The sequence below is a fragment of the Rhodococcus pseudokoreensis genome, assembly GCF_017068395.1.
Classification (GTDB): domain Bacteria; phylum Actinomycetota; class Actinomycetes; order Mycobacteriales; family Mycobacteriaceae; genus Rhodococcus_F; species Rhodococcus_F pseudokoreensis.
Genome location: NZ_CP070619.1, coordinates 856,957 through 914,111, shown reverse-complemented (window position 1 = coordinate 914,111; position 57,155 = coordinate 856,957). Strand labels below are relative to the sequence as shown.

The 57,155-nt window shown below is 68.2% G+C and carries 56 protein-coding genes (2 of these 56 only partly in view); 37 read left to right on the top strand and 19 right to left on the bottom strand.

Features of this window, described 5'->3' with window-relative positions:
- The 3 genes in view from JWS13_RS09720 to JWS13_RS09710 are tightly spaced (at most 21 nt apart) and all read right to left on the bottom strand, a layout consistent with a single transcriptional unit that may run on beyond the window.
- Positions 1-1,316, bottom strand: partial view of a condensation domain-containing protein gene (locus JWS13_RS09720; RefSeq protein ID WP_206005414.1) — the 5' portion only. It extends 61 nt beyond the left edge of the window; only the first 1,316 of its 1,377 coding nucleotides appear in the window; the start codon lies at positions 1,314-1,316; its stop codon lies off the left edge, out of view.
- A gap of 21 nt (positions 1,317-1,337) precedes the next feature.
- Positions 1,338-1,754, bottom strand: a complete 417-nt coding sequence (locus tag JWS13_RS09715) for a SufE family protein (RefSeq protein WP_124396532.1) — start codon at positions 1,752-1,754, stop codon at positions 1,338-1,340.
- Positions 1,751-2,650 carry a sulfurtransferase gene (locus JWS13_RS09710; protein WP_206005413.1) on the bottom strand — a complete coding sequence of 300 codons (900 nt, stop codon included), beginning with the start codon at positions 2,648-2,650 and terminating at the stop codon, positions 1,751-1,753. The genes JWS13_RS09715 and JWS13_RS09710 overlap by 4 nt, the downstream gene beginning before the upstream one ends.
- 147 nt (positions 2,651-2,797) lie before the next feature.
- Here JWS13_RS09710 and JWS13_RS09705 point away from each other — a divergent pair, with 147 nt between their 5' ends.
- A complete protein-coding gene (locus JWS13_RS09705; RefSeq protein WP_206005412.1) occupies positions 2,798-3,208 on the top strand; it encodes a group III truncated hemoglobin in 411 nt (136 codons plus the stop codon).
- On the opposite strand, the gene JWS13_RS09700 is transcribed toward JWS13_RS09705, so the two are convergent.
- Together JWS13_RS09700 and JWS13_RS09695 are read right to left on the bottom strand one after the other, a co-directional pair.
- Positions 3,175-4,617, bottom strand: a complete 1,443-nt coding sequence (locus JWS13_RS09700) for a condensation domain-containing protein (protein ID WP_206005411.1) — start codon at positions 4,615-4,617, stop codon at positions 3,175-3,177. The two genes, JWS13_RS09705 and JWS13_RS09700, sit on opposite strands and share 34 nt — an antisense overlap.
- Positions 4,617-6,134, bottom strand: coding sequence for a condensation domain-containing protein (locus JWS13_RS09695; RefSeq protein ID WP_206005410.1), 1,518 nt, complete (start codon positions 6,132-6,134; stop codon positions 4,617-4,619). The genes JWS13_RS09700 and JWS13_RS09695 overlap by 1 nt, the downstream gene beginning before the upstream one ends.
- A 249-nt stretch (positions 6,135-6,383) precedes the next feature.
- On the opposite strand from JWS13_RS09695, the gene JWS13_RS09690 reads away from it, so the two are divergent.
- The gene (locus JWS13_RS09690) at positions 6,384-8,102 is read left to right on the top strand and encodes an MFS transporter (protein WP_206005409.1); all 1,719 of its coding nucleotides are present in this window, start codon (positions 6,384-6,386) and stop codon (positions 8,100-8,102) included.
- Here JWS13_RS09690 and JWS13_RS09685 read toward each other — a convergent pair.
- From JWS13_RS09685 to JWS13_RS09675, 3 genes are read right to left on the bottom strand one after another with little or no spacing between them, the layout of a single operon-like run.
- Positions 8,085-8,729 carry a Maf family protein gene (locus JWS13_RS09685; RefSeq protein WP_124396537.1) on the bottom strand — a complete coding sequence of 215 codons (645 nt, stop codon included), beginning with the start codon at positions 8,727-8,729 and terminating at the stop codon, positions 8,085-8,087. The two genes, JWS13_RS09690 and JWS13_RS09685, sit on opposite strands and share 18 nt — an antisense overlap.
- A gap of 10 nt (positions 8,730-8,739) precedes the next feature.
- Positions 8,740-9,099 (bottom strand): acyl-CoA carboxylase subunit epsilon, encoded by a 360-nt coding sequence (locus JWS13_RS09680; RefSeq protein WP_206011557.1) that lies wholly within the window; start codon positions 9,097-9,099, stop codon positions 8,740-8,742.
- Positions 9,100-9,122: 23 nt separating this feature from the next.
- Positions 9,123-10,763: an acyl-CoA carboxylase subunit beta gene (locus JWS13_RS09675; RefSeq protein WP_206005408.1), complete on the bottom strand. Its 1,641-nt coding sequence runs from the start codon at positions 10,761-10,763 to the stop codon at positions 9,123-9,125.
- A gap of 116 nt (positions 10,764-10,879) precedes the next feature.
- Between JWS13_RS09675 and JWS13_RS09670 the strand changes: the two genes are divergently transcribed.
- Genes JWS13_RS09670 through JWS13_RS09650 form a run of 5 tightly spaced genes read left to right on the top strand, consistent with a single transcriptional unit; the run spans position 10,880 to position 14,938 of the window.
- Positions 10,880-11,728, top strand: coding sequence for a biotin--[acetyl-CoA-carboxylase] ligase (locus JWS13_RS09670; RefSeq protein WP_206005407.1), 849 nt, complete (start codon positions 10,880-10,882; stop codon positions 11,726-11,728).
- A gap of 16 nt (positions 11,729-11,744) precedes the next feature.
- Positions 11,745-12,302 carry an HdeD family acid-resistance protein gene (locus tag JWS13_RS09665; RefSeq protein WP_206005406.1) on the top strand — a complete coding sequence of 186 codons (558 nt, stop codon included), beginning with the start codon at positions 11,745-11,747 and terminating at the stop codon, positions 12,300-12,302.
- Between the two features lie 15 nt (positions 12,303-12,317).
- Positions 12,318-12,875, top strand: coding sequence for a PH domain-containing protein (locus JWS13_RS09660; RefSeq protein ID WP_206005405.1), 558 nt, complete (start codon positions 12,318-12,320; stop codon positions 12,873-12,875).
- A gap of 39 nt (positions 12,876-12,914) precedes the next feature.
- A complete protein-coding gene (locus tag JWS13_RS09655; RefSeq protein WP_025432276.1) occupies positions 12,915-13,595 on the top strand; it encodes a response regulator transcription factor in 681 nt (226 codons plus the stop codon).
- Between the two features lie 8 nt (positions 13,596-13,603).
- The gene (locus tag JWS13_RS09650; protein WP_206005404.1) at positions 13,604-14,938 is read left to right on the top strand and encodes a sensor histidine kinase; all 1,335 of its coding nucleotides are present in this window, start codon (positions 13,604-13,606) and stop codon (positions 14,936-14,938) included.
- Positions 14,939-14,941: 3 nt separating this feature from the next.
- On the opposite strand, the gene JWS13_RS09645 is transcribed toward JWS13_RS09650, so the two are convergent.
- Positions 14,942-15,502 (bottom strand): GtrA family protein, encoded by a 561-nt coding sequence (locus tag JWS13_RS09645; RefSeq protein ID WP_192581743.1) that lies wholly within the window; start codon positions 15,500-15,502, stop codon positions 14,942-14,944.
- Positions 15,503-15,633: 131 nt separating this feature from the next.
- On the opposite strand from JWS13_RS09645, the gene JWS13_RS09640 reads away from it, so the two are divergent.
- The 3 genes from JWS13_RS09640 to JWS13_RS09630 all read left to right on the top strand — a co-directional run bounded on the left by JWS13_RS09640 (position 15,634) and on the right by JWS13_RS09630 (position 18,225).
- Complete coding sequence (locus JWS13_RS09640; RefSeq protein WP_206005403.1) at positions 15,634-16,893, top strand: 5-(carboxyamino)imidazole ribonucleotide synthase; 1,260 nt, start codon at positions 15,634-15,636, stop codon at positions 16,891-16,893.
- Positions 16,877-17,404 carry a 5-(carboxyamino)imidazole ribonucleotide mutase gene (purE, locus tag JWS13_RS09635; RefSeq protein WP_072951207.1) on the top strand — a complete coding sequence of 176 codons (528 nt, stop codon included), beginning with the start codon at positions 16,877-16,879 and terminating at the stop codon, positions 17,402-17,404. The genes JWS13_RS09640 and purE overlap by 17 nt, the downstream gene beginning before the upstream one ends.
- Before the next feature lie 440 nt (positions 17,405-17,844).
- Positions 17,845-18,225 carry a hypothetical protein gene (locus tag JWS13_RS09630; RefSeq protein WP_206005402.1) on the top strand — a complete coding sequence of 127 codons (381 nt, stop codon included), beginning with the start codon at positions 17,845-17,847 and terminating at the stop codon, positions 18,223-18,225.
- Here JWS13_RS09630 and JWS13_RS09625 read toward each other — a convergent pair.
- Entirely contained in the window at positions 18,210-18,929 is a 720-nt protein-coding gene (locus tag JWS13_RS09625) for a TIGR03089 family protein (protein ID WP_206005401.1), read from the bottom strand. The two genes, JWS13_RS09630 and JWS13_RS09625, sit on opposite strands and share 16 nt — an antisense overlap.
- A 23-nt stretch (positions 18,930-18,952) precedes the next feature.
- Positions 18,953-20,488 (bottom strand): LCP family protein, encoded by a 1,536-nt coding sequence (locus JWS13_RS09620; RefSeq protein WP_476748552.1) that lies wholly within the window; start codon positions 20,486-20,488, stop codon positions 18,953-18,955.
- A 68-nt stretch (positions 20,489-20,556) separates the two neighbouring features.
- On the opposite strand from JWS13_RS09620, the gene rfbD reads away from it, so the two are divergent.
- The 3 genes from rfbD to manB are packed head-to-tail and all read left to right on the top strand — an operon-like array spanning position 20,557 to position 23,408.
- The gene (gene rfbD, locus JWS13_RS09615) at positions 20,557-21,405 is read left to right on the top strand and encodes a dTDP-4-dehydrorhamnose reductase (RefSeq protein ID WP_206005400.1); all 849 of its coding nucleotides are present in this window, start codon (positions 20,557-20,559) and stop codon (positions 21,403-21,405) included.
- A 34-nt stretch (positions 21,406-21,439) separates the two neighbouring features.
- Complete coding sequence (locus JWS13_RS09610; RefSeq protein WP_206005399.1) at positions 21,440-22,339, top strand: glycosyltransferase family 2 protein; 900 nt, start codon at positions 21,440-21,442, stop codon at positions 22,337-22,339.
- Positions 22,329-23,408, top strand: a complete 1,080-nt coding sequence (gene manB / locus JWS13_RS09605; protein WP_124390393.1) for a mannose-1-phosphate guanylyltransferase — start codon at positions 22,329-22,331, stop codon at positions 23,406-23,408. The genes JWS13_RS09610 and manB overlap by 11 nt, the downstream gene beginning before the upstream one ends.
- 14 nt (positions 23,409-23,422) lie before the next feature.
- Here manB and JWS13_RS09600 read toward each other — a convergent pair whose 3' ends face one another.
- The 3 genes from JWS13_RS09600 to cofD are packed head-to-tail and all read right to left on the bottom strand — an operon-like array spanning position 23,423 to position 26,326.
- Positions 23,423-23,971: an NUDIX hydrolase gene (locus JWS13_RS09600; protein WP_087562376.1), complete on the bottom strand. Its 549-nt coding sequence runs from the start codon at positions 23,969-23,971 to the stop codon at positions 23,423-23,425.
- A gap of 10 nt (positions 23,972-23,981) precedes the next feature.
- Entirely contained in the window at positions 23,982-25,346 is a 1,365-nt protein-coding gene (locus tag JWS13_RS09595) for a coenzyme F420-0:L-glutamate ligase (RefSeq protein ID WP_206005398.1), read from the bottom strand.
- Positions 25,343-26,326 carry a 2-phospho-L-lactate transferase gene (gene cofD / locus JWS13_RS09590; RefSeq protein ID WP_206005397.1) on the bottom strand — a complete coding sequence of 328 codons (984 nt, stop codon included), beginning with the start codon at positions 26,324-26,326 and terminating at the stop codon, positions 25,343-25,345. Before cofD ends, JWS13_RS09595 begins: the two co-directional genes overlap by 4 nt.
- Positions 26,327-26,854: 528 nt before the next feature.
- On the opposite strand from cofD, the gene JWS13_RS09585 reads away from it, so the two are divergent.
- Positions 26,855-27,115: a WhiB family transcriptional regulator gene (locus JWS13_RS09585; RefSeq protein ID WP_167372239.1), complete on the top strand. Its 261-nt coding sequence runs from the start codon at positions 26,855-26,857 to the stop codon at positions 27,113-27,115.
- Here JWS13_RS09585 and JWS13_RS09580 read toward each other — a convergent pair whose 3' ends face one another.
- Positions 27,116-27,607 carry a metallopeptidase family protein gene (locus JWS13_RS09580; RefSeq protein WP_015890079.1) on the bottom strand — a complete coding sequence of 164 codons (492 nt, stop codon included), beginning with the start codon at positions 27,605-27,607 and terminating at the stop codon, positions 27,116-27,118.
- Positions 27,608-27,687: 80 nt separating this feature from the next.
- Between JWS13_RS09580 and JWS13_RS09575 the strand changes: the two genes are divergently transcribed.
- The 15 genes from JWS13_RS09575 (at position 27,688) to secA (ending at position 46,446) form a co-directional block, all read left to right on the top strand.
- A complete protein-coding gene (locus JWS13_RS09575; RefSeq protein ID WP_087556708.1) occupies positions 27,688-28,083 on the top strand; it encodes a DUF3499 domain-containing protein in 396 nt (131 codons plus the stop codon).
- A 103-nt stretch (positions 28,084-28,186) separates the two neighbouring features.
- Positions 28,187-29,554 carry a phosphomannomutase/phosphoglucomutase gene (locus JWS13_RS09570; RefSeq protein ID WP_206005396.1) on the top strand — a complete coding sequence of 456 codons (1,368 nt, stop codon included), beginning with the start codon at positions 28,187-28,189 and terminating at the stop codon, positions 29,552-29,554.
- 78 nt (positions 29,555-29,632) lie between these two features.
- Complete coding sequence (locus JWS13_RS09565; RefSeq protein ID WP_206005395.1) at positions 29,633-30,712, top strand: tobH protein; 1,080 nt, start codon at positions 29,633-29,635, stop codon at positions 30,710-30,712.
- On the top strand, positions 30,712-31,944 hold the full coding sequence (gene manA, locus JWS13_RS09560; RefSeq protein WP_206005394.1) for a mannose-6-phosphate isomerase, class I: 1,233 nt from the start codon (positions 30,712-30,714) through the stop codon (positions 31,942-31,944). Before JWS13_RS09565 ends, manA begins: the two co-directional genes overlap by 1 nt.
- 78 nt (positions 31,945-32,022) lie before the next feature.
- Positions 32,023-32,949 carry a cation diffusion facilitator family transporter gene (locus tag JWS13_RS09555; protein WP_206005393.1) on the top strand — a complete coding sequence of 309 codons (927 nt, stop codon included), beginning with the start codon at positions 32,023-32,025 and terminating at the stop codon, positions 32,947-32,949.
- Positions 32,950-32,977: 28 nt separating this feature from the next.
- Complete coding sequence (locus JWS13_RS09550; protein WP_206005392.1) at positions 32,978-34,486, top strand: amino acid permease; 1,509 nt, start codon at positions 32,978-32,980, stop codon at positions 34,484-34,486.
- A 144-nt stretch (positions 34,487-34,630) separates the two neighbouring features.
- Positions 34,631-35,251: a TetR/AcrR family transcriptional regulator gene (locus tag JWS13_RS09545; protein ID WP_087556702.1), complete on the top strand. Its 621-nt coding sequence runs from the start codon at positions 34,631-34,633 to the stop codon at positions 35,249-35,251.
- Between the two features lie 90 nt (positions 35,252-35,341).
- Positions 35,342-36,826: an adenosylhomocysteinase gene (ahcY, locus tag JWS13_RS09540; RefSeq protein WP_206005391.1), complete on the top strand. Its 1,485-nt coding sequence runs from the start codon at positions 35,342-35,344 to the stop codon at positions 36,824-36,826.
- Between the two features lie 56 nt (positions 36,827-36,882).
- Positions 36,883-37,566 carry a dTMP kinase gene (locus JWS13_RS09535; RefSeq protein WP_206005390.1) on the top strand — a complete coding sequence of 228 codons (684 nt, stop codon included), beginning with the start codon at positions 36,883-36,885 and terminating at the stop codon, positions 37,564-37,566.
- A 45-nt stretch (positions 37,567-37,611) separates the two neighbouring features.
- Positions 37,612-38,289, top strand: coding sequence for an MtrAB system response regulator MtrA (gene mtrA / locus JWS13_RS09530; RefSeq protein WP_005240059.1), 678 nt, complete (start codon positions 37,612-37,614; stop codon positions 38,287-38,289).
- Complete coding sequence (gene mtrB, locus JWS13_RS09525; RefSeq protein ID WP_206005389.1) at positions 38,286-40,058, top strand: MtrAB system histidine kinase MtrB; 1,773 nt, start codon at positions 38,286-38,288, stop codon at positions 40,056-40,058. The genes mtrA and mtrB overlap by 4 nt, the downstream gene beginning before the upstream one ends.
- Positions 40,055-41,848 (top strand): MtrAB system accessory lipoprotein LpqB, encoded by a 1,794-nt coding sequence (gene lpqB, locus JWS13_RS09520; protein WP_124390381.1) that lies wholly within the window; start codon positions 40,055-40,057, stop codon positions 41,846-41,848. The genes mtrB and lpqB overlap by 4 nt, the downstream gene beginning before the upstream one ends.
- A 31-nt stretch (positions 41,849-41,879) precedes the next feature.
- Complete coding sequence (locus JWS13_RS09515; RefSeq protein WP_206005388.1) at positions 41,880-42,578, top strand: ComF family protein; 699 nt, start codon at positions 41,880-41,882, stop codon at positions 42,576-42,578.
- 171 nt (positions 42,579-42,749) lie between these two features.
- Positions 42,750-43,427 carry a ribosome hibernation-promoting factor, HPF/YfiA family gene (gene hpf, locus JWS13_RS09510; protein WP_124390379.1) on the top strand — a complete coding sequence of 226 codons (678 nt, stop codon included), beginning with the start codon at positions 42,750-42,752 and terminating at the stop codon, positions 43,425-43,427.
- 151 nt (positions 43,428-43,578) lie between these two features.
- Entirely contained in the window at positions 43,579-46,446 is a 2,868-nt protein-coding gene (gene secA, locus JWS13_RS09505; RefSeq protein ID WP_206011555.1) for a preprotein translocase subunit SecA, read from the top strand.
- A 15-nt stretch (positions 46,447-46,461) separates the two neighbouring features.
- On the opposite strand, the gene JWS13_RS09500 is transcribed toward secA, so the two are convergent.
- Positions 46,462-46,974 (bottom strand): Rv3235 family protein, encoded by a 513-nt coding sequence (locus tag JWS13_RS09500; RefSeq protein WP_206005387.1) that lies wholly within the window; start codon positions 46,972-46,974, stop codon positions 46,462-46,464.
- A 139-nt stretch (positions 46,975-47,113) separates the two neighbouring features.
- Between JWS13_RS09500 and JWS13_RS09495 the strand changes: the two genes are divergently transcribed.
- From JWS13_RS09495 to JWS13_RS09470, 6 genes are all read left to right on the top strand, one after another.
- Positions 47,114-47,551 carry an HAD-IA family hydrolase gene (locus JWS13_RS09495; protein WP_206005386.1) on the top strand — a complete coding sequence of 146 codons (438 nt, stop codon included), beginning with the start codon at positions 47,114-47,116 and terminating at the stop codon, positions 47,549-47,551.
- Complete coding sequence (locus JWS13_RS09490; protein WP_124390376.1) at positions 47,545-48,969, top strand: WS/DGAT/MGAT family O-acyltransferase; 1,425 nt, start codon at positions 47,545-47,547, stop codon at positions 48,967-48,969. Before JWS13_RS09495 ends, JWS13_RS09490 begins: the two co-directional genes overlap by 7 nt.
- A 30-nt stretch (positions 48,970-48,999) precedes the next feature.
- Positions 49,000-49,512, top strand: coding sequence for a DUF6912 family protein (locus tag JWS13_RS09485; protein WP_206005385.1), 513 nt, complete (start codon positions 49,000-49,002; stop codon positions 49,510-49,512).
- Between the two features lie 91 nt (positions 49,513-49,603).
- A complete protein-coding gene (locus JWS13_RS09480) occupies positions 49,604-50,719 on the top strand; it encodes a ferredoxin reductase (RefSeq protein ID WP_124390375.1) in 1,116 nt (371 codons plus the stop codon).
- Positions 50,720-50,781: 62 nt separating this feature from the next.
- Complete coding sequence (locus JWS13_RS09475) at positions 50,782-52,038, top strand: fatty acid desaturase family protein (RefSeq protein ID WP_072937638.1); 1,257 nt, start codon at positions 50,782-50,784, stop codon at positions 52,036-52,038.
- Between the two features lie 112 nt (positions 52,039-52,150).
- A complete protein-coding gene (locus JWS13_RS09470) occupies positions 52,151-53,389 on the top strand; it encodes a fatty acid desaturase family protein (protein ID WP_206005384.1) in 1,239 nt (412 codons plus the stop codon).
- A 41-nt stretch (positions 53,390-53,430) separates the two neighbouring features.
- Here the strand turns inward: JWS13_RS09470 and rsgA are convergent, their stop codons facing one another.
- Complete coding sequence (rsgA, locus tag JWS13_RS09465; RefSeq protein WP_206005383.1) at positions 53,431-54,471, bottom strand: ribosome small subunit-dependent GTPase A; 1,041 nt, start codon at positions 54,469-54,471, stop codon at positions 53,431-53,433.
- Entirely contained in the window at positions 54,417-55,733 is a 1,317-nt protein-coding gene (gene aroA / locus JWS13_RS09460) for a 3-phosphoshikimate 1-carboxyvinyltransferase (protein WP_160097592.1), read from the bottom strand. The genes rsgA and aroA overlap by 55 nt, the downstream gene beginning before the upstream one ends.
- A gap of 78 nt (positions 55,734-55,811) precedes the next feature.
- On the opposite strand from aroA, the gene JWS13_RS09455 reads away from it, so the two are divergent.
- Positions 55,812-56,570, top strand: coding sequence for an SOS response-associated peptidase (locus JWS13_RS09455; RefSeq protein WP_206005382.1), 759 nt, complete (start codon positions 55,812-55,814; stop codon positions 56,568-56,570).
- Here the strand turns inward: JWS13_RS09455 and ybaK are convergent.
- Positions 56,557-57,051 (bottom strand): Cys-tRNA(Pro) deacylase, encoded by a 495-nt coding sequence (ybaK, locus tag JWS13_RS09450; RefSeq protein ID WP_160097591.1) that lies wholly within the window; start codon positions 57,049-57,051, stop codon positions 56,557-56,559. The two genes, JWS13_RS09455 and ybaK, sit on opposite strands and share 14 nt — an antisense overlap.
- Positions 57,052-57,150: 99 nt before the next feature.
- Between ybaK and JWS13_RS09445 the strand changes: the two genes are divergently transcribed.
- Positions 57,151-57,155, top strand: partial view of a sigma-70 family RNA polymerase sigma factor gene (locus JWS13_RS09445; RefSeq protein WP_124390409.1) — the start only. The gene runs 730 nt beyond the window's last position; the window shows 5 of its 735 coding nt (coding positions 1-5); it begins with the start codon at positions 57,151-57,153; its stop codon lies off the right edge, out of view.

Here is a 57,155-nt window from a genome sequence, read left to right as displayed (position 1 = left end):
TGCCGGCGGAGGCTCGCGACCCACGTGTGGACGCTCGCGGCGGCGATGTCGTTGCCCGGATATCGGACCGCCAGATTGACGCCGCGGGGGGTGCGGTTGATCCACGCGTACACGTCGTGCGTGTACTGCCGGCTCCGCAGCGCCCGGGCGTTACGTTCGTGCCAGCGGCCCGCTTCGGGCACGAACCGGACGTCCATGTAGGAGACGACGAATCGCGGCCGGATGGGGATGTCGAGTTCCTTCTCGATCTGGTCGAACGGCACCACCGAGATCGGTTTCGTCCGGGCCACGCTGTCGGCGGCCTCGCGGGCGACGGCGGCGAAATCGTCCGACGTCACCTCGAAGTCGATCGGGCTCAGCCCCACGAACCAGCCCAGCGCGGACGCCCACTGCGGGGAGTGCCGGGTATGCACCGGGGTAACGGTCCGGAAGCGGTCGTCACCCGCCACTTCCGCACCGGCCAAGCCGAGGCACGCGAGCAGGCCTGGGAAGAACCCCACATCCGCCTCGCGGCAGGCCGAGTTGAACGCCGCGGCCTGGTCGGCGTCGAGTATCCAGGCGGACAGGTTCTGCTGGGCGTACGTCGTGCGCGGACCGACTTCGAGGGGGAACTCGGGGAGTCCCGGCCCCTCGAGTGCGGACCGCCACACGTCGAGCGCCTCACGCTTGACCTCGGCGTCGGTGGAGATCTCGCGCTCCTCGCGGCCGAAGTCGATGTAGCTGCCGACGGGGAACAGGTTGGCCGTGCGACCGGACAGCGCCTCCTCGTACAGGGCGGTCAACTCGTGGGCGACGAGCACGATGGAGAACCCGTCGATGATCGAGTGATCCGCCGCGAAGAACACCGTGAACCGGTCGCGCTGCACGGTCTCGAGCGTCGCGAAGACGTACGACGGCCAGCTGTGCGGCGAGGCGTACTCGTCGAACAGTTGCTGCAGGTGCGCGAAGTTGTCGCCACCGGCGGCGTCGTAACCGTGGCTGACGACACCCACGTGCAGCCCGCCCTGCGGCACGGTCCGCCTGCAGACCCGCTCGGTCTCCGTGTCGAACGTCGTGTGCGAGCGCAGCACCTCGTGACGATCGGTCCACTTCTCCAGCGCGGTACGGAACGCGGTGACGTTCAGCGTCCCGTGGATCTCGAATGCGGTGCCCAGCCAGGATTCGCGACCGTCGGCGTCGGCGCACCGGCGCAGATGTGCCTCGTGGATGTACGACGCAGGACGGGGGTCGTCCACCCACTCCGAGCGGGCGCACGGCAGCCATTCGGTGAGCGCACCCACCGGAACGGGGTAGTCGGCAAGTTCGGTGAATTCCATCGGTATGTGTTCAGACCCTGCCTAGCCGCGGAGATGCCGCTTGATTCGCGCGAGCATCGCCGACATGCCGCGCAGCCGCAGCGGACTGACGGCGTCGGCGAGCCCGAGCGCGGAGTAGAAATCGTCCGGAATGCCGAGGATGGTGACGGCACTGTGCCCATCGAGGCCCTGGTGCAGGATCGACGCGAAACCCCGCGTGGTCGGTGCCTCCGCGGGCGCGCTGAAGTGCAGTCGCACGTGCTCCGGATCGGAGTCGTCGACCGACAGGAACAGCGGCGACTGGCACTCGGGCACCGGTTCCATCGCGTCCTGCTCGAGTTCGGCAGGCAGGGGCGCCAGTTCGCGGCTGAACTCCAGCAGCAACTGCAGCTTGTCCGAGCCGTCGACGGCGGCGAAGTCGTCGACGATCTCGGCAAGCGAATCGGGTAGTTCGGTCATGACGTTGCGCCGGGAACATCTCCCGGCTCTTCACCCCTGACGATCGGAACGCGAACCATGTTGCCCCATTCCGTCCACGAACCGTCGTAGTTGCGGACGCTGGGGTAACCGAGCAGGTGGGTGAGGACGAACCAGGTGTGGCTGGAACGTTCACCGATCCGGCAGTACGCCACGATGTCGTCGTCGGCGGACACCCCGCCGTAGATCTCGTTCAGTTCGCCGCGCGAACGGAAACGGCTGTCGGGTGCGGCGGCCTTGGCCCACGGAATGCTCTGCGCGCTCGGGATGTGGCCGCCGCGGAGGGCGCCCTCTTCCGGGTAGTCGGGCATGTGGGTGCGTTCGCCGGTGTACTCCTGCGGCGAACGGACGTCGATCAGCGGCCCTTTGCCGAGGTGATCGAGCACGTCGTCCTTGAACGCGCGGATCGGGGCGTCGTTGCGCTCGACCACCGGGTAGTCGGTGGGGGAGGTCTCGGGGACGTCGAACGCGGTGTCCCGGTTCTCGGCGATCCACGCGTCGCGGCCGCCGTCGAGGAGACGGACGTCCTCGTGTCCGAACAGCGTGAACACCCACAGGGCGTACGCCGCCCACCAGTTGCTCTTGTCGCCGTAGATCACGACGGTGTCGTCGCGGCTGATGCCCTTGCGGCTCATCAGCTCGGCGAACTGCTCACCGTTGATGTAGTCACGCGTCACCGGGTCGTTGAGGTCGAGGTGCCAGTCGACCTTGACGGCGCCGGGAATGTGACCGACGTCGTAGAGGAGCACGTCCTCGTCCGACTCCACGACCTTGAGGCCGGGTGTGCCCAGATTCGCGGACAGCCACTCCGTCGACACGAGCCGACCGGGATTGGCGTACTCGGCGAAGGACTGGGTGGGATCTGGCGCTACGGGCACGAGTGGGCTCCTGGGGCAGATGCGACGGGGACGGATCAATTCTAGGCGGACGCCGGAAGTTCTTCCGACCGGCGTTCACACTTACCTTCCGCGCACGGTGAGGACGGTGAGCGCGGGCGCGTAGATTCGCACCCGAACGGAGGCCCCATGCCCGACATCGCGACGCGCGCCGACCTGGAACTGCTGCTCCGGCACTTCTACGGCCGGGCATTCGCCGACCCGGTCCTCGAACCGGCCTTCGAGACCCTCATGGTGATCGGCCTGGACGACCACCTGCCCGTCATGTGCGACTTCTGGGAGACGATCCTGCTGCGCACCGGCGTCTACCGCGGCAGCGTCGGTGCCGTGCACTGGGCGCTGCACGGCAGGCACGGATTCACCGGCCGGCACTTCGACCGCTGGGTCGAGCTGTGGACGTCCAGCGTCGACGAGTTGTTCGTCGGCGACGTCGCGCAGCAGGCCAAGAACGAGGCGGCCAGGATCGCCGTCGGGATGCGGCGACAACTGTTCGAGCCCTCCCGCGGTCAGACGACCGGAGTGCCCTCCAGGTTCAGCTGACTGGTGAGTTCCGCGATGGGAGTGACACCGTTCTCGCAGACGTCGTGCATGATCTCCCGCAGCCGCACCAGGAACTCCGTGACCGCACGCCGCGCCGTCGGCGTCTCGGGGAACCGCGACCGCAGCGCGAGACCCCGCTGGGTGCGTGAGATCCAGAACTGGGCGTCGTCCGCGACCGTCACGTTGCTGATGTGGTGGGCGTTCAATTCGTCGTGGTCGTCGGTGCCCGGCAGCTTGCGGTAGTCGATGTACGAGACCATGAACACATCGGTGCGGGTGCGGCGATATCCGTCACCGAGCGCCTCCCGCACCTGCGCCATCGACACGCCCTTGAGCGTGAGCGCCGTGCGGAACGAGGCGTGGGTGTGCGCAAGCGAGGACTGGAAGTCGCAGTCGGGGGTCAGTTCGACCGTCAGCGGCGCGCTCGTCGTGAGCCACCCGATCGCGTTGGCCCACTGCGGGTCCTGGCGGATGTGCAGCGGAAACTGCAACGGCATCCGGGCGGTGCCGTTGATCGAGTGCACGGCCAGGCCCATCGCGGTGAGCGTCCCCGTGAACAGGCTTCCCCCGGAATCCAGGCAGATCTCCTCGAACCGGTCGGTGCCCGCGGCGTCGAGGAGGGGACGCACGTCGGCGCCCTGCGGGGCGGGCCTGCCTGCCTCGACACCCAGATCGAGCGGGAAACTGGGCGCGGTGCCGCCGCAGCGCTGGTAGAAGCGGGCCCATTCCCGCACCCGGGGGTCGCCGATCTCGGTGACCGGCGCCTCGGCCTCGAGTTCGCAGTACCGAAGGAAGCTCCCCGGATCGCCGAGTTCCTCCGTCAGTTCCGCTTCGGTGAGCACACCCGAGCGGCCGAGCCCGATGATTCGCTGATAGATCTGCCGGAGTTCGCCCAGCGCGATGACGAGCGAATACCCGTCGACGAGCGTGTGATCGAACGCACTGACCACGGTGTGGTGCGAGTCGCGCTCGATGGTCGCGAACAGGTAGGCGGGGAAGGTCAGCGGATCGCACGCCTCGGTGAACCGGTACCGCAGATGGTCGCGGAGTTCGTGCGGTGACGTCGTCACCGAGGACTCGGACGCGACGACGGTGATGTCGTCGGGGTCGAGATCCACCCGGGCCATCGCGTCCGGGCTCACGTCGAAGCCGGTCTGCAGCGTGTCGTGACGCCGGACGAAATGCACCAGTGCCTGCGCGAGCGCGTCCCGGTCGAGTCGGCCGGGGAGGTCGAAAGCCGCTGCCATCCACACACTTCGGCCGACACCGTGTGTGCGCGCGGTGTCGAGATGGAACTGCTGGTTGTACGACGGCGGCACCGCCGAGGCCGACACCTCACCCGGCGCGACGGACCACTCCGTCACCAGGCCGGGTTCGAGCATGTACCGGTCGATCGACGTGACGTGCACTACTCCACCCCTGCGGCAGTCACGGATTCCGCGGCCACCGGCGCGAACGGCGTCACCGTGTAATCGCCCTCGTGGGCCACGGTTTTCATGATCGTCGACAACCGTTCGGCATACGCGGTCACCGACCGGTGCGCCTCCTCCGTGTCCGGATGCGAGATGGCCATCCACGTGCCCTCGAAAACGCGGTTGATCCAGATCGACGCGATCTGGGTGGCCTTGCCGCCGACGATGCCGGTCGCCCGGGCCGACACGAAACTCTCGGTCTGCGGCAACCGCCGCCCGTCGATGTACGACACGATCGGCGGCGGTGCGAGCGTGGTGTGCTGCGACGTCGCCGCGGGGCCCGCCTCGGCGAGAACGGTGTCGATCACCTGCTGCACGGACACCTCACCGAGAGCCTTCCCCGAACGGTAGGCGTCCTGCGCGCGCCCGGCGAGCCCGGTGAACGTCGCGGCCTCCTCCAGGGCGAACCCGACCGGGATGAGATTGATGAACCACCCCTGGGACCAGTAGAACTGCGGGTCGTTGCGGGTGGTGACGGGGGAGAGCGCCATGTAGCGGTCGCGTCCGACCAATTCGTGTTCGGTGATGGCGAGGGCCGCGAACACCCCGCCTATGAAGTTGGAACCGTGTGCCTTGCACACGGAGCCGAACCGCTCGCACTCGTCGGCGTCGGCGAGGTTGAACCGGCTGCCGATGGCCGGCTTGGGTGCGTCGGACGCCCCGAGGTCGAGCGGAAAGCTCGGAAAGCTGCCCCCGTTGCGGGTGAGGTGACCGATCCAGCCGTGCACCTCGGGGGACGCGAGTGTCAGCGTCGCCGCCTTCTCCCGTTCCTGCCTGCTGTATTCCACGTAGCTCCCCGGATCGGGAAGTTCGGGCGCGGCGCCGTCGAGTTCGGCCTGGTAGATGATCCGCGTCTCGGCGAACGTGAGAATCATCGACTGCATGTCGGTGTGCGCGTGATCGACGGCGTGGAACAGGGTGAAGCTGTCCTCGGTCCCGGGCGCCTCCGCGTCGTAGTGCTCCACCACACCGAAGACGAACGCGGGCCATGCCAGCGCGCTCGTGTCGTTCGCGAAGCGCGCGGCGATGTGGTCACGGACCTGTTCGGGGGTGGTGAGCGTCTCGCCCTCGTGTGCCGTGAGCGCGATGGCGTCGGCGGGCACGACGTGCCGCCGAACCGCGTTGCCGGTGTCCGTGGGGTCGGCGTCCGCGTGCTCGAACGAGAACCAGCTGTGCAGTGTGTCGTGCCGCAGCACGTAGCGCTCGAGGGTCCGGGTCATCGCCGCGCGGTCGAGCCTGCCCGGGAAGTCGAACGCGATGCCGATCCACGGCGACTGAGTTTCGCCGTTGTTCGCCGCCAGCCGGGCCCGCCGCAGGTGCCGCTCCTGCATCGTCGTCGGCAGAGCCGGATCCACCGGAGCTTCGGCAGCCGCACGTGCACTCGCGTCCGTGACTTTCCACTCGACGACCCGCCCAGGTTCCGGCTTCCAGTGGGTGATCAAGTTCAAGTCCATCGAGCGGCTCCTGGTGTCGAATCGAGGTTGCGAGATCGGTCGGGTGTGGCACGGCCTTCTCGCAACAGGATGCGGCACCGAGTGCCTTACCGCGAGAGGTAAAGAAGTATGAGACTGATTACAGGCCGGTCCCAGTTTAGTCAAGTGTCGGGCAAAGGGGTTCTACGCTGCAAGTTCTTCGCGTAACATGCAGCAACTTCGGAACAACCTCACAGCAACCCGTGAGGTTCGAGCCGCTAGCCTGTCCGGATGCCTGTGACGCAGCGTGCCGCACTCTATCGGGGCGAACTCGGTCGGTGGGTCCCTTGGCTGGGTTTGGCCACCAGTCTCGCCGCCGTGTTCATGCAACTCCTGGACGCGACCATCGTCAACGTCGCGCTGCCGAGCATCGCGGTCGATCTCGGCGCCTCGGTGTCGGCGCAGTTGCTGATGGTGAGCGTCTACACGCTGTCCTTTGCGTGTTCACTGATCACAGCGGCGCGACTGGGGGATCTCCTCGGCCGGCGACGCGTCTTCCTCACCGCACTGGCCGTCTTCGTTGTCGCCTCACTGCTCTGCGGGCTCGCCCAGACGCCGACCGCTCTCGTCGTGTCGCGGGCGCTGCAGGGGCTCGCGGCGGGGTCGATGTCGGCGCAGACGTTCGCCATCATCTCGGGACTCTTCCCGAAACGCGCCCACCCGCGGGTGTTCGGGATCTACGGCGCGACCATCGGGCTCGCCACGATCTGCGGCCCGCTCGTCGGCGGACTTCTCATCCAGTGGGACCTCTTTGGCTGGGGCTGGCGGCTCATCTTCTTCGTCAACCTCCCGCTCGGTCTCGCCGCCCTGGTCCTCGGCTACTTCTATCTCGTCGACGCGAAGCCGGACGGTGTTCGCCAACTCGACCTGGGCGGCGCCGTGCTGTCGGCAGTCGGGCTGTTCCTCCTGATCTTTCCGCTCGCGGAAGGACGCGAACGCGGCTGGCCGACGTCGATCGTGGTGATGCTGCTGTGCTCGGTGCCGGTGCTGATCGCCTTCGTCGTCTACGAGTGGCGGCTCGGGCGCCGCGGCGGCGACCCCGTCCTGCGCCTGGAGTTGTTCACCGACCGCGCGTTCTCGCTGGGCGCCGCCATCGCGTTCGTGTTCTTCGGCACGCTCACGTCACTGATCTTCACCATCTCCCTCACCCTGCAGTTCGGGTTCGGGTTCTCCCCGCTGCGGGCCGGGATGATGACTCTCCCCTGGGCGCTCGGCACCGGTCTCGCGGCGCTGGCCTCCGCGGCCGTCTACCGGCGCATCGGCAACCTCGTCCTGCCGTCGGGGATGGTGCTCTTCGCGGGCTCCCTCGTCGTGCTGGCGGCGCAACTGCAGCACGAGGGCACCGACCCGAGGTGGTCGGCGCTGGCCGGGCCCCTGTTCATCGGGGGAGCCGGGCTCGGATTGTTCGTGGCGCCGCTCCAGACGGCGATCCTCGCGACCGTGCGACCGGAGAACGCGGGTTCGGTGTCCGGGCTGCTGCCGACGGTCCAGCAGGTGGGCAGTTCGATCGGGCTCGCGGTGATCGGCGTCGTGTTCTTCAACCTCGTCGCGACGCAGTCGGCGGACGCGGTGCAGGCCGAGCGGCCGGCGCTCACCGCTCAGCTCGCCGAGGTCGGGGTGCCGCCGGGGCTGATCCCGCGCGCGGAGGAGACGTTCGTGCGCTGCGCGTCGGAACAACTCGGGTCCACGTCCCCGATGAAGGTGCCCGACGAGTGCCGTTCCCTGGTATCGGGAGGGGCCCCGCTCGGCGCCGCCCAACAGCAGATCGCCGACTCCGCGGTGGTCGCGGCGCGGGAATCGACCCGCAGTGCGGCAGGCGAGGCGTTCCTGCAGGCGGAACGCCGCATCCTCTGGATCATCGCGGCGGTCGCCGCGGCCATCGGGGTAGCGTCGCTGACCCTGCCGCGCCGGAACCAGCTGGTCGACGACCGGTCAGTCGCCGCGGCCTGACGTCGCCCACAACTCGGCGACGCCGACGCCGACGTCCGCGAGCAACCTCCGGACGAGTGGCAGACCGATCCCGATCACGCTGGACGGGTCGCCCTCGATACGGTCCACGAACCATCCGCCGAGGCTGTCGAGGGTGAACGCACCCGCGACCTGGAGCGGTTCCCCGGTCGCCAGGTAGGCCTCCAGATCGGCGTCCGGCGGGCTCGCGAAATGGACCACGGTGGCGCTGTGATCGTGTGCGTCACCCACCACCGCGCCCTCGGCGATCCGCAGGACGCTGTGCCCGGTGAGCAGGGTCGCGCTACGGCCGGCCATCGACGACCAGCGCTCGCGCGCGACGTCGACGCTCCCGGGCTTGCCCTGCAGGGCGCCGTCGATCAGCAGCATGGAGTCGCATCCCACGATGACGGCATCCGAGATCCCGTCCCGTGCGAGAACGGGGAGGACGTCCTTCGCCTTGGCGCGGGCCAGTTCGGTGACGACGTGCTCGGGGGCGGCGTCGGCACCGAGTGCCGCGATGAGGGCGTCCTCGTCGACTCCGGAGACGCGCACCACCGGTTCCACCCCGGCGCTGCGCAGCACAGCCAGCCGCGCAGGGGACGCCGAGGCGAGAACGAAGGACGTCACGAGGCCCGGATCAACGCCGGTACGCCGACACGTTCGGGAACGCGTACGGCGAGAACGGGGCGATGCTCCGGTGCATCCGGGTGGGGGCACCCCAGGACTCGGGCGGGATGCCCGAGTCGGGATCACCGCTGCCTGCGGCGGCGACCGCGGACAGCACCGCGACGAGTGCCGCGATCTCCCCGTCGGACGGGGACCCCTTGACCACCTTCAGGAACGGCTCGCGGGCCGCATCGGCTGCACCGTCCACGTCAGCGGACAGGTCGGTGGCCGTGCTGTCCGGGAGCGTCGTGTCCGCTGCGGACCCGTTGAGGGACGACGACGCCTCCGGACCGGTCTCGGTGCGCATGTCGTCCTCGGGGAGATCCGTCACTCTGTCCAATGATTCGCCGACACTCATAGCGGGATGTTCCCGTGCTTCTTGGGCGGGAGGGTGACCATTTTGCGTTCGAGCAGGCGCAGGGCGGCCACGATCTGTCCGCGGGTGTGGGACGGGGGGATGACGGCGTCGACGTAGCCGCGTTCGGCGGCGACGTACGGGTTGACGAGGGTGTCCTCGTATTCCTGCTGCAGTTGCAGGCGCAGGGCGTCGACGTCGTCGCCGTTCTTGGCGGCCTCGAGCAGGCGTTTGCGGTAGACGAAGCCGACGGCGCCGGAGGCACCCATGACGGCGATCTGGGCGGTGGGCCAGGCCAGGTTGACGTCGGCGCCCATGTGCTTGGAGCCCATCACGTCGTAGGCGCCGCCGTAGGCCTTGCGGGTGATGACGGTGATCTTGCCGACGGTGGCCTCACCGTAGGCGTAGAGCAGTTTCGCGCCGCGGCGGATGATGCCGTTGTATTCCTGGTCGGTGCCGGGCAGGAAGCCGGGGACGTCGACGAGGGTGATGATCGGGACGTTGAACGCGTCGCAGGTGCGTACGAAGCGGGCGGCTTTTTCGGAGGCGTCGATGTCGAGGCAGCCGGCGAAGACGGTGGGCTGGTTCGCGACGATCCCCACGCTGCGGCCGTCGACGCGGCCGAAGCCGACGACGATGTTGCCGGCGCGTTCGGCCTGGACCTCGAGGAATTCGTCGTCGTCGAGGATGCGGCGGATGACCTCGTGCATGTCGTAGGGCTGGTTCGCCGAGTCCGGGATCAGGGTGTCGAGTTCGAGGTCCTCGGCGGTGAGGGAGTCCTCGAGTGCTCCGGTGATCGGGTCGGTGGGCAGCATCCGGGGGGCGGCGGCCTGATTGTTCGACGGCAGGTAGGAGAGGAGGTCCTTGACGTAGTCGAGGGCGTCCTGTTCGCCGGAGGCGACGTAGTGGGCGACGCCGGACTTGACCATGTGGGTGTGCGCGCCACCGAGGTCTTCCATGGTGACGTCTTCGCCGGTGACGGTCTTGATGACGTCGGGGCCGGTGACGAACATCTGGGAGGTCTGGTCGACCATGACGACGAAGTCGGTGAGGGCGGGGGAGTAGACGTGGCCGCCGGCGGCGGGGCCCATGATCAGCGAGATCTGGGGGATGACGCCGGAGGCCTGGACGTTGCGGTGGAAGATTTCGCCGTAGAGGCCGAGGGAGACGACGCCTTCCTGGATGCGGGCGCCGGCGCCTTCGTTGATGCCGATCAGGGGGCGCCCGGTTTTGAGGGCGAGGTCCATGACCTTGACGATTTTTTCGCCGTAGATTTCGCCGAGGGAGCCGCCGAAGACGGTGGCGTCCTGGGAGAACACGCAGACGTCGCGGCCGTCGACGGTGCCGTAGCCGGTGACGACGCCATCGCCGACGGGGCGGTTGTCGGCGAGGCCGAAGTTCACGCTGCGGTGGCGGGCGAGGGCGTCGAGTTCGACGAACGACCCGTCGTCCAGCAGGGCGGTGATGCGTTCGCGGGCGGTGAGCTTGCCCTTGGCGTGGACCTTCTCGACCGCGGCTTCACCGCTCGGGTGCTGCGCCTCGGCCTGACGATTACGCAGGTCGGCGAGCTTTCCCGCCGTCGTGTGAATATCGGGCGTACTCGCCGACTCCGCCGCGCTCGGCTCCTGAACAGTGGTCATGACAGGTCAGCTTAACGAGAGCCGGCGAGCTTCTGCCAAGGGAGGTGGTCAGGCGGCGGGTTGCCCGGACCCGTCTACTGACCAGTACCTTTTGCTGCTCGTCCTAGGCTGTGGTGATGTGGACCGACCTGAACCGACCCCCTCTCAACGCCGACAATCTGCGGGCGGCGCTCGTCCGCGGTGACGACGACAGCGACACCCGCAAGTTCTGGTCTCGGCTCGACGTGGTGCAGGAGACCGGGTCCACCAACGCGGACCTTCTCGCGCGCGCCGCGACGTCGGACTGTGACCGGCACGTGCTGCTCGCCGAGTTCCAGGGCAGCGGCCGGGGCCGCCACTCCCGCGCCTGGGTGAGCCCGCCGCAGGCGCAGATCGCGGTCTCGGCGTTGCTGACGATGCCGGGGATGCGCGTTCAGGACATGGGGTGGCTGCCGCTGCTGACCGGCGTCGCCGTCGTCGACGCGCTGCGCGCCACCGCGAAGGTGCCTGCGGAACTGAAGTGGCCCAACGATGTGCTCATCGACGGACGGAAAGTCGCCGGGATCCTCGCCGAGGTGTCCGCCACGGCACCGGATCCCGCGGTCGTCGTGGGGATCGGACTCAACGTGAGTCTCACCAGAGAGGAACTGCCGGTCGAGCACGCGACGTCGCTCGTCCTCGAGGGTGCCGAGGTCAGTGACCGCGACACCCTGGTGCGGGCGGTGCTGCGTGCCATCGCTGATCGCTGGCAGCAGTGGCACGACGCGAACTGGGACGTCACGGAACTCGCCGCGGCCTACCGTGAGCGCTGCGGCACACTCGGCCAGCGGGTGCGCGCAGAACTGCCCGGCGGGCGTGAACTGATCGGCATCGCAACGGACGTCGACGCGGAGGGGCGGGTCGTGATCGCCCCCGACGGACAGCCCGGTACGGTCGCCGTCGCCGCAGGTGACATCACACATTTACGCCCGGTGCGCACCGAGTAGTGCGACACTGTGGTACATGAGTACCTCAATTCCGGAGTCCTCCGTCACCGCAGCCCGGCGCACGTTGACCGGTCTCACGGTGGTGCTCGGTCTGCTCACCCTGGGCCTGGGCATCGCCGTGCTCGTGTGGCCGCACGTGACCCTCACGGTGCTGGCCGTCCTGATCGCCATCCAGTTCTTCGGATTCGGGATCGTCCAGATCATCCGGGCGTTCGCCGACGTCGAGGCCAGTGGAGGTGCGCGCACCCTCGTGGGCGTATCCGGCGCTCTGGCAATACTTCTCGCGTTCCTCGTGCTGAGAAGCCCGCTCCAGACCGTCGTCATCATCGCGCTCATCATCGGTGCGTGGTGGGTGTTCCGGGGTGTCCTCGATATCGTCGAGGGCGCCTCCGGTTCGGTCGCGAATCGTGGCCTCACCATCGTGCTCGGAGTGATCAGCGTCGTCGCCGGGGCATTCGTGCTCCTGCAGCCCGAACTGTCGCTCGAGGTGTTCGTGATCGTGGTCGGCGTGTGGATGGTGCTGTACGGCATCATCATCGTGATCACCCCGATCGTGCTCAGCCGCATGCGTTAGGCGCACACTCTTCGCATGGGATATCCGGAGGACGCGCTCGCCGAGGACGAGGAACTGCTGCTTCACCGCCATCCGCACTGGAAGATGTTGCTGCTCCCCGCCGTCACCTTTCTGCTGGCGACCGCGGTCGCGGGTTTCGCCGCGGGTGTCGCCGAGAACAAGCTGGACGGCTCCGCACTGACCGTCGTGCTCGTCGTCGTCCTCGTGCTGTGGCTGGGACTCGTCGGATGGCGCTGCGTCGCGCCGTTTCTCAGCTGGAAGTTCACCCATTTCATCGTCACCGACCGACGCGTCCTCATCCGCCAGGGTGTGATGACGCACACGGGGATCGACATTCCGATGGGACGCATCAGCAACGTGCAGTTCCGGCACGGCCTCCTCGATCGGATGCTCCGCACCGGAACGCTGGTCATCGTGTCGTCCTCCGACGACCCGCTGGAATTCGACGACATCCCCGACGTTCAGCGCGTCCACTCGCTGCTCTACCACCAGGTGTTCGACGCGATGGATCTCCACCGCGAACGGGAGCGGGAAGACCCGCGCGGTGACGCCGACACCGGCAAAGGCTGGTAACCGGTCACGGCCTTCTCCGCACCTCCGTACGCTGTGGAGGTGACTGCTGTATTGCTTGCCGAAGATGACGAAGCCATCGCCGCCCCGCTGTCGCGGGCACTGGGCCGGGAAGGATACGACGTCACCATCGAGCAGACCGGCCCGGCAGCGCTGGAGCAGGCGCTCGACGGGGCCTACGACCTGCTGATCCTGGACCTCGGACTCCCGGGGATGGACGGGCTCGAGGTGTGCAGGCAGGTGCGTGCCCACAGTTCGGAACTGGCGGTGCTCATGCTCACCGCGCGCACCGACGAGGTGGACTTCGTCGTCGGACTCGACGCCGGAGCCGACGACTACGTGGGCAAGCCGTTCCGGTTGGCGGAGTTGATGGCCCGGGTGCGTGCCCTGCTGCGGAGGCGCGGCGGCGGCGAGGATTCCGTCGTCGAGGTCGGGGGCATCCGGCTCGAGCCGGCGGCCCGCCGGGTGCTCGTGAACGGAACCGAGATCGCCCTCGCCAACAAGGAGTACGAGCTTCTGCGGGTGCTGCTCGAACACGCGGGACAGGTGGTGTCGCGCGACACGATCCTCGCGGAAGTGTGGGGCGACGTGGAACTGCGTGGCTCGAAGACCCTCGACATGCACATGTCGTGGCTTCGCCGGAAGATCGGTGACGAGGGCCCCGCCGCCGAGCGTCGGATCGCGACGGTCCGCGGCGTCGGTTTCCGCATCAACACCGACTAGGCGGGGTAGTGCGCCGCAGAATTCTCCAGTCGATCCTCGCAGTCGTGATCCTCACGGCGCTGCTGCTCGGTGTGCCGCTGATCTACACGGCCTGGTTGTGGGTCGAGGACTTCAACCGGAGCGACCTGCAGGTCCGGCTGGATCGGATGGCGACGGAGATCATCACCCAGGAGGGCGTCAACGGTGTCGTCGAAGGCGACCTCGACACGAACTCCCTGCGACTGCTGACGCCCGCCGGGGGCCGCCTGGTCGTGGTGTATCCGACGACCGACGACGGCGCCGCGCGAGTGGACATCGGCGAATCGTCCGTGCAGTCGCCGCTCGTGGAGTCTCTCGCGATGGGCACGTCCGGTTCGCTCCGCCTCGAGGTGCCGTCCGACGAAATGCGCACCCAGCAACGTCAGGCCGTCGGTGCCGTCGCGCTGCTGGTGCTCGTGTCCATCGCCGCAGGCACCGTAGTGGCCTATGTCACGGCGAAGCGGCTCGCCGACCCGCTACGGGACGTCGCGAACCGGGCCGCCCGGCTCGCGGAGGGCGACTTCCGGCCGGACGTCCGGCGCCACGGCATCCCCGAACTCGACCGCGTCTCCGACGTCCTCGACTCGGCGACCGTGGAGATCGCGGGACGGTTGCAGCGCGAGCACGCACTCGTCGCCGACGTTTCCCATCAGCTCCGCAGCCGACTCACGGCCGTCCGCCTCCGGCTCGACGAGCTGTCCGTGCACCCGGATCCGGCCGTCGTCGTCGAGGCCGACGAGGCGATGGCGCAGGTGGACCGGCTGACCGTCGCGATCGACGAACTGGTCCGCTCCTCCCGCAGCAGCGGCACCGAGACCCAGGTGTCGGTGATCCGGGAGCTCAGCGTGGTCATCGCGGACTGGAAACGGCCGTTCGAGGACGTCGACCGCGAGCTGCTGCTGCGCGGAGACACCAACGTGATGGCGTCGACCACCGGTTCCCGGCTCCGTGAGGCCGTGGCGGTCCTCGTCGACAACGCGCTCATGCACGGGGCGGGGACGTGCACGGTCTCGGTGCGCCTGATCCAGGGACAGAATCAGAGGGCGCCGGGCAAGGAACTGTCGCCGCGCGAGGCGATGGTGTGCGTGGAGGTGTCGGACGAGGGTGTCGGCGTCAGCAACGACCTCGCGCCGCACATCTTCGACCGCGGCTTCTCGGGGGCCGGTTCGACCGGTGTGGGCCTGGCGCTGGCCCGTGCGCTCATCGAGGCGGACGGCGGCCGGCTGGAACTGCAGCGTCGCCGTCCGGCCCTGTTCGCGATCTTCGTTCCCATCGCCCGCGAGCACGTGCCGACGCGGGTCACCGGGATCCGGGAACCGCGCTGACGGTCAGGGTTGGCCGATTTCTTCCTCGGCGGCCTCGTCGACGAGATCCGGGTCGACGAGATCCGGATCGATGAGATGCACGTTCTCGTCGGGGAATGCGAACCGGCGCAGGGCCCAGAAACGGAACACCATCTGCAGCAGGTTGCCGATGATGTAGTTGAGCACGAAGTCGACGATCACCAACGTGGTCAGGTTGTCCTGCGTCTCGCGGATGTCGAACACGTTGTTGGCGATCCACAGCGGCGCGGCGGCGAGGAGAACACCCACTCCGCTGATCGTGAAGAACAGCAGGGCCTCGTGATGGCGTTCCCGTCCGCCGCGGTTCTTGAACGACCATTCGCGGTTGAGGATGTAGCTCAGGACCGTCGCGAGAATTCCGGACAGAACCTTGGCGACCACCGGCTTCTCTTCGAGGATCGTGAGGCTCAGCGAATAGAAGATCGCGAGGTCGAAGATCATGGTGGTGCCGCCCACAATCGCGAACTTGATCAGTTCGTGATGGCGCAACGCGAGAGCCCGGAAAGGCTGGGGAACGCGTGCAAGGACGCCGTCGACAAATGACACAACGGATGAGTTTACGAAAGTCGGACCGGATACCACCAATTGGCGGCGAGATCATCAGGAGAATCACAGAAACTCCGGCCCGGCGACCTCGGCGGCGGAACCCGGCACCGGACGTGACAAACTAGTGACCCGTGACCGGCAACTCTGACTCCACACCGCGTCCCACGACACCCCGCGATCTGACCGCCGGGCAACCCGTCGTGACGATGATCGGTGGCGGCCAACTCGCGCGAATGACCCACCAGGCCGCAATCGCGCTCGGCCAGACACTGCGGGTGCTCTCCGGCACCCCCGACGAACCCGCAGCGCAGGTGAGCCCCGACGTCGTCCTCGGAAGCCACACCGACCTCGACGCGCTCCGCAGGGCCGCAGTCGGGTCACACGCGCTGACGTTCGACCACGAGCACGTGCCCACCGAGCACCTCGACGTTCTGGTCGCCGAGGGCGTCAACGTGCAGCCGCCGCCGACGGCGCTCATCTACGCGCAGGACAAACTCGCGATGCGCCGCAAGCTCGGCGAACTCGGCGCACCGGTCCCGGCGTTCGCCGAGGTCACCTGGGCCGAGGACGTCGTCAAGTTCGGCGCCGAACACGGCTGGCCCGTCGTCATCAAGGCCGTCCGCGGCGGATACGACGGTCGCGGTGTGTGGATCACCGACGATTCCGACGAGGCCGAGCGCATCGTCACCCAGCAACTCGACAAGGGTGTCTCCCTCCTGGTCGAGGAGAAGGTCGAGATGCGGCGTGAGCTGTCCGCGATGGTGGCGCGGTCACCGTTCGGTCAGGGCGCCACGTGGCCGGTGGTGGAGACCGTGCAACGCCACGGACAGTGCGCCGTGGTCCTCGCCCCCGCCCCGGCGCTGCCCGACTCGGTCGCCGAGGCCGCCGAGGAACTGGCGCTCCGCGTCGCGTCCGAACTCGGTGTGGTCGGAGCCATGGCCGTCGAACTGTTCGAGACCACCGACGGCACGCTCGTCGTCAACGAACTCGCGATGCGCCCGCACAACTCCGGTCACTGGACCATGGACGGCGCCCGCACCTCACAGTTCGAGCAGCACCTGCGCGCCGTCCTCGACTACCCGCTCGGCGACACCGCGCCCCTCGCACCGATCACGGTGATGGCGAACGTCCTCGGCGCGCCGACCGCGCCCGAGATGAGCATGGACGAACGCGTCCACCACCTCTTCGCGCGGATGCCCGACGCGAAGATCCACCTGTACGGCAAGGGCGAACGTGAGGACCGGAAGATCGGTCACGTGAACATCGTCGGCGGGCCGGGCTCGATCGACGACCCCGAATACGTGGCACGGGTCCGTGAGCGGGCCGAACGCGCTGCACACTGGCTCTCGCACGCTGAATGGACCGACGGATGGGATGAACACGGTGAGTGACACGGCAGCACGGCAGGGCGCACAGGTCGGGCTCATCATGGGCAGCGACTCCGACTGGCCCACCATGGAGGCCGCCGCCGAGGCGCTCGCCGAATTCGGGGTGCGCTTCGAGGTCGGTGTCGTCTCCGCACACCGCACACCGCAGCGCATGCTCGACTACGCGAAGGACGCCGCCGGCCGCGGCATCCAGGTGATCATCGCCGGCGCCGGTGGCGCCGCCCACCTGCCGGGCATGGTCGCATCGGCCACCCCGCTGCCCGTCATCGGTGTACCCGTCCCGCTGAAGTACCTCGACGGCATGGACTCACTGCTCTCGATCGTGCAGATGCCCGCAGGCGTCCCCGTCGCCACCGTGTCCATCGGCGGCGCCCGCAACGCCGGCCTCCTCGCCGTCCGCATCCTCGGTGCCGCCGACCCCGCCCTGCAGCAGCAGATGGTCGCATTCCAGGACGGGCTCGAGAAGATGGTCCTGGGCAAGGATCAGGCCCTCCGCGACAAACTGCTGGGCTGATTTCGTACTCAGCCGCCACTCTTCGCTCTCCCGGGGCCGAAACAGCCCTCGGAGGCCGACGAGTGGCGGCTCAGTTCACTTCCGGCGCCTACTGCGGCGTCGTCTTCGCACTGCGGCGATGATCTCGTCGGCGATCGCATCGGGATGGGCCAGTCGGGCGGCGTCACGCGGAGCCCCCTGGGGATCGTGGCTTCGACGACCGTCGGTTCGGGCAGCCACCCGTAGAGCCAGGCCGCTGTGCGGTGACTCAGCACCGCGGCCGGCCGCCACGCAGGCACCGCGGCGCACCGGTCGTACGTGTCGGGTTCGACGAGGGAGTACACCGTGGGCAGCACACGGTGGTAGCGGCCACTCCGGCACCGGGAGGCGATGGTGCTGCGCGGGATTCCCGCGGCGTGAGGTTGTGGATGAACCCTGCCGCGAGCGCTTATCCTGCGCACATGAAACGCAGCCACGGGGTGACGATGATCCGCGCTTCGCGGGGGAATCCCGAGTCGGCGGCGATCACCCGGCTGGCGTTGGCGTATGCCCGGCTGTGGGGTGCGCGCATTGCGTTCGACGACGAGTTCGGCCTGTTCGTGTGCAGCGGCATGCGCGGTGGGTACGCGCGCGGCGGGACGACCATCGGCGGTGCGTTTCTCACCGGCAAGGAACCGGCGAGATCGTTGCTGCGACACGAAGCGGTCCACGCCGACCAGTGGGCGACGTACGGGTGGACCTTCGCGCTGCGGTACCTGTTCGAGGAGTCGAGGCGTCGCGGTGCCCGGAACAGGTTCGAGATCGCCGCGGGCCTCGCGGACGGCGGCTACCGGGACAGCTGACGGGTGATCTTCTCGGTGTCCATGCGCCTCGCCTGAGCCGCGGTGTCGGGGTTGGTGACCTGCACCAGTGACGCGCCGGCCGCGAAAACGGCCACCAGACCGTCGATCAGGGCGTCGGGGGAGTCCCACGCCTCGACGGACAGCACCCGGTCGGAGCCGGTGATCCCGTGCGTCTCGGCGGAGGCCAGTGCCGCGGCGAGAACGTCGTCGACACTCTTGCCTGCGAGGGCGGGTCCCGCGACCGTCGGCCTGAACTGGTCGCCGTGAACGCGCACCGAAGTGGCGTAGTCGGTGATGCCGACAGGAAGGTCGGGAACGGGTCGGCCGAACGCGTCCAGCGACAGCGCCGCGACCTCCGGGACGTCCTCGACGTCGCTCAGGTGCGCAGCGGAGACGAGGGCGATCTCGGCGTCCGCGTCGGGTTCGAGGACGACCTCGGCGCCGGCCCACCAGACGCCGAGGAGTACCGCGGCGGTCTGCCAGTGCGCGGGCAGGAGCACGGCGACGCGGGCGCCGGGCTCGACGGCGAATTCGTCGCGCAGCAGGTTGGCGGTCTTAGCCGCCCAGTTGGCGAGGGTGAGCGCCGAGAGTTCGACCCGTTCGCCCGTCGCGTCGTCGTAGAACGTGACGCGCGGTCCGGCCGGGTCGTTCTTCAGGATCGGGTCGAGCAGGGCGTCGGTCAGCGTGCGGGACGCATGGTTCATGGACACAGTCCGTCTCTCGTTTTCTAGTTCACACAACGCGGGCCCGACGAGCCGGCATCGATGGGCGGGCCGGGCGGTGCCGGGGTGGGGGTCGTTCCTGCCGTGGACACGGGCTCGAGGCCCGTCTCCGAGGACTCGGACGACGAGGTGGTGCTGATGGTCTCGGCGGACGTCGGCCCCTGGTAGTCACCGGACAGCACCACCCGGACCGAGCCTTCGGGCAGCGTGGAGTCGGTGTCGGTGGGGAGCCCCCCGAGTGCGGCCGCGACCGCCTTGGCGCTGTCGTCGTCCGCGGAATGCGCGAAGACGGTGGTCTCGCTCACCGCTTTGCCGGTGTAGTTACCGATCTCACCCTGGCCGTAGCCGAGCGACGTCAGGGCGTCGGCCACACCGTTCGCGAGACCCCCGACGTCGCTCGAGTTCGCGACGTCGACGGTGACGGTCGAGGTGTCGATGTCGGGCGTCTCGGACTTGGTGGTGGTGGTGTCCTCCGAGTCGGCAGGCTCCTCGCCGACGAGACCGGCCACGTACTTCTTCACGTCCTTCGGCTTGACCTCCACGATGGACTCGCCGTAGTCGGTCATACCGTTGAGGTCCGCGACCGGAATGGTCTCGAACTGCACCTTGCCGCCGGCGAGGTCCTGCAGTTGGGTGGCGAATTCGATGATGTCCCAGTCGTCGTCGAGCACGACCGAGCGTTGCACCGCGCCGCTGAGTTCGTTCAGCTTGCCCGGGTCGCTGAGGGTCTTCGCGGACAGCACCTTGCCGACGAGGGACGCCATGAACACCTGCTGGCGCACGATGCGGTCGAGGTCGCCGCGGGGAAGGTCGTGGCGCTGGCGGACGAAGCTCAGTGCGTCCGCACCCTTCAGCGACTGCTCACCGGCGGGGAAGTGGGCGCCCGACATGTCCTCGTCCACCGGTTCGTTGAGGCAGACGTCGACGCCGCCGACCGCGTTGGTGAGGAGGACGAACCCGAGCAGCCCGACCTCGGCGTAGTGGTCGACGGTGATGCCCGTGAGGTCTGCCACCGATTGGATGAGAGCCTCGCGGCCTGCCTTCGTCGACTCCTCCTCGGCCTCCTTGTCGGTGGCTCCGTCCTCGACGAGCTTCAGCCTCTCGGTTTCCTTGGTGGCGCCGTAGGCGGCGTTGATCTTCGACATGCCGATGCCCGGAACGTCGACGTAGGAGTCGCGGGGGATGGAGATGGCGGTGGCGGAACTGCCGTCGTTCGGGACGCGGATGAGGACGATGGTGTCGGTGTTGGACGCCACTTCCTCGCCGGCGCGCAGCGAGTCGAGTTCCTCCTGGGAGAGGGGGTTGCCGTGGGCGTCGGTGCGGCTGTCGGTGCCGACCATGAGGATGTCGACGGCGCCGTCGGCGCTTCCGCCGAGTCCGAGACCGCCCGCGGTTGCCAGATTGTTGCGCAGCGAGTCGATGCTCCGCCACGCGAATCCCGTGACGACGAGTGCGAGCACCGACAGCACCGCGACAGCGATGTGAATCGGCCGCCGAGCGGTGCTCGGGGGTGCGTCTGGTGCGGGTTGCTCGTGTGACACGGAAACCAGGCTACTGGTCGCCGCGGCTGGAGCAGGGAGGCGTGGATCGGCGTGCCAGACTGGGCGCCGTGACGAACATCCTTGTGACCGGCGCCCGGGGGCAGCTGGGTGGACACCTCCTCCGACGAGCCGAGGCCGCCGGGATTCCGGCCCGGGGTGTGGGGTCGGACGAGCTCGACATCACCGACCGCGACGCGGTGCTCGCCCAGGTCGAGGCCGGTTCGGTGGTGATCAACTGCGCCGCGTACACGGCGGTCGACGCCGCGGAGTCGGACGAGGACACCGCGCGGGCGGTGAACGAGGACGGTCCCGCGAACCTGGCGGCGGCGTGCGCCCGGGTGGGTGCCCGGCTGATCCACGTCTCCACCGACTACGTGTTCTCCGGGGACGGCGACACGCCGTACGAGGTGGACGCCCCGACCGGTCCCGCGACGGCCTACGGACGCACCAAACTGGCCGGCGAGCGCGCCGTCCACGCTGCGCTTCCATCCGCGCACGTGGTGCGCACCGCCTGGGTGTACAGCGGGGTGGGTTCCGATTTCGTCTCCACCATGCGCCGACTCGAACGTGAACGTGACACGGTCGACGTCGTGGACGACCAAGTGGGCTCGCCCACATTCGCCGGCGACCTGGCCGACGGGCTGCTCGAACTGGCCGGGCGCAGCGACATCGACGCACCGGTGCTGCACGCCACCAACTCGGGCCGGGCGAGTTGGTTCGACCTGGCGCGTGCCGTGTTCGAGGAGGCGGGTGCCGACCCGCAGCGCGTGCACCCCTGCACGAGTGCCCAGTTCGTGCGCCCCGCCCCACGGCCGGCGTTCTCGGTGCTGTCCGGCCGCGCGTGGGCCGACGCCGGGCTGACCCCGTTGCGGCCGTGGCGAGACGCGTTGCGCGCCGCTCTGCATGCCGCGGTGTGAGAGGGACCCCCTTTCAACGGCTACGCTTGCCCGCGTGAGTTCGAAGCTGGCCGTGGTGACGGTGACCTATTCGCCAGGTGAGCATCTGGAGCAATTCCTGGGCACTCTCGCCGAGGCGACGAAAGAAGATCCGCAGGTCGTGATGGCCGACAACGGTTCGACGGACGGCGCCCCCGAGGCCGCGGACGCGGCGCACGAGCACGTGCGCCTGCTGCGCACCGGCGGGAACATCGGCTACGGCGGTGCCATCAACAGGGCTGTGGCGGAGATCGACGAGGACATCGAGTTCGTCGTCATCGCCAATCCGGATGTTCGCTGGGCGCCCGGATCGATCGACGTTCTTCTCGCGGCCGCCGAGCGCTGGCCGCGGGCGGGGGCGCTCGGACCTCTCGTTCTGGAACCCGACGGAAGCATCTACCCGTCGGCGCGCCAGGTCCCCGACCTCGTGTCGGGTGCCGGACATGCGGTGCTGGGCACGGTGTGGCCGTCCAACCCGTGGACTGCCGGTTACCGTCAGGAGAACGAGTCCGTCAGCGAGCGGTCCGTCGGCTGGTTGTCCGGTTCGTGCCTGCTGATGCGGCGCGTCGCGTTCGACTCGATCAACGGCTTCGATTCCCGCTACTTCATGTACATGGAGGACGTCGACCTCGGTGACCGCCTGGGCAAGGCGGGGTGGCTCAACGTCTACGTGCCCTCCGCCGAGGTCACCCACGCGAAGGGGCACGCCGCGGGCAAGCATCCGGAACTGATGCTGCCCGCCCACCATCAGAGTGCGTACCGGTTCCAGGCCGATCGCCATCCCCATTGGTGGCAGGCGCCGCTGCGGTGGGCACTTCGGGGAGGATTGGCGGTGCGGTCGAAGATCGCCGTGGCTGCCGCGGTCCGGGAACGACGCAGAAACCAGAACGAGGGGGGAACGACAGATGGCAATTGAGAAGACGACCGATGCCGTGGTGCTGGTCGGCGGTAAGGGAACGAGGCTTCGCCCGCTGACGTTGTCGGCGCCCAAGCCGATGCTGCCCACGGCGGGTCTGCCGTTCCTCCAGCATCTGCTGGCACGGATCGAGGCGGCCGGGATCAAGCACGTCGTGCTGGGCACGTCCTTCAAGGCGGAGGTCTTCGAGGAGTACTTCGGGGACGGTTCCAAGCTGGGGCTCGAGATCGACTACGTCACCGAGACCGAACCACTCGGCACCGGTGGCGGCATCCGCAACGTTCTGCCGAAGCTCCGCGGGGACCACGCGATGGTCTTCAACGGCGACGTCCTCGGCGGCACCGATCTGGGAGCGATCCTCGACACGCACCGGACCCGCGAGGCCGACGTCACGCTGCACCTCGTGCGGGTGGGCGATCCGCGGGCGTTCGGATGTGTGCCCACCGATTCCGACGGCCGGGTGACCGCCTTCCTGGAGAAGACGCAGGATCCGCCGACCGACCAGATCAATGCCGGCTGCTACGTCTTCAAGCGCGAGATCATCGAACAGATCCCCGAGGGCCGTCCGGTGTCGGTGGAGCGTGAGGTGTTCCCGTCGCTGCTCGCCGGTGACGCCCGCGTCTACGGACACGTGGACTCGTCGTATTGGCGCGACATGGGCACTCCCGAGGACTTCGTGCGCGGTTCGGCGGATCTGGTGCGCGGCATCGCTCCCTCGCCGGCGCTCGACGGTCCCCGCGGCGAATCGCTCGTCCATCCGGGTGCGGGCGTCGCCCCCGGCGCACTGCTGATCGGCGGCACCGTCGTCGGCCGCGGCGCCGAGGTGGGTGCGGGCGCACGACTCGACGGTGCGGTGCTCTTCGACGGTGCCGTCGTGGAGGCCGGTGCGACCGTCGAACGGTCCATCATCGGATTCGGTGCGCGCATCGGTCCGCGGGCCCTCGTGCGGGACGCGGTGATCGGTGACGGAGCCGATATCGGTGCCCGATGCGAACTGCTGCGCGGGGCCCGGGTGTGGCCGGGCGTGACGCTGCCCGACGGCGGGGTGCGGTTCAGCACGGACGTGTGAGAGGTGCAGCGCCCCTAGCGCAGTCCGGCCAGGTGCACGAGGTGGTCGATCGTGGACTTCTCCGCGTTCGGCGGCAGTGCGTCCACCGGCCACCAGCGCAGATCCGTCGATTCGGAGCTACGCACGATGTGGGCGCCGGACCGCGCGCGGACCAGGAACCGGAGATCCAGGTGCCGGGTGGGCTGCCCGAGTGAGCACGTGATCGGGTGGGTGTGGGCCGACAGCAGTTCGGGGTCGATCCGCAGGTCGGGAATCCCCGATTCCTCGCACGCCTCCCGCAGTGCGGCGTCGACGACGGTATCGTCGGAAGGCTCACAGTGCCCACCCAATTGGATCCACCGGCCGACCCGGGGATGCAGGGTGAGCAGCACGTGACATCCTCCCTCGTCCAGGACGAGGGAGGAGGCCGTGATGTGCCCGGGCGCGTATTCGCGCAGGCACCCGAGCGGCGCGGATGCGAGGAACGCAAGCATGGTGTGCCGCAACGATTCGTCGTTCTCGTCGAGCGTCTTCCAGCCCTCGAGTGCGGCAGTCGCGGTGCGGTGCAGTGATTCGGCGCTCATCGTGTGGGGGTCATTTCTCGATGAGGGCGTCGCCAGGGTCGACGGGCCTGCGGGGTGTGAGTGGGTCGAGGGGGTAGCCGACGGCGATCGCACCGAGCGGTTCCCAGTCGTCGGGCAGGTCGAGGACCCCGCGCACGGTGTCGGCGGCGAAGATCGTCGACCCGATCCAGCAGCTGCCGATTCCCTTGGTCGCCAACGACACCAGCAGTCCCTGCACGGCCGCACCGACCGCGACGGTGAACATCGTCGCCTCCGCCGCCCGCCGCCGCGGGTCGGGGTAGGGGTGCGCACCGTCGGGCACACAGAACGGGACGATCACCTCCGGCGCGTCGAACAGGATGTTCCCCCGCGCCACCCGCGCCGCCACCGCCTCCGCGTTCATGCCGTCGGCGGTCAGGTCGGCCTGCCACCGCTGCCGCATCGCCGTCAGCAGCTCCTCGCGGACGGTGCGGGTGCGGACCCACACGAACCGGACCGGCCGGGTGTGATGCGGCGCCGGGGCGGTCAGCGCCTCGGCGATCGATGCCCGCACCGCGACCGGATCGACCGGATCGTCGGCGAACTCGCGGACCGAGCGGCGCAGCAGCACCGCCTCCGCCCGCCCCCGCTCCACCGATTCGGCGGTACCGAGCCAGAACAGGTCCTCCTCCCCGGCCCGGATCAGATCCCGCGCCCGCGACCCGTCGTCGGTCAGGCCCAGACCGCGGACCACCGCGACCGGCACCCCACCGAGTTTGCCCTTCACCAGATCCCCGGCGGCGGCGATCTCGTCGGCGACCGCGACCTCGGTGACTACGAGTTCGTTGCCCTGCGAGTCCCGGGCCCCGGCGTACCCGTGCAGCACCGGCAACCCGGCCGCACCGATCGCGGCGTCGATCTGCCCGTTGCGCCACGCCCTCCCCATCGTGTCGGTGACCACCACCGCGACGGTGACACCGAGCGCCACCCCGATCGCATCCCGCAGCCTTTGGGCGCTGCCGTCCGGATCCTCCGGCAGCAACGCCAGTTCCGAGCCCTCCACGTTGGAGCCGTCGATACCGGACGCGGCCTGCACGATCCCCAACCGGTTCTCGGTGATCAGCGTCCGGCCCTTCCGGGCGACGACGCGGACCGCTTCCTGCTCGACCAGCCGCCGGCGGGCGGCGTCCCGCTCCTCCGGGTCGGTGGGGGAGGTCACGATCCGGCCCTCCACCTTGGAGAACACCTTGCTGGTCACCACCAGCACGTCACCGCCCCGCAGCCACGGGGCGGCCGTAACAATGGCGGCGGCCAGGTCGTCGCCGGGCCGAAACTCCGGCAACCCGGTCACCGGCAGGATTTCGATCGCCCCGCCCGGCGCGTGATCGACCCGCTCCCCACCGGTCGGTGCGCTCACAGCGTCACCCCGGCCACGTCCAGGGCCGCCTGCACCATCGCGGCGGTGGCGTCCGGGTCGCTCATCAGCAGCGGCACCGCCCGCACCGCCACCCCGGGGACGTCGGCGGTGTCGGTGTCGTGGACCAGCCACCCGTCGAGGATCCCCGTGCCGCTGCGCGCCCCGTACCAGCGCCCGATCGCCTCCGCGGAGGTGTCCACCCCGATCACGTCCAAACATTCGTCGGCCATGCCGCGCAACGGTTTCCCGCCGATGATCGGGGACACCCCGACCACCTTCGCCGTGGTGGTGCGCAAAGCCCCCCGGATCCCCGGCACCGCCAGGATGGCGCCGACGCTGACCACCGGATTCGACGGCGCCAGCAACACAATGTCGGCGCCCTCGATCGCCTCCAGCACCCCCGGGGCGGGGGACGCCTGCTCGGCGCCGATGTGCGCGAAACTGTGCGTCGGGACCTGCGCGCGGTGCCGAACCCACCACTCCTGGAAGTGGATCGCCCGCTGCTCCCCGTCCTCCGGGTCGGTGATCACCACGTGAGTTTCACTACGGTCGTCGGTGACCGGCAGCAACGTCACACCCGGCTGCCAGCGGTTGCAGAGCGCCTCGGTGACCGCCGACAACGGATACCCCGTCCGCAGCATCTGGGTGCGAATCAAATGGGTCGCGATGTCCCGGTCGCCGAGCCCGAACCAGTCCGGCTTCGCCCCGTACGCGGCGAGTTCCTCCTTCGCGTTCCAGGTTTCACCGGCATGACCCCACCCGCGAACCGGGTCGATACCGTCGCCGAGGGTGTACATGCAGGTGTCCAGGTCCGGGCAGATCCGCAACCCGTGCATCCACACATCGTCACCGACATTGACCACCGCCGTGATCCGATGCGACGAACCCGCACCCTCCGGTGCATCGGCACCGAGAAGCCGCCGCACCCCTTGCAGGAACCGGGCCCCACCGACCCCGCCAACCAATACAGTCACGTTCACGGTGTAAGCCTAGGCGGTGGCCGCCGGCGTCCGGTGGGCTGCTTCCCCAGGGTGATTCGAGAGCGCGAAATAGTAATCGACTTTCTGCGGTTAGCTTGACCGCGACACGCTGGGCGTGTCTAATCACAAATATGTCATTCCAACGTTGCGGGCGTGGAATCACTTGCAGCGGGGATCAATTCGAACGGTTGTTCGAACGGGGTGGCAGGGGTGTTCGGTTCGGGGTACATGATCAATCGAAATTTTCTGCGCTATCACAGGTGAGGAGGCGGAACGATGCCCAATGAGCAGCTCGAGTCGGAGACTCGCTGGAGCACAGTAAGCGACGAACCGCAGACCAATTCCGAAGCAGGCGCAGCGGACGGCGTCTGTGTTCAAGAAGTCTGTGTGCAAGAAGACGGTGTGCAAGAAGACGGTGTGCAACAAATCAGCGTTGAACAAATCAGTGTGCAAGAAAGCAGTGTGAAAGAAATTCCTGTGCCGGAACTCGTCGCGCAGGAAGTCGAGACGGCGGGCCCCCGCCCGGCGTTGAGTCTGGTGACCGGTTTCGACGAACTGTTCGACACCATCGAGGACCAGTGGCAGGAACGCGCGCTGTGCGCGCAGACCGACCCCGAGGCCTTCTTCCCCGAAAAGGGAGGATCCACCAGAGAAGCGAAGCGCATCTGCCTCGGCTGTGAGGTGCGGGACGAATGCCTCGACTACGCACTGGCCAACGACGAGCGGTTCGGTATCTGGGGTGGCCTGTCGGAGCGTGAGCGCCGGCGCCTGAAGCGGGGGATCGTCTAGTCAGTCCTCATCGCCCGGCAGATCCGGGTCGATGACCTCGGGTTCGACTCCGAGGTACGTACTCACCTGCTGTACGAGCACGTCGTGCACCAGGTCGGTGAGATCGTCCGGATCCTTGGCGCGCTGTTCCAGCGGTCGCCGGAACAGGACGACTCGCGCCCGCGTCGTGGATCCGTGCCGGTCGATGCCTGCCGGGATCAAGCGGGACAGCGGCACGGGTCCGTCCGCCACGACCTCGGCGGGCCAGTTGACCGAATCCGGGTCGAGCGCATGAATCTTCGGGACTTCGTCGACGGCGATGTCCAACTTCGTGAGGCGTTCACGCCAGCGTGAGTCGATCGGTGCGAACGCCTCCAGAACCACCAGATCGAATTTCTCCGCGCGGCTGCGTCGCGCCGGCGCGTCCGGGGGGAACACGGACCCGCGGATCCCACGTCCCCGCCGGTCGACGGATCGGGTGGTGACGGGACGCCTGCGTCGTGCTCTGGACATGGAGTGGACATTACGACAGCCGGACACTGTCGGTGTGTCCGAGTAGGTGTGGGGCCTTCGTGGGGCTAGGCTTTCTAGCTGTGAGATCTCTGCGTCGATGCTGCCGCCCCGGGTGCAAGAACCCCGCTGTCGCGACGCTCACGTACGTCTACTCGGACTCCACCGCCGTCGTCGGCCCGCTCGCGACGGTCGACGAACCGCACTCGTGGGATCTGTGCGAAACGCACGCGTCGAGGATCACCGCACCCAAGGGCTGGGAACTGGTTCGGTACGAGGGTGGATTTTCGTCGAGCACCCCGGACGAGGACGATCTGACCGCGCTGGCGGAGGCCGTGCGGGAGGCGGGCCTCGGCGATCGCGGACGGTCCGAGCGGGCCGTGTCCACCGAGGAGCGCGCCGAAACAGGCACCTCGCCCGGCCCGGCCCGTACCGGGCGGCGTGGCCACCTGCGGGTTCTTCCCGACCCTGCCAACTGACGTCCCAGCTCGTCCCGGGCCTGCGGTCCGTTGCGTGCCGTGCCCGCCACGGGCAGGCATTAGGCTTGCGCCAGCACTGGTGCTCGTAAAGGAGAAAACAGAAGTGGCGCGATCAGCCGAGTCCGTACATGCCGTGATCAAGGCTTACGACGTGCGGGGTGTCGTCGGTGAACTCATCGACGCCGCGTTCGTGCAGGACGTGGGTGGCGCATTCGCACGACTCGTCCGCGAGGAGAGCGCCACGAAGGTCGTGATCGGTTACGACATGCGAGCGTCGTCCCCGGAACTCGCCCGCGCGTTCGGCGTCGGTGTCACCGCGCAGGGCCTGGATGTCGTGCTCATCGGACTCGCGTCCACCGATCAGCTGTATTTCGCTTCGGGACTGTTCGACTGCCCCGGTGCGATGTTCACCGCGAGCCACAATCCGGCGAAGTACAACGGCATCAAGCTCTGCCGCGCGGGCGCGAAGCCGGTGGGGCAGGAGACGGGCCTCGCCGCGATCGCCGCCGAGGTCGTCGACGGGGTTCCCGCGTACGACGGCGCCGTGGGCGAGGTGTCCGAGGAGGACGTGCTCGATCAGTACGCGAGTTTCGTCCGCGGCCTGGTGAACCTGTCCGGCCTCCGGCCGCTGACGGTGGCCGTGGACGCGGGCAACGGCATGGGCGGACACACCGTCCCCGCCGTGTTCGAGCCGATGCCGGTGAAACTGCAGCCGCTGTACTTCGAGCTCGACGGCACGTTCCCGAACCACGAGGCGAATCCGCTCGACCCGGCGAACCTGGTGGACCTGCAGCGGTACGTCCGGGAGACCGGTGCCGACATCGGTCTGGCCTTCGACGGCGACGCCGACCGCTGCTTCGTGGTCGACGAGCTCGGCAACCCGGTGTCGCCGTCCGCGGTGACGGCCCTCGTCGCCGAGCGTGAGCTGGCCAAGGAGCCGGGCGCCACCGTCATCCACAACCTGATCACCTCTCGCGCCGTGCCGGAACTGGTCACCGAACTGGGTGGACACCCGGTGCGCACCCGGGTCGGGCATTCGTTCATCAAGCAGCAGATGGCGGAGACGGGCGCGATCTTCGGTGGCGAGCACTCCGCGCACTACTACTTCCGCGATTTCTGGGGCGCCGACTCCGGCATGCTCGCCGGGCTGCACGTCCTCGCGGCGCTGGGGGAGCAGGACCGTCCGCTGTCCGAACTGATGGCCAAGTACGAGCGGTACGCGGCGTCGGGGGAGATCAATTCGACGGTCGCGGACGCCGCCGAGCGGACCGACGCGGTGGTGGCGGCGTTCGCCGATCGCACCGCGGGCGTCGACCGGCTCGACGGGGTCACGGTCGAGTTGAACGGCGACGCGTGGTTCAACCTGCGCGCCTCCAACACCGAACCGCTGCTGCGACTCAACGTCGAAGCGCCCACGACGGCAGACGTAGATGCACTCGTTACCGAGATATTGGGCATCGTCCGAGCCTGACTGCCATAGTTGGAATAACAAGGTTCTGCTCGTGCTGCGAATGTGGCTTGCACTGATGAGGAAAGGGGGTGCGGTGTCATGACAGCGCCGACGCCCCTGCTCGATCTGGACGACGGGGACGCACTGGTTTCCGCCGACACCGAGGGCGTACTGCGTTCCGCCGCAATGGGGGGTGCCCAGATCAGGGCCACCCGGTCCGCTGTCGAGGAAGGGGCTCTCGAACGACTGCAGGGGCTGCGTCCGCGCAGCGTGGTGGTGGTCACCGGCGCGGGGCGGGCCAGCCGCGGGGCAGGGATTCTGACGGCGGTCCTCGCCGAACGGATCGGATTCCCGCTGGTGCGCGCCACCCGGACCCCCGTCTGGGTGGGCCCGCTCGACGTGGTCGTGGTGGCCGGCGACGACGCGGGCGACCCCCGGCTCGTGCAGGCAATCGACGCGGCGGTGCGCCGCGGCGCCGAAGTGGTGGTCGCGGCACCGGACGAGGGACCTTTACAGGCGGCAGGGGCGGGCCGCGTGGTCATGTTCGCGCCGCGGGTCCGGGCACTGACCCGGCACGGTCTGCTGCGGTATTTCGCGGTTCTGCTGGCCGTCCTGCGGGTGGTCGGTTCGGAACGCTGGGGCGACGAGGTTCCCGACCTCGAGCAACTCGCCGACGCGGTCGACGGTGAGGCGCTCCGCGACCGGCCGGACAGCGAGGTGTTCCACAACCCCGCGAAATCACTGGCCTCCCGCATGCAGGGACGCCGCATCGTGCTCACGGGAGACACGGAGAGCACGGTGGAGCTGGCCCGCCACGGCGCCGAGGCGCTGCTGCACGCCGGGCGCGTGGCGACGGCGTCGGAGCTTCCGGACGTGCTGAGCGCGGCAGGCACGTTCCGCGTCGACCAGGCGCTGTCCGCGCACGACTCGATCTTCCACGATCCCGAACTGGACGGTCCGCCGCCGGCGAGCCCGGTCCGCACATTCGTGCTGTCGGCCGATGCCGATCGGATGCTCGTCGAACGCCGGATCGCGGTCCTCGGCGACGTCGACCTCGTCGTCGCGTCGTCCGACGAGGGGCCGGTCCCCTCGCAGCGCCCCGAATTGGAACAGGCGGCGGTCCTGGTCGGCAGGCTCGACATGACGGCCGCGTATCTACAGCTGATCGGCGGTATCTAGTGCACCGACTCGAAGGTGCGCTCCGGTCCTACGCGTGGGGATCGCGCACCGCCATCGCACAGCTGCGCGGACTTCCGGTTCCCACGGCACATCCGGAGGCGGAACTGTGGCTGGGCGCGCACCCCGGTGACCCGGCCCGTGTCATCACCGACGAGGGGCCCCGGTCTCTTCTCGATCTGGTGCACTCGGAGCCCGAACGCCAGCTCGGCAAGCGGAGTGTCGAGGCGTTCGGCGAACGCCTCCCGTTCCTCCTGAAGCTGCTCGCGTCGGAGGAACCGCTGTCGTTGCAGGCGCATCCGAGCGCCGAGCAGGCGTGGGAGGGATTCGCCCGGGAGAACGAGATGGGAATCCCCCTCGAGTCCTCCGTGCGCAACTACAAGGACGCCAGCCACAAACCCGAACTCGTCGTGGCCCTCAGCAGGTTCCACGCGCTCGCCGGTTTCCGCGACCCCCAGCGCACGGTCAAACTGCTCGAGGCGATCGCCGTTCCGGAACTGCAGCCCTACGCCGGCCTGATCGCCGGCCAACCCGACTCGGACGGACTCCGCGCGCTGTTCACCACGTGGATCACGTTGCCGCAGCCCGTGCTCGGTGCGCTGATGCCGAGGGTGCTCGACGGATGCGTCGACTACCTGTCGAACACCACGGACGGTGAATTCGCGGCGGAGGTCCGCACCGCCCTCGAACTGAGCGAGGTGTACCCGGGGGATGCGGGTGTGCTCGCCGCGCTCCTGCTGAACCGGGTCACCCTCGAACCGGGGCAGGGCCTGTACCTCGACGCCGGCAATCTCCACGCCTACCTGCACGGGATGGCGGTCGAGATCATGGCCAACTCCGACAACGTGCTGCGCGGCGGACTGACGCCGAAGCACGTGGACGTTCCGGAGTTGCTGCGGGTCCTCGACTTCGACACCGTCGACATTCCCATCCTGGAGGCGCAGGAGCGTCCGGGCGGGTGCGAATTCGTGTACTCGACGCCTGCGCCGGAATTCGTCCTCGCGCGGATCGACCTGTCACCGGACGGGCCGACGGAGCACCGGCTCGACTCGGAGGGGCCGCACATTCTGCTGTGCACCTCGGGTTCGGTGGCGTTGCGGTGCGGAACCGACGGCCTCGAACTCTCCCAGGGAAACGCCGTCTGGATCGCGGCCGAGGACCCCGAAGTGGTGGTGACGGCGGGCACCGAATGCGCCCAGTTGTTCAGTGCGAGGGTCGGCTCCCCGATCGCGTAGCCTGTGAGCCGCCCTGCGATCCGAGAAGGGCTCCGCGGCCCGTCGTGAGGGCCGTGTGCGACCGAGAGGAGAAGTCAGTTGTCGGCTCATGGGGGAAAGAAGGCGATTCTCGCCGCGCTCGGCGCCAATGCCGGTATCGCGGTAGCCAAGTTCGCCGGCTTCCTGATCACCGGCTCGTCGTCCATGCTGGCGGAATCCGTGCACTCGGTGGCCGATACCTCCAATCAGGGACTGCTCCTGCTCGGCCAGAAGAAGGCCGAACGCGCCGCGGACGATCTGCACCAGTTCGGTTACGGGCGCAGCCGCTACTTCTACTCCTTCGTCGTCGCACTCGTGTTGTTCAGCCTCGGTTCGCTGTTCGCGATCTACGAGGGCATCCACAAGATCCAGCATCCCGAGGAACTGTCGTCGCCACTGGTGGCGGTGGTCATCCTGGTGATCGCCATCGCGCTCGAGGGGTTCAGCTTCCTCACCGCCGTACGGGAGTCGCGTCCGCTCAAGGGTCAGGCGAGCTGGTGGGGATTCATCCGCACGTCGCGCAGCCCCGAACTACCCGTCGTGCTGCTCGAGGACACCGGCGCACTGGTCGGTCTCGTCCTCGCGCTCGGCGGTGTCGGACTGACGATGCTCACCGGCGATCCGGTGTGGGACGGGGTCGGCACCCTCTGCATCGGCGCCCTCCTCGGAATCATCGCGATCATCCTCATCGTCGAGATGCAGAGCCTGCTCATCGGTGAAGGCGCCACCGCCGACGAGGAGGCGAAAATTCTCGCCGCCCTCGCCGACGGCGAGAAGATCGAGCGCGTCATCCACTGCAAGACCCAGTACCTCGGACCCGAGGAAATCCTCGTGGCGGCGAAAGTGGCGATGGCCCCCGGTTCGAACATCGGCGCGATCGCCGAGGCCATCGACGAGGCCGAGGCGAGGGTGCGGGGCGCCGTCCCGGCGGCTCGCCGCATCTACATCGAACCCGACCTGTTCCGGGCGACCGAAGGCATAGGCTGAACGGCAACTTTCGATTGAGGAGGCTGATGTGGCCATCCAGGACAAAGGCAGCGGAGAACCGGATATCGGCGGCAGGCCGACCGGATTGTTCCGCACCAAGTCGATCGAGCAGTCGATCCGTGACACCGACGAACCGGAAACCAAACTCCGCAAGGATCTGACGGCGTGGGACCTGACCGTCTTCGGTGTCGCCGTCGTCATCGGTGCCGGCATCTTCACACTCACCGCGCGCACCGCGGGCAACGTCGCGGGTCCCTCCGTGTCGGCGGCGTTCGTCATCGCCGCCATCGCGTGCGGCCTCGCCGCGCTCTGCTACGCGGAGTTCGCCTCGACCGTTCCGGTCGCGGGCAGCGCGTACACGTTCTCCTATGCGACGTTCGGTGAACTGGTCGCGTGGATCATCGGCTGGGACCTCATCCTCGAATTCGCGCTCGCCGCGTCGGTCGTGGCGAAAGGCTGGTCGCTGTATCTCGGTGAGGTGATCGGCAACCATTCGCCGATCGCGCAGATCGGCTCGGTCAAATTCGACTGGGGCGCGGTCCTCATCGTCGCGATCATCACCGTCGTGCTGGCGACGGGCACCAAGCTGTCGTCGCGCGTCTCACTCGTGATCACCTCGATCAAGGTGGCCGTGGTCCTGGTCGTCGTGGTCGTCGGCGCGTTCTACATCGACCCCGACAACTACTCGCCGTACATTCCGCCGTCCGAGGCGGGCAGCACGGGCGAGGGCATCCACCAGTCCCTGTTCTCCTACGTCACGGGCGCGGGCGGCAGCACGTTCGGCTGGTACGGGCTGCTCGCGGCGGCCAGCCTGGTGTTCTTCGCGTTCATCGGGTTCGACATCGTCGCCACCACCGCCGAGGAGACGAAGGATCCGCAGAAGGCGCTGCCCCGCGGAATTTTGGGATCGCTCCTGATCGTGACGATCCTGTACGTGGCGGTGACGCTGGTGCTCACCGGCATGGTCGACTACCACGAATTGGCCGGGGACAGTTCCAATCTGGCCACCGCCTTCGGCATCCACGGGATCACGTGGGCGAAGAACCTGATCTCGTTCGGTGCACTGGCCGGACTGACCACCGTGGTGATGGTGCTGATGCTCGGGCAGACCCGTGTGCTGTTCGCCATGTCCCGGGACGGGCTGATGCCGAGGCGGCTGGCGCCGACCGGCAAGCACGGCACCCCCGTTCGGATCACCGTGCTCGTCGGTGTCGTCGTGGCCGTGCTGGCGGGTGTCTTCCCGATCGGCACCCTCGAGGAGATGGTGAACATCGGAACGCTGTTCGCGTTCTCCCTCGTGTCGATCGGCGTGATCGTGCTGCGCCGCACCCGCCCGGACCTGCCCCGCGGATTCCGGGTCCCGTTCGTGCCGGTGGTACCCATCCTCGCGGTTCTCGCCTGCCTGTGGCTGATGGTCAACCTGTCCGTCGAGACGTGGATCCGGTTCGTCGTGTGGATGGTGATCGGTGTGATCATCTACTTCGCCTACAGCCGCCGTCACTCCATGATGGAGCGGCGCAGCCGCGGCGAGGTCTGAGGCGCTCGAGGTTTTCCGGCTGGGGTGCAGTAGAATTCGGCGCCTCGCGCCGGCGCGGCGCCGTAATTCGTTGGGACGACGTCCCGGACGACCTGAGCCGCCCGGATTACGGTGCGGCGAAAGCGGGGCACTAAGGTCGTCGCCATGACTTCGTCGCGTGTCCGGGTGCCCTATCAGGAGGCTGCGCGGCTGCTGCTGCGTCAGTCGGTGCTGGACGCGATGCGGGATCTCCTCTTCGAGAAGGACTGGTCCGACATCACGATGTCGGATGTCGCGGCCGGCGCCGGGGTGAGCAGGCAGACGCTCTACAACGAGTTCAAGTCCCGGCAGGGCCTGGCGGAGGCGTACGCCCTCCGGCTCGCCGACGAACTGGTCGACGCGGTCGACGAGGCGCTGGTGACGAACGTCGGGCAGGGCCGCGCCGCGCTGCTCGCCGGTTTCACCGCGTTCTTCGCGGCCAGCCTGTCCGACCCTCTGGTGCAGTCACTTCTGCGCGGCGAGACCAAGCCCGACCTGCTGCGGCTGATCACGACCGAGAGCGCGCCGATCATCGAGCGGGCGTCGACGCGGCTCTCCGAGGTGTTCCAGCGGGGCTGGGTACGGGCGAACCCGTCGGACGCGGGGATCCTCAGCCGCGCCATCGTGCGTCTCGCTATGAGTTACATCTCGATGCCACCCGAATCCGAGGCCAACGTCGCCGAGGATCTGGGCGCTCTTCTGGGGCCTTTCGTGGACGAGGCCGTCGGCGGAGCCGATCGGCAGTGATCGCCCGGTCGCGCCGTGTCACGTGAGTGTGACCGCCGGGCCGCAGTACCGATAGCCTTGACCGAAACAGCAGTCAACCAGGAGAGGCAGATGACGACCTCAGTTTCAACCACGCCCGTGGCCGAGAGCCGTAACGGGATCGATTTCAAGGTGGCGGACCTTTCGCTCGCCGAGTTCGGCCGCAAGGAGATCCGGCTCGCCGAGCACGAGATGCCGGGACTGATGGCGCTCCGCCGCGAGTACGCAGAGGTGCTGCCGCTCAAGGGCGCTCGCATCTCCGGTTCGCTGCACATGACCATCCAGACGGCCGTGCTCATCGAGACGCTCACTGCGCTGGGCGCCGAGGTCCGCTGGGCCTCGTGCAACATCTTCTCGACGCAGGATCACGCTGCCGCCGCGATCGTCGTCGGCCCGCACGGCACGCCGGAGGAGCCGCAGGGCACCCCGGTGTTCGCGTGGAAGGGCGAGTCGCTCGAGGAGTACTGGTGGGCCGCCGAGCAGATGCTCACCTGGCCGGACGCCGACAAGCCGGCGAACATGATCCTCGACGACGGCGGCGACGCCACGATGCTCGTCCTCAAGGGCGCGCAGTTCGAGAAGGCGGGCGTCGTGCCGCCCACCGACGACGACCAGGACTCCGACGAGTACAAGGTGTTCCTCGCCCTGCTGCGTCAGTCCCTCGAAGCGGACAAGACCAAGTGGACGAAGGTCGCGGAGTCGGTCCAGGGCGTCACCGAGGAGACCACCACTGGTGTCCTGCGTCTGTACCAGGTCGCTGCTGCCGGTGAACTCGTCTTCCCGGCGATCAACGTCAACGACTCGGTCACCAAGAGCAAGTTCGACAACAAGTACGGCACCCGCCACTCGCTGCTCGACGGCATCAACCGCGGCACCGACGTGCTGATCGGCGGCAAGGCCGCACTCGTCTGCGGTTACGGCGACGTCGGCAAGGGTTGCGCCGAGGCGCTGCGCGGACAGGGCGCCCGCGTCGCGGTCACCGAGGTCGACCCCATCAATGCTCTCCAGGCACTGATGGACGGCTTCGAGGTGAAGACGGTCGAGCAGGCCATCGGCTGGGCCGACATCATCATCACGTCCACGGGCAACAAGGACATCATCACGTTCGATCACATGAAGCAGATGAAGCACCAGGCCATCCTGGGCAACATCGGTCACTTCGACAACGAGATCGACATGGCAGGCCTCGAGCGGTCCGGTGAGATCACCCGCATCAACATCAAGCCGCAGGTGGACGAGTTCCGGTTCAAGGACGGCCACTCGATCATCGTGCTGTCCGAGGGCCGCCTGCTGAACCTCGGCAACGCGACGGGCCACCCGTCGTTCGTGATGAGCAACAGCTTCTCCAACCAGGTGATCGCCCAGATCGAGCTGTGGACGAAGCCGGAGGAGTACGACAACGAGGTGTACCGCCTCCCGAAGCACCTCGACGAGAAGGTCGCGAAGATCCACGTCGAGGCCCTCGGTGGCACGCTCACCAAGCTCACCAAGGAGCAGGCGGAGTACATCGGCGTCGACGTCGAGGGCCCGTTCAAGCCCGAGCACTACCGGTACTAGCGGCCGCGGCGTCCCCCGGTCCGTCGCGTGCGGGCCGGGGGATAGCCTTGCTCCCCGTGGGAACACTGATTGCGCTGGAAGGCCTGGACGGCGCGGGCAAGCGAACACTGGTCGGAGCCGTCGTGACTCGCCTCGCCGACCGGGGTCTGACGGTCGGCACCCTCGACTTTCCGCGGTACGGCAGGTCCGTGCACGCCGATCTGGCGTCCGAGGCGCTCAAGGGCGCGCACGGGGACCTCGCCGAGTCCGTGCACGCGATGGCCGTCATGTTCGCCCTGGACCGGTCCGGTGCCGTCGGCGAGCTGTCCGCACTGCTCGCCGGCCACGACCTGGTGATCCTCGACCGTTACGTGGCGTCCAACGCGGCGTACGGCGCGGCCCGGTTGCACCAGGCGGCGGACGGGGAGTTCGTGGGCTGGGTGGAGAACCTCGAATTCGGGCGGCTGGGGCTGCCTCGACCCGACCTGCAGCTGTATCTGGACGTTCCCGTGGCGCTCGCCGCGCAACGCGCCCGTGGCCGCGAATCGGCGGATGCCAGCCGGTCCCTCGATGCCTACGAACGCGACCGCGGCCTGCAGGAACGCACCGGTGAGGTGTACCGCGAGCTGGCCGTGAAGGACTGGATTTCGCCGTGGTGGGTGCTCACCCCGGACACCGATCCGGTCACGCTCGCCGAAAACCTGGCACTCTTGAGTGACGACACGGCACGCCGTGACGAGAAAGAACACGGCACGCCGTAACGGCGAACGGGCTGTTACGGCCTCCGAAGATGCAACGATAGGGACATGAAGCCAAGGATTCTGGTTGTCGACGACGACACTGCGCTCGCGGAGATGCTCACGATCGTGCTCCGCGGCGAAGGATTCGATCCGTATGTGGTGGGGGACGGGACCCAGGCGCTCACCGCGGTCCGGGAGACACGCCCCGACCTGGTGCTGCTCGACCTGATGCTGCCCGGCATGAACGGCATCGACGTGTGCCGTGTCCTGCGGGCCGATTCCGGTGTTCCCATCGTGATGCTGACCGCGAAGACGGACACCGTCGACGTGGTCCTCGGATTGGAATCCGGCGCGGACGACTACATCATGAAGCCGTTCAAGCCCAAGGAGCTGGTGGCTCGGGTCCGGGCTCGGCTTCGCCGGACCGAGGACGAGCCGGCCGAGCTGCTCAGCATCGCCGACATCGTCATCGACGTTCCCGCCCACAAGGTGAGCCGGGGCGAAGAACTGATCTCCCTCACCCCCCTCGAGTTCGACCTGCTGGTGGCTCTGGCGCGCAAGCCGCGACAGGTGTTCACCCGTGAGGTGCTGCTCGAGCAGGTGTGGGGTTACCGACATGCGGCCGACACCCGACTGGTCAACGTGCACGTGCAGCGTCTGCGTGCCAAGGTCGAGACTGATCCCGAGAATCCCGAAGTGGTTTTGACGGTCAGGGGGGTCGGCTACAAGGCCGGACCGCCGTGACAGGTGTTTCCCGATGGCGGCGTCGTGTCAACCGACGCGTTTCGCCGATCCTTCGGTGGGGTCACTCACTGAGCAATACCCTCGCGCACACGTGGCGTCGTTCGCTGCAGCTGCGAGTCGTCGTCTCGACGTTGACGTTGTCGCTCATCGTCATCGTCGTGCTCGGCGTCGTGCTGACGAGTCAGATCACCGACCGTCTGCTCGAGACGAAGATCAATGCGGCCACCGAGGAGATGGACCGTGCGCGGAGCACGGTGGAGGGGCAGCTGGCAGGCGCGGACGACAGTAGTTCGCCCACCACGCAGCTCGACGGCGCCAGGGCCGCCCTGACGAACCGCGAGCCCGACGCCGGGCAGGCGTCGGGCTCGGCGGGCACGTTCGACCCGGTGCTGATCGTGCCCGGTGACGGCCCGCGCGCGCCGACGTCGAGTGGTCCGGCGGACCAGATCCCGGAATCGCTGCGGGCGTTCGTCCAGGCCGGTCAGGTGGCGTACCAATTCGCCACCGTGAACGATCCGGAAGGCTATTCGGGGCCGGCGCTGATCGTCGGGAGCCCGACCGCGTCGGCGATCTCCACGCTCGAGCTGTACCTGGTGTTCCCGCTGGCCAGTGAGGACCGCAGCCTGTCGCTGGTCCGCGGCACGCTGTTGGTGGGTGGCGCCGTGCTTGCGGTGCTGCTCGCGGCCATCGCGCTCCTCGTCGCCCGGCAGGTGGTCCTGCCCATCCGGTCGGCGTCACGGATCGCGGTGCGTTTCGCGGACGGCCGGCTGAAGGAACGCATGCCCGTGCGCGGTGAGGACGACATGGCCCGGCTGGCGATGTCGTTCAACGAGATGGCGGAGAGTCTGTCGAAACAGATCACCCAGCTCGAGGAGTTCGGAAACCTCCAGAAGAGATTCACCTCCGACGTGAGCCACGAACTGCGGACACCGCTGACGACGGTGCGCATGGCGGCCGACCTCATCCACGACGGCAGCGACGACCTCGACCCCGTGCTGCGGCGGTCCTCGGAGTTGCTGGTCGCGGAACTCGACCGGTTCGAGGGGCTGCTGGCCGACCTCCTCGAGATCAGCAGGCACGACGCCGGCGTCGCGGAACTGGCCGCCGAGCAACTCGACGTCCGGATGTGTGCGCGCGCGGCGATCTCCACCGTCCGTCATCTCGCGCGCGAGAGCGGGACCGAACTGATCGTCGACCTGCCCGACCAGGCGGTGATGGCCGAGGTGGACCCGCGTCGCGTCGAGCGCATCCTGCGGAACCTGCTGGCGAACGCGATAGACCACGGAGAAGGCAAACCGGTGCTGCTGCGCGTGCGCGCCGACGACAGCGCTGCGGCGTTCATCGTGCGCGACCAGGGCGTGGGCCTGCGGCCTGGCGAGGAGAAGCTGGTGTTCAACAGGTTCTGGCGGTCCGATCCGTCGCGCGTGCGACGGTCGGGCGGTACCGGCCTCGGACTCGCGATCAGCGTGGAGGACGCGAATCTCCACGACGGCAGGCTCGAGGCGTGGGGTGAACCCGGCCAGGGCGCCTGCTTCCGGTTGACGCTGCCAAGGGTGCGGGGACGCAAGGTCGTGTCGAGCCCGCTGCCTCTGAAACCGGGGACCGCGAAATACGTTCAAGGGCAGCCGGTTCCGGGCGACGACACGTTGCCGGTGCGCAACGAGAGCCCGGAGGCGGCGGTCGAGGAGTCCCACACGGTTCCCCAGAAGCGTGAGCGTGCGCACGTCGGCGACCGCGACGGTGCCCACGTGCCGGAGTCGGACCTGTGACGCCCGCCCGGCGATCCGCCCTGCTGTTGCGGTCGGTGTGCGGTGCGATCGTCCTTGCGGTACTCGTGACCGTCAGCGGGTGCGCGAGCCTTCCGGATTCGTCCACCCCGCAGGCGATCGGCACGATCAGCCGTGACTCGCCGGGTTCGAGTGTCGCGGCGCCGGCACCGGGACGCGAACCCGACCTGCTGCTGCGCGACTTCTTCAAGGCCAGCACCGATCCGACCGACCGGCACATCGCGGCCCGCCAGTTCCTCACGCCCGGCGTGTCCGGCAGATGGGACGACGCGGCCAGCGCCACCATCGTCGACAAGGTCGACGTCCTCCCGGAGACCCGGTCGGCCGACCAGGCGACGTACACGATCCGCGCCAACAAGGTGGGTCAGCTCGAGCCCGGCGGGCTGTACGTGGCGGAAGAGGGCAGCTTCGAGACGAAGATCAGTCTCGAGCTGCAGGGCGGTGAATGGCGGATCTCCGAACTCCCCGCGGGCGTGATCCTCGACCGGGCGCAGTTCCTGAACACCTACCAGCGCAAGTCGCTGTACTTCCTCGACCCGGCCGGGACGACGGTCGTGCCGGACCCGCGCTGGGTGTCGGGCGCCCAGGACCAGATGGCGTCGCAGCTGATCGGTCTGCTGATCGACGGGCCCAAGGCCGCGCTCGCCCCCGCCGTGCGCAACGAACTCGGTAACGGGGTCTCGGTGCGCGGCCCGATCACGAAGGCAGACGGCCGCACCGCGCAGGTCGGGGTGGGTCTCGGCGGGATCCGGATCGACTTCGCCGGCGTGCCGCCGATGGACGCGCAGCAGAAGCAGCTGTTCGCGGCGCAGGTGATCTGGACGCTGGCCAACGCGGAGATCTCGGGCCCCTACGTGCTGCTCGCCGACGGCGAGCCGTTCGACGAGCGGTTCCCGAACGGGTGGACCACCGCCGATGTCGCGTCCATGAACCCGTTCGCGACCTCCAGCGCCACCGTGGGCCTGCACGCGCTGCGCGAAGGGTCGATGGTGAGCGTCACCGAGACCGGTGTCACCCCGGTGCCCGGGTACTTCGGTTCGGCCCGCAACATGCGCTCGCTCGCGTTGTCGCAGGACGGGAAACTGGTCGCCGCCGTCGCCGACACCGGCCGTCCCGCGCCGGAACCCGCGAGTTCGCTGATGGTCGGGGCGTACGAGGACGGTGCCGCATCGGTGCTCGAGGGTGGCGCGATCACGCGCCCCACGTGGGCACCCGACAACTCGGCGATCTGGGCAGCGGTCAACGGCAACACGGTCATTCGGGTGTTGCGCGAGCCCGGCACCGGCCGGACGTCGGTGGTCAACGTCGACGCCGGCGCCGTCACCGCACTGGGCGCCACGATCACCGAGTTGCGCCTGTCCCGCGACGGGGTGCGTGCGGCACTGATCGTCGACGGCAAGGTCTATCTCGCCATCGTCACCCAGATGCCGGGTGGTCAGTACGCGTTGACGAATCCCCGTGCGGTCGCGATCGGACTGGGCAGCCCGGCGCTGTCCCTGGACTGGAGCACGAGCGACACGATCGTCGTCGCGCGTGCGGCGTCGGACATCCCGGTGGTACAGGTGGCCGTCGACGGTTCGCGGATGGACGCGCTGCCGAGCCGCAACCTGACCGCGCCGGTGGTGGCCGTGGACGCGTCGACGACCACGGAGTTCGTCGCCGACTCCCGGGCGGTGTTCCAGTTGAACAACAACGATCCGGCCGGCGACCGGTACTGGCGGGAGGTCCCCGGGCTGACGGGTGTGAAGGCGATCCCGGTCCTGCCGGGCTGAGGCTGTCGGTGCGGGCCCGGATACTGCCCGCATGCGCGCCCTGCCCGGTCTCCGGACCCTGCTCGACCTGATCCTGCCCGCCGAGTGCGGCGGCTGCGGCGTGCCGGGCACCCAGTGGTGTGTCCGCTGCGCCGCGGAGGTGGCCGACGATCCCGTGCTGCTCCGGCCGCGCGTGGATCCCGGCGTCGGGGTGTGGGCGCTCGGGCCGTACTCGGGTGCCCGCCGCAGGGCCGTCATCGCCGTGAAGGAGCGTGGCCGGCGCGATCTCGCCGCGCCGCTCGGATCCGGGGTCGCGGGCGCTCTGAGCCGTCTGCAACAGTGGGGTGAACTCGACCCGCCGGACGTCGCTCCGGTGGTTCTCGTGCCGGCTCCGACGCGCCCGCGGGCGGCCCGCGCACGCGGTGGCGACCCCGTCACCCGGATCGCCGTCGCCGCGGTGGGGGAGAGGCGCGTGTGTCCCGCACTCGTGATGCGGCGCGCCGTGCGTGATTCGGTCGGACTGAACGCAGATCAACGTCGAGTAAACCTAGAGGGTGGCGTCCGGCTGACGCGCAGCGGCGCTGCATTCGCGCGACGGCTCGAGTCGGAATCGTCCTCACTGCAACAGGTTTCAGTGGTGCTGCTGGACGACGTGTCGACCACCGGCGCGACCGCGACCGAGTCGGTCCGGGTGCTGTCGAGGGTGGGTATCCGGGTGAGTGCGGTGGTCGTCGTGGCAGGTGTTGGATGAAATTCTGCCGAACAGTGGCACTCGCGCGCGTTACGTACTAGCGTCGCGGACACACCCGAAAACACAGGTAGGAGGTGGAACTTCGAACCTGGTGCCGGGCGGACCCCCTTCCGGCATTGCTCAAACTCGCCGCCGCCCATCAAGGGGCGGGGCCGTAATCGGGAGGTACGAGTGACGACCCCTTCGCAAGCCTCGGTTTTCGTCGACGACCGCACTACGGAAGCACAAGAGAAGACGGATACCCCCACCGCCGAGATCGTCGTCAAGGGACGCAACGTCGAGGTACCCGACCACTTCCGCGTGTACGTCTCCGAGAAGCTGTCGCGCCTCGAGCGCTTCGATCCCTCCATATTCCTGTTCGATGTCGAACTCCAACACGAACCCAATCGACGCCAGAGGAAGAACTGCCAGCGCGTCGAGATCACTGCCCGAGGCAAGGGGCCGGTAGCCCGAGCCGAGGCATGCGCCGACAGTTTCTACGCAGCATTCGAGTCGGTGACCGCCAAGCTCGAGAGCAGGCTCCGCCGCACCAAGGACCGGAAGAAGGTCCATTACGGGGAAAAGACCCCGGTGTCGGTGGCGGAAGCCACCGCCGCACTCGCCGAGGACGACAGTCTCGGCATCAGTCCTGACATCTCCCTGGACGGTCAGGTGTCGGAAGAACACACACCGGGTCACGTCGTGCGGACCAAGGAACACACGGCCACGCCGATGACCATCGACGACGCTTTGTACGAGATGGAGCTGGTAGGACACGATTTCTTCCTGTTCCACGACAAGGAGTCGGACAAGGCGTCCGTCGTCTACCGGCGGCACGCGTTCGACTACGGATTGATCCGTCTGGCGTGACGCACTCCCGTTCCGCCTGACGATCCGAGCGGTCGGTCTACTCGTCCGATCGCGGAAGCGCCTACCATGGAATCCGGCCGGGGTTCTCGGACCTCCGGCCGGATTTTGTGTGTCACCCATCCACTGCCGAAGATTGAGGACGAACAAGACTGTGCCGTCGCTGTCGCTATCGAAGCTGCTCCGTGTTGGTGAAGGTCGCATGGTCAAGCGGCTCAAGCACATCGCCGACCACGTTTCCTCGCTGTCGCCCGAGGTCGAAGACCTGACCGACGAGCAACTCCGCGCGAAGACCGAGGAGTTCCGCGCCCGCTACCGTGACGGCGAGACGCTCGACGAGCTGCTGCCCGAGGCGTTTGCCGTCGCCCGCGAGGCGTCCTGGCGGGTCATCGACCAGCGGCACTTCCACGTGCAGATCATGGGTGGCGCCGCCCTCCACTTCGGCAACATCGCCGAGATGAAGACCGGTGAGGGCAAGACCCTGACCTGCGTGTTGCCCGCGTACCTCAACGCGATCGCCGGGGACGGCGTGCACGTCGTCACGGTCAACGACTACCTCGCCAAGCGCGACTCCGAGTGGATGGGCCGCGTCCACCGCTTCCTCGGACTCGACACCAGCGTGATCCTGTCCGGTATGTCGCCCGCCGAGCGTCGCGCGGCCTATGCGGCGGACATCACATACGGCACCAACAACGAGTTCGGGTTCGACTACCTGCGCGACAATATGACGCACTCCCTGGACGACCTCGTCCAGCGCGGTCACAGCTTCGCCGTCGTCGACGAGGTCGACTCCATCCTCATCGACGAGGCCCGGACCCCGCTCATCATCTCCGGCCCCGCCGACGCGTCGAGCAAGTGGTACGCGGAGTTCGCCCGCATCGCGCCGCTGCTCAAGCGTGACGTGCACTACGAGGTCGACATCCGCAAGCGCACCATCGGCGTCCACGAGGCCGGCGTCGAACTCGTCGAGGATCAGCTCGGCATCGACAACCTGTACGAGGCCGCCAACTCGCCGCTCGTGAGCTACCTGAACAACGCCATCAAGGCCAAGGAGCTGTACACGAAGGACAAGGACTACATCGTCCGCGACGGCGAAGTGATCATCGTCGACGAGTTCACCGGCCGCGTCCTCGTCGGCCGCCGCTACAACGAGGGCATGCACCAGGCGATCGAGGCCAAGGAGAAGGTCGAGATCAAGGCCGAGAACCAGACCCTCGCCACGATCACGCTGCAGAACTACTTCCGCCTGTACGACAAGCTGTCGGGGATGACGGGTACGGCCGAGACCGAGGCCGCGGAGCTGCACCAGATCTACAACCTCGGCGTCATCCCGATCCCCACCAACCGGCCGATGGTCCGCGTCGACAACGGCGATCTGATCTACAAGACCGAGGAAGCCAAGTTCGACGCCGTCGTCGACGACGTGGTGGAGCGGCACGAGAACGGCCAGCCCGTCCTCATCGGTACCACCAGCGTCGAGCGGTCCGAATACCTGTCGAAGCAGTTCACCAAGCGCGGCGTGGCGCACAACGTGCTGAACGCGAAGTTCCACGAGCAGGAAGCCCAGATCATCGCCGAGGCAGGCCGGTCGGGTGCGGTCACCGTGGCCACCAACATGGCCGGTCGTGGTACCGACGTCGTGCTCGGCGGCAACCCCGACATCATCGCGGACATCGCGCTGCGCAAGCAGGGGCTCGACCCCGTCCACACCCCCGACGACTACGAGGCGGCGTGGGACGACGTTCTCGACCAGGTCAAGGCCGAGGTGAAGGCGGACGCCGACAAGGTCCGCGAGGCGGGCGGGCTGTACGTCCTCGGCACCGAGCGGCACGAGTCCCGGCGAATCGACAACCAGTTGCGCGGCCGGTCGGGCCGTCAGGGCGATCCGGGTGAGTCGCGGTTCTACCTGTCCCTCGGCGACGAGTTGATGCGCCGGTTCAACGGTGCGGCGCTCGAGTCGATCATGACCCGGCTCAATCTGCCCGACGACGTCCCCATCGAGGCGAAGATGGTCTCGAAGGCCATCAAGAGTGCTCAGACGCAGGTGGAGCAGCAGAACTTCGAGATCCGCAAGAACGTCCTCAAGTACGACGAGGTGATGAACCAGCAGCGCACGGTCATCTACAACGAGCGCCGTCAGATCCTCGAAGGCAAGGACATGGAGGGCCAGGTCGAGAAGATGATCACCGACGTGGTCACCGCCTACGTCGACGGCGCCACCGCGGAGGGCTATGTCGAGGACTGGGATCTCGAGCAACTGTGGACGGCGCTCAAGACGCTGTACCCGATCGGTGTCGACTACAAGGAACTGGTCGGCGACGGCGACGACGAGACGAAGGACATCACCGCCGACGAACTCCGCGAGACCCTGCTGAAGGACGCGCACGACGCCTATGCCCGGCGTGAGGCCGAGATCGACGGCGTCGCCGGCGAGGGATCGATGCGCGAACTCGAGCGCCGGGTCCTGCTGAGCGTCCTCGACCGGAAGTGGCGTGAGCACCTCTACGAGATGGACTACCTGAAGGAGGGCATCGGCCTGCGGGCGATGGCCCAGCGCGATCCGCTCGTCGAGTACCAGCGCGAAGGTTTCGACATGTTCGGCGGCATGCTCGAGGGTCTGAAGGAGGAGTCGGTCGGATTCCTGTTCAACCTGCAGGTCGAGGCGGCCGCCCCGCAGGCGGCGCAGGCCCCGGGCGTCAGCGTCACCGCGGCTTCCGCGGCAGCGACGGCGTCGGCCGCACCCGCTCCGGCGGCGCCGCGACCACTGCCCACCCAGGAGGCAGCGCAGCAGGCGCAGGGCACGGCGGCACCGTCCGCCCTCCGCGCGAAGGGACTGGACGACGGCGAGCCCCGCGGGCTCACGTACTCCGGGCCTGCAGAGGACGGCAACGCCCAGCTCAGCCGCCGCGGAGCGGCCGAATCGGACGACGCCGCCGACGCCGGAACCCGTCGCCAGCGGCGGGAGGCCGCGCGGTCGCAGTCGAAGAGCAAGAAGGCCCCGCGCACCAAGCGCAAGCGCTGATCGCAGGCGAGCCGATCAGCCGATCACCAGCGAGGTGACGGTCCAGCCCGTGTCGGACTGTTGTTCGACACGGGCTGCGATCACGAAGATCCGGGGTCCTCGGCCGTAGGTGCCGAACGCCTCGAACGCGCAGGGCTCCACCGCGCGCAGGTGCACGCGGACGAGTGTCGCGACACCGAGTCGCCGGGCAGGCGATTCGTTGAGCGCGTGTGTGCGCACCACGTCGACGAGCGACGGCGTCACCAGCGGCCGCAGTTGCCGGACGTTGCGGCGCCGATCCAGCACCTCGAGGACGAGCCGGAACGCCTGCTCCGTGAACCGCTGAACGTCCGGCGACGGAAGCAGCAGCGTTCCCGGCTGCGTCGCGGCGCCGCGCGGCGACGCCCCCGAGTGGGGCGACGACCGATGTCTGCCGCGCCCGCGTGTGTGCCGTGCCCCCGAACGCCCCGGCAGGATCGGCTCGGAATCGTCGCCGGCCGCCGGCTCGAAGCGCGGCACCCGCGACAGGAACGTGTAGGACTCACTCATTTCTTACCCCCCGGTTTCGGCATGAGACGGCCGTCGTAGCGGTCATGATCGCACGGATCCCGTCGTCGTGTCGCCGAACCGCGGAGCGGACTCCCGTCGTCGTGTCGCCGAACCGTGGATCGGCCCATAGGGTGGGGACGTGCGGGGATTGATATTGGACTTCGGCGGTGTTCTCGCGGGTCCCGGTTCGGACATGGACGGCCTGTCGTCCGTCCTCGCCGGTGCCCGGACCCGTGGTGTGCGGACCGCGATCCTCAGCAACGATCCCGGCGGTCCCGGCGCGCAGTGGTTGCGGGAGCTCGGCGACGGCCGGCTGGTCGATCAGGTCGTGCTGTCCGGGGATGTCGGTGTCGCCAAACCTGATCCGCGGATCTACCGGCTGGCGGCCGACGCGCTCGGTCTGGACCCGGGCGACTGTATCTTCGTCGACGACCTGCCGGTCAACGTCCGGGGTGCGGTGGCCGTCGGGATGGTGGGCATCCACCACGTCGACGGCGGGGCCACGGCGGACGAGATAGCGATACTTCTCGAGGTGGATCGAGATGGGATGCAAGGGGGACAGGCGCCGACATGGTGACGAGACTGACTACGCAGGATGCATCGTTCTACTTTCTCGAGGCGAGCAGTACGCCGATGCACGTGGGATCGCTGGCGATCTTCCGGAAGCCGCGAAACGGGTTGTCCTACGAGGAATTGCTGAGCCTCGTCGAGGAACGGCTGAGCCTGGTGCCGCGCTACCGGCAGAAGGTGCGGGAGGTGGCGCTGGGACTGTCGCGTCCGGTGTGGGTGGACGATCAGGACTTCGACATCGAGTACCACGTCCGGCGGTCGGCGCTGCCGAAGCCCGGATCGGACGCCCAGTTGCACGACCTGGTCGCACGGCTCACGTCCCGGCCCCTCGACAACACGCGGCCGCTGTGGGAGATGTACCTGGTGGAGGGGCTGTCGAACAACCGCTTCGCGATCTTCACGAAGTCGCATTCCTCGCTGGTCGACGGCGAGACGGCGCTCGAGATCGGTCAGGTGATCCTGGACCCGGCGAAGACCCGGCGGCCGATGGCGGAGGAACTGTGGATGCCGAGCCCCGCCCCCAGTGAGTCCACTCTCATCGCGGGGGCGCTGGCGGAGTTGGTGTCGAGGCCGGGGGAGGGTCTGGCGGCGCTGCGGATGACGTTGGGTGACATGGCGTCTGCGCTCGGTGAGACCGTGCGCACCGTCGGCAAGCTCGCCGCCGTGGTCCGCACCGCGACGCAGGTGGCGCCGTCGAGTCCGCTCAATGCGACGATCTCCCGCAACCGGCGCTTCGCGGTGGTCAAGACCGAACTGGGCGACTACCGGAAGATCCGCGCACAGTACGGGTGCGAGGTCAACGACGTCATCCTCGCCGTCGTGTCGGGCGCGATGCGGTACTGGCTGCTGTCCCGGGGCGAACCGGTGGCCGAGTCGACCACGGTCCGGGCCATGGTCCCGATGTCCGTGTACGCGACGGACCCCGACGCCGACGACGAGGCGTCCCGCCGCGGCGAGTGGGCGGACCCGCGGAGCATGGTGTCGTCCTTCCTCATCGACCTGCCGGTCGGGGAACCGAACGCGGTGGTGCGGCTGTCGCACGTGGCGCACGCCATGGAGGCGCACGCGAAGCAGAGTCAGCGGGTCACCGCGGAGACCCTGGTGCGGTTGTCGGGGTTCGCGCCCGCCACGCTGCACGCGATGAGTGCCCGTGTCGCGAGCAGTTTCTCGCAGCGCATGTTCAACCTGATGATCACCAATGCGCCGGGTCCGCAGATGCCGCTGTACGTCGGAGGAGCACGGATGCTCGAGATGTATCCGGTGTCGCCCCTGCTGAAAAACCAGACTCTGAGCATCGGCCTCACGTCCTACGACGGCAACGTCTACTACGGTTTGAATGCAGACCGTGACGCCATGGCCGACGTGGACGTGGTGGCGGCGCTGCTGTACGAATCTCTCGAGGAGTTGTTGGATGCCAGCCGGTGAGAAGTCCGCGGTGCGAATGACGGGTGACGCATGACGAGGGTGTACGTTCCCGCGACGATCGAGATCCTCCAGCGGCTCGTCGCCGACCAGGAGTTCGATCCGATGAGCCGGACCGCCTTCGCCGTCACCGCCACGCTCCGTGAGGCGTACTCCTCGGGCGACGACGACGAACTGGCCGAGGTCGCGATGGCCGAGGCCGCCCGGGCGTCGCTGCGTCTGATCGCGGGCCGGGTGGGGGAGGGCGGGAGCGACGGGGTCCGCTTCCGCCGAGCGGTGGTCGCCGCGGACATCGACGACGTGACACCCCGCCCGGACCTCGACGACGCCGTGGTGCGGTTGCCCGGTCCGGTGACGATCGGCCGGGTCGCATCGGTGCACGTGGACCTCGCGGAGGCCGAGCCCGACATCGAACGGGCCGTGTCGGCGATCGACGAGGCGGATCTCGGGGATCCGGACGCCGAGTTCGTTCTCGGTGACGCCGAGGATCACGTACTGGCGTGGTACGCCACCCAGGAGCTTCCGTTCCTGCTCGAACTGCTCTGACCGGTACGTCCTCTTACCTTGGGGTAACCTACGGTACCGTAACTTAAAAACCTACGGTAGCGTAGGTCGTGACGGAAAAGGTGGAGGTCGGATGGGTCTGAAGGATTGGATCGAGGCGCCCGCAGCAGCGGTCGTGCCCGCCAAGCGGTCCAAGCTCAATTGGTTGCGCGGTGCGGCGGCACGTCTGACGACGCCGTTGCTCCCCGACGACTACCTGCACCTGGCCAACCCGCTGTGGTCGGCCCGCGAACTGCGCGGACAGATCGTGGAGGTGCGCGCGGAGACGGCGGACTCCGCCACGATCGTCATCAAGCCGGGCTGGGGATTCGACTTCGACTACGAGCCCGGCCAGTACATCGGCATCGGCCTGCACATCGACGGACGCTGGCACTGGCGTTCGTACTCCCTCACCTCGCCCCCGAACTGGGACGACAAACTCATCTCCATCGCCGTCAAGGCGATGCCCGAGGGATTCCTGTCCAGTCACCTCGTCAACGGTGTGCCGTCGGGAACGATCGTCCGGCTCGCGACGCCCACGGGCAACTTCGCGCTGCCCGACCCGCCGCCGCAGCGCATCCTGTTCCTCACCGCCGGCAGCGGCATCACGCCCGTCATGGCGATGCTGCGCACGATGAACCGGCGCGGCCAGCTTCCCGACGTCTTCCACGTCCACTCGGCGCCCACCGACGCCGACGTGATGTTCGCCGACGAACTCACCCAGCTCCACGAGGAACACGACGACTTCCGGTGCAAGATCCAGCTCACCCGCAGCCAGGGCAAGTTCGCGTTGTCCTCGCTCGACGAGGTGTGCCCGGACTGGCGCGAACGGCAGACGTGGGCCTGTGGGCCGCTGCCGATGCTCGACGAGATCGAGACGCTGTGGCGCGACGAGAACATCGAGGACAAGCTGCACCTCGAGCGTTTCGCCGTCTCCCGCGCGGACACGTCCGGCGAGGGTGGAACGGTGACGTTCGCCAAGGCCGACAAGACCGTCACGATCGACGGTGCCACCACTCTCCTCGAGGCCGGTGAGCAGGTCGGGGCACTGATGCCGTTCGGCTGCCGGATGGGGATCTGCCAGACCTGTGTCGTGCCGATTCTCGCCGGGCACGCCATCGACCTGAGGTCCGGCAAGCAGCACGCCGAAGGTGACCGAGTCCAGACTTGTATCTCGGCGGCGGCAGGGGACTGCACGCTCGACGCATGAGCGTGAGCGTGTTGTTCACCTGACTCCGCTATTCTCGGACTCTCACCAGACGGAGGAGCACGGTGGCGATCACCGACATCAAAGAGTTCGCGCATCTGACCGAAGCGGACATCGAATCGCTCGGACGTGAGTTGGATGCGATCCGGCTCGACGTGGAGGATTCGCGCGGCGTCCGCGACGCCCGATACATCCGCCGGGCCATCAGGGCGCAACGACTGCTGGAACTCGGTGGCCGGCTCGCGCTGTTCGGCAGCCGATACCGGCCGGCCTGGCTCGCGGGCACCGCGATGCTCTCCCTCTCGAAGATCATCGAGAACATGGAACTCGGCCACAACGTGATGCACGGCCAGTGGGACTGGATGAACGATCCGGAGATCCACTCGATGTCGTGGGAGTGGGATCAGACGGGCCCCTCGGAGCATTGGAAGCGGGCCCACAACTACTCCCACCACACGTTCACCAACATCGTGGGAATGGATTCCGACGTCGGTTTCGGCATCCTCCGGATGACCCGTGACGAGGAGTGGCGGCCGATCAATCTGCTGCAGCCGTTCGCCAACATCGTCCTGGCTGCCACGTTCGAGTGGGGGATCGCGCTCCACGACCTCACGTTCGCGGCCGAGTTGGAGGGCGCCGAGAAGGGGCAGCTCAACTCGCAGGCCAACAAGGATTTCGCCCGCAAGATCTTCCGTCAGGTCGGCAAGGACTTTCTCCTGTTCCCGGTGCTCGCGGGGCCGGCGTGGAAGTCGACGCTGACGGCGAACACGACAGCGAATCTCGTGCGGAACCTGTGGGCGTACGTGGTGATCTTCTGCGGGCACTTCCCGGACGGTGCCGAGAAGTTCACCGTGGACGAATACGAGAACGAGACCCGGCACGAGTGGTATCTCCGGCAGATGCTCGGCAGCGCCAACTTCGACTCCGGCAAGATCATGGGTTTCATGAGCGGGAATCTCAGCTACCAGATCGAGCATCATCTGTTTCCCGATCTCCCGAGCAACCGGTATCCGGAGATCGCCGTGAAGGTGCGGGCGCTGTGCGAGAAGTACGACCTCCCGTACACCACGGGGTCGCTCGCCAAGCAGTACCTGCTGGCCCTGCGCACGATCCACAAACTCGCCCTGCCCGACCGCTTCCTGCGCGCGACGGCGGACGACGCCCCCGAGACGTCCTCGGAGCGGAAGTTCCGCGATGCCCGCGACGCGGGTGCCGCGATGGTCGAGACGCTGCGCACCGATCCCGTCACGGGGCAGCGCCGGGGTCTGCTGTCGGCGCTGCGCGCCCACGCGGAGGCCAAGATCTCGCGCCGTCGTCGGTGATTTCACTCACACCTACACTCAAGTAACCTACGGTGCCGTAACTTACGGTACGGTAGGTCATGTCAGCGCCTATCCGGTGTGAACTGTCGACCCAGCCAGGAGGAGGTCCCCCATGGCGATTGCAGATGTCAAGGAATACGCACATCTCACCGAAGCCGATGTCGAGGCGCTCGGGCGCGAGTTGGATGCGATCCGCCGCGATATCGAAGAATCTCGCGGCGAGCGCGACGCGCGCTACGTCCGGAACACCATCAGGCTGCAGCGTGGACTCGAGATCAGTGGCCGCGCAATGCTGTTCGCGAGCAAGCGGCGTCCCGCCTGGCTGGCGGGCACGGCCCTGCTCTCCCTCTCGAAGATCATCGAGAACATGGAACTCGGCCACAACGTCATGCACGGCCAGTGGGACTGGATGAACGATCCCGAGATCCACTCCACCTCGTGGGAGTGGGACGTGACGGGACCGTCCGCTCACTGGAAGCAGACGCACAACTACATTCACCACAAGTACACCAACGTCCTCGGCATGGACGACGACGTGGGATACGGACTGCTGCGCGTCACGCGTGACCAGCGGTGGAAGCCGTTCAATACCGGCAATCTCCTCTACAACACCCTGCTCGCGCTGTTCTTCGAGTACGGCATCGCGGCGCAGCACCTCGAACTCGGCAAGGTCGCCAAGGGGCGCGTGCCGAGCGAGGAGACCCAGCGCAAGCTCCGCGAGGTCGGCGAGAAGGTCGGCAAGCAGATCCTCAAGGACTACGTGATCCACCCCGCGGTCACCGGTCCCGCGTGGAAGAGCACGCTCACCGCCAACATCGCCGCGAACATGATTCGCAACGTGTGGACCAACGCGATCATCTTCTGCGGGCACTTCCCCGACGGCGCCGAGAAGTTCACCAAGGCCGACATCGACAAGGAGACGCCCGCGCAGTGGTACCTCCGGCAGATGCTCGGTAGCGCGAACATCGACGGCGGCAGGCTGATGGACTTCATGTCCGGCAACCTGAGCTACCAGATCGAGCACCACCTGTTCCCCGACCTGCCGAGCAACCGCTACGCGGAGATCGCCGTGCGGGTGCAGGCGCTGTGCGAGAAGTACGACCTGCCGTACACCTCCGGGCCGTTCCTGGTGCAGTACGCGAAGTCGTGGCGCACCATCGCCAAGCTGTCGTTGCCGAACAAGTACCTCAAGGCGACCGCGGACGACGCCCCGGAAACGGCGTCGGAGCGCAAGTTTGGTGGAAACACCACGGCGACAATCGATCCCGTGACCGGCCGCCGTCAGGGGCTGGGTTCCGCGATCAAGCGCACCCGCAAGCGTGGCGGTCTGCGCGCGCTGCTTTCCCGCTAGGTAACTCCGCTAGACAGTTCCGCCACGGCGCGGTTCGTCCCTCACCAGGCCTCGTTGGACGCGATGGCCGTGAGTAGGTGACGGACCGCGTCGACGCGTTTGGCGGCCTTGCCCTCGAGGTGGTCGAGCGCGCATTCCGGATCCGCGGGCGGGCCGAGGTGGGTACACCCTCGCGGGCAGTCCTCGATGGCCGCGGCCAGGTCGGAGAACGCGGCCACCACGTTCTCCGGGGAGATGTGGGCCAGCCCGAACGACCGGATGCCGGGGGTGTCGATCACCCAGCCGCCCGACGGGAGCGGCAGTGCGACCGATTGCGTGGACGTGTGCCGGCCCTTGCCCACGCCGGACACCACGCCGACGGCCCGGTCGGCGTCGGGCACGAGGCGGTTGACGAGCGTCGACTTCCCGACCCCCGAATGCCCGATCAGGGCGGTGAGCCTGCCGGACAGCATCGCCAGGACCTCGTCGACCGGATCGTCGCGGCCCGCCACGACCACGGGGACGTCGAGGTCGGCGAACGTGCTCGCGAACTCCTCGGGCGGTTCGAGGTCGCTCTTCGTCAGGCACACGACGGGGCTCAGCCCGCCCGCGTACGCGGCCACGAGCGCGCGTTCGACGAATCCCGTCCGCGGCGGCGGGTCGGCGAGCGCCACGACGATCAGTAACTGCTGCGCGTTGGCCACCACGATCCGCTCGTAGGGGTCGGTGTCGTCGGCAGTGCGCCGCAGCACGGTGGCGCGCTCGGCCACCCGCACGATCCGCGCCAGGGTGTCGGGTTTGCCGGACAGATCGCCGACGACGCTCACCTCGTCGCCCACCACGATGGGGGTGCGGCCCAGTTCGCGGGCGCGCATGGTGACGAGGGGACGCTCGGGGTCGCCGCCCAGAACGCAACCCCACCGGCCGCGGTCGACGGCGACGACCATCGCCGACTCCGCGGCGAGGTGCTCCGGCCGGGTTTTCGTGCGCGGGCGCGTTCCTCGGCCCGGGCGCACCCGGACGTCGGACTCGTCGTACTGCCTGCGGCTCAGAAGCTCGCCTTCCGACCGGTGCCCGCGGCCGCGGACAGCATTGTGGCCCACAGGTTCTCGAAACCGGGCAGCGTCTTGGCCGTGGTGCCGATGTCCTCGATCTCGATGCCGTCGACCCGCAGGCCGACGATGGCTCCCGCCGTCGCCATCCGGTGGTCGGCGTAGGACCGCCACGTCCCGCCGTGCAGGTCGGCGGGCACGATGGTGAGGCCGTCCTCGGTCTCGGTGACGTTTCCGCCGAGTGAGTTGATCTCGTGTGCGAGCGCGGCCAGCCGGTCGGTCTCGTGTCCGCGCAGATGCGCGATGCCGCGCAGGTGGGACGGGCCGTCCGCGAGTGCGGCGAGCGCCGCGACGGTCGGGGTGAGTTCGCCGACGTCGTGCAGGTCGATGTCGATGCCGGTCAGCTGCTGTGGGCCGCGGACGGTGAGGTTCGCCCCGTCCCGCCGGACGTCGGCGCCCATCGCGAGCAGGATCTCGCGGATCGCGTCGCCGGGCTGCGTCGTCTCGGCAGGCCACAGCGGAACGGTCACCTCACCGCCGGTGACGGCGGCGGCGGCGAGGAAGGCGGTGGCATTCGACAGATCGGGCTCGATCACCCTGTCGACGGCCCGCACCGGACCGGGGCTCACCCGCCACGTGTCGGCCTCCCCACCCGTCGCCGGAGTGGAGACCTCGACACCGGACTCGCGCAGCATCTCGACCGTCATGTCGATGTGCGGCATGGACGGGACCGTCTTGCCGTCGTGATGGACCGTGACGCCCTCGTCGAACGCGGCCGCCGACAGCAGCAGCCCGGACACGAACTGCGAAGAACCGGACGCGTCGATCGTCACGCGGCCACCGCGCAGGGAGCCCGCGCCGCGGACGGTGAACGGCAGGGAGTCGCCGTCGATGTCCGCGCCGAGACCGCGCAGCGCGTTCAGGATCGTGTCGAGGGGGCGGGTGCGCGCCTGTTCGTCGCCGTCGAAGTCGACCGTTCCGTCGGCGAGCGCCGCGACCGGCGGAAGGAACCGCATGACGGTGCCTGCCAGGCCGCAGTCGACCGCACCGCCCCGGAGGGGTCCGGGGGTGACCCGCAGCGTAGTGTCGTCGCCGGCCGTCTCGATGCCGATTCCCAGCGTCCGGAGCGCGTCGATCATGAGGTCGGTGTCCCGGCTGCGCAGTGCCCCGGTGAGAGTGGACGGACCGTCCGCGAGTGCGGCGAGGATCAGCGCGCGATTGGTGATCGACTTCGATCCGGGGAGGGCGACCGTCGCGACGACGGGCGCTTCGGCACGGGGGGCGTTCCACAGGCTCAGGCTCACGGTCTCCATCTTCGCCTATCGGGCGGGTGGCCGGGCGGGGTGGGCGGCGTGTCGCGGGTGTCGGTGGTTCGTGCCACTCTGGTGGGCATGTGCGGCAGGTATGCGACCACTGCGAATCCGGCGACACTCGCGGCCGACCTCGACGCGATCAACGAGTCGGGCGAGGAGGAGAGTCCGCCCGACTTCAACGTGGCGCCCACCACGCAGGTCCTCACGGTGGTCGACCGGCACGACGCCCGGCGGATCCGGCGGATGCGGTGGGGTCTCGTGCCGTCCTGGACGAAGGAACTCGGCAAGGGCCCGGTGCTGTTCAATGCCCGCGCGGATTCGGTCGACAACAAACCCGCGTTCCGGACCTCGTTCAAGTACAAGCGCTGCCTCGTGCCGATGGATGGCTGGTACGAGTGGCAGACCGAGACCGAGCCGGCGGCCGCCGGGAAGAAGGCGGGCAAGGCGAAGAAGATTCCGTACTACATGTCGCCGGAGGACGGCTCGCGCCTGTACATGGCCGGGCTGTGGTCCGTCTGGCACGATCCCGCGGTCGAGGAGTCGCCTCCCGTCCTGAGCTGCAGCATCATCACGGTCGACTCCGCCGCCCAGCTCGAGATCGTGCACGACCGGATGCCGCTCGTGATGCCCCGCGACCGCTGGGCCGCCTGGCTCGACCCCGAGCACCCCGCGTCCACGAACCTGCTGGAGGTGTCGCCCGACGCCATCGCCGACATCACCGTCCGGCGGGTGTCCACGCTGGTCAACAGCGTGAAGAACAACGGTCCGGAACTCCTCGACCCCGACGCGGCCGGGCGCGACGACGCGCAGGTGGGGGAGCAGATCAGCCTGCTGTGACCGCTGCGGTGACGGCTCCGCTGAGCCGCACCAGATCGGCGGGTGCGAGTTCGATCTCGAGTCCGCGCCTGCCCGCGCTGCACAGCACCCGGTCCCAGTCGAGCGCCGACGCGTCCACGACCGTCGGAAGTGCCTTCCGCTGTCCGAGCGGGGAGATGCCGCCGAACACGTACCCGGTGGAGCGCTCGGCCTCGGTGCGGTCCGCCATCACGGCCTTGCCCGCGCCCAGCGCCGCGGCCGCCGCCTTCAGGGACAGCTTCTCCGGCACCGGCAGGACCGCCACCGCCAGCTTGCCCGTGTCGAGTTTGATCACGAGCGTCTTGAACACCTGATGAGCGGTGACGCCGACCGTCTCGCCCAGCGCGTCGACGGCCTCCGAACCGTACGACTCCGCCCGCTCGTCGTGCGCATAGCTGTGCACGGTGTGGTCGATGCGCTGTGTGACGAGCAGTTTCGTCGCGGGAGTGGCAGTTCCGGCCATGGACGAACACTCTGCCACGCGGTGCGGGAACACCACGGGCGGGAGTCGTGTTGGTACCTGCAGAAGACCCGTACATCGAAGGGAGTGGTCCGTATCGTGATGTC

What these genes read in the sequence shown, in the direction of transcription:
- JWS13_RS09715 (WP_124396532.1), bottom strand. Translation starts at nt 1,754, where the DNA reads ATGACCGAACTACCCGATTCGCTTGCCGAGATCGTCGACGACTTCGCC.
- JWS13_RS09705 (WP_206005412.1), top strand. Translation starts at nt 2,798, where the DNA reads ATGCCCGACATCGCGACGCGCGCCGACCTGGAACTGCTGCTCCGGCAC.
- JWS13_RS09695 (WP_206005410.1), bottom strand. Translation starts at nt 6,134, where the DNA reads ATGGACTTGAACTTGATCACCCACTGGAAGCCGGAACCTGGGCGGGTC.
- JWS13_RS09690 (WP_206005409.1), top strand. Translation starts at nt 6,384, where the DNA reads ATGCCTGTGACGCAGCGTGCCGCACTCTATCGGGGCGAACTCGGTCGG.
- JWS13_RS09675 (WP_206005408.1), bottom strand. Translation starts at nt 10,763, where the DNA reads ATGACCACTGTTCAGGAGCCGAGCGCGGCGGAGTCGGCGAGTACGCCC.
- JWS13_RS09670 (WP_206005407.1), top strand. Translation starts at nt 10,880, where the DNA reads ATGTGGACCGACCTGAACCGACCCCCTCTCAACGCCGACAATCTGCGG.
- JWS13_RS09665 (WP_206005406.1), top strand. Translation starts at nt 11,745, where the DNA reads ATGAGTACCTCAATTCCGGAGTCCTCCGTCACCGCAGCCCGGCGCACG.
- JWS13_RS09660 (WP_206005405.1), top strand. Translation starts at nt 12,318, where the DNA reads ATGGGATATCCGGAGGACGCGCTCGCCGAGGACGAGGAACTGCTGCTT.
- purE (WP_072951207.1), top strand. Translation starts at nt 16,877, where the DNA reads ATGAACACGGTGAGTGACACGGCAGCACGGCAGGGCGCACAGGTCGGG.
- JWS13_RS09630 (WP_206005402.1), top strand. Translation starts at nt 17,845, where the DNA reads ATGAAACGCAGCCACGGGGTGACGATGATCCGCGCTTCGCGGGGGAAT.
- JWS13_RS09625 (WP_206005401.1), bottom strand. Translation starts at nt 18,929, where the DNA reads ATGAACCATGCGTCCCGCACGCTGACCGACGCCCTGCTCGACCCGATC.
- manB (WP_124390393.1), top strand. Translation starts at nt 22,329, where the DNA reads ATGGCAATTGAGAAGACGACCGATGCCGTGGTGCTGGTCGGCGGTAAG.
- JWS13_RS09600 (WP_087562376.1), bottom strand. Translation starts at nt 23,971, where the DNA reads ATGAGCGCCGAATCACTGCACCGCACCGCGACTGCCGCACTCGAGGGC.
- JWS13_RS09580 (WP_015890079.1), bottom strand. Translation starts at nt 27,607, where the DNA reads ATGTCCAGAGCACGACGCAGGCGTCCCGTCACCACCCGATCCGTCGAC.
- JWS13_RS09565 (WP_206005395.1), top strand. Translation starts at nt 29,633, where the DNA reads ATGACAGCGCCGACGCCCCTGCTCGATCTGGACGACGGGGACGCACTG.
- JWS13_RS09545 (WP_087556702.1), top strand. Translation starts at nt 34,631, where the DNA reads ATGACTTCGTCGCGTGTCCGGGTGCCCTATCAGGAGGCTGCGCGGCTG.
- ahcY (WP_206005391.1), top strand. Translation starts at nt 35,342, where the DNA reads ATGACGACCTCAGTTTCAACCACGCCCGTGGCCGAGAGCCGTAACGGG.
- mtrA (WP_005240059.1), top strand. Translation starts at nt 37,612, where the DNA reads ATGAAGCCAAGGATTCTGGTTGTCGACGACGACACTGCGCTCGCGGAG.
- JWS13_RS09515 (WP_206005388.1), top strand. Translation starts at nt 41,880, where the DNA reads ATGCGCGCCCTGCCCGGTCTCCGGACCCTGCTCGACCTGATCCTGCCC.
- JWS13_RS09500 (WP_206005387.1), bottom strand. Translation starts at nt 46,974, where the DNA reads ATGAGTGAGTCCTACACGTTCCTGTCGCGGGTGCCGCGCTTCGAGCCG.
- JWS13_RS09490 (WP_124390376.1), top strand. Translation starts at nt 47,545, where the DNA reads ATGGTGACGAGACTGACTACGCAGGATGCATCGTTCTACTTTCTCGAG.
- JWS13_RS09485 (WP_206005385.1), top strand. Translation starts at nt 49,000, where the DNA reads ATGACGAGGGTGTACGTTCCCGCGACGATCGAGATCCTCCAGCGGCTC.
- JWS13_RS09480 (WP_124390375.1), top strand. Translation starts at nt 49,604, where the DNA reads ATGGGTCTGAAGGATTGGATCGAGGCGCCCGCAGCAGCGGTCGTGCCC.
- JWS13_RS09470 (WP_206005384.1), top strand. Translation starts at nt 52,151, where the DNA reads ATGGCGATTGCAGATGTCAAGGAATACGCACATCTCACCGAAGCCGAT.
- aroA (WP_160097592.1), bottom strand. Translation starts at nt 55,733, where the DNA reads ATGGAGACCGTGAGCCTGAGCCTGTGGAACGCCCCCCGTGCCGAAGCG.
- JWS13_RS09455 (WP_206005382.1), top strand. Translation starts at nt 55,812, where the DNA reads ATGTGCGGCAGGTATGCGACCACTGCGAATCCGGCGACACTCGCGGCC.
- ybaK (WP_160097591.1), bottom strand. Translation starts at nt 57,051, where the DNA reads ATGGCCGGAACTGCCACTCCCGCGACGAAACTGCTCGTCACACAGCGC.